Source organism: Acuticoccus sp. I52.16.1 (assembly GCF_022865125.1).
In the GTDB taxonomy this organism is placed as follows: domain Bacteria; phylum Pseudomonadota; class Alphaproteobacteria; order Rhizobiales; family Amorphaceae; genus Acuticoccus.
This window is the reverse complement of the sequence record NZ_CP094828.1, coordinates 2,219,870-2,275,427: the sequence shown is the minus strand read 5'-3', so window position 1 is coordinate 2,275,427 and position 55,558 is coordinate 2,219,870. Positions and strand designations below refer to the sequence as shown.

Below are 55,558 nucleotides of genomic sequence, written 5' to 3'. Positions count from 1 at the left end.
ACATCGGCGGCCTCCGCCGCGCGCAGCGGGCCACCGCCGCCATTCATGGCCGAGAACGCCGACATCACGTCCGACGCCGCGCCGTAGCCGAGCCCGGAGTGGATCCCCGCCGCCGCGAAGAGCTCCGGGTACGTCGCCACCAACACGGCCGCCATCGCGCCGCCGGCCGAGAGTCCGGCGACGAAGACCCGGTCGGACGGAATGCCGAACTCGTCCCGCAATTCCGTCGTCAGGCCCGCGAGCATCGCCGGCTCCCCGGTCCCGCGGCGCTGATGGCTCGGGTCGAACCAGTTCCAGCACCCCGCCATGTTCGCCCGCCTCGGCTGACCCGGATAGGCGACGAGGAGGCCGTGCATCGCCGCGAGGCGGTTCATGTTCGTGCCGGCCGCGAAGTCGTCCGGGGTCTGATGGCAGCCGTGCAGCATGACGATGAGCCCGTTCGCCTTGCCGAGCGCCGGATCGGGATTGAAGAGCCGGTAGCCGCGGTGCCCGTCCGGCCCGTCGTACCCGCGCGAGGTGAACTCCGCGTCGTCGGGCGTCGGCGGCACGGCGGGGTCGGCCGGGGCGAGGGTCCGGCCGCGCTGCGACATCAGCGTCTCCACCACCTTGCCGAGCGGATGGGTCGGCCGCTCGGGACCACGGCCCCGCCGGCTCCGTCGGCCGCCGCCCGCGGGCGAGGCTTGAGGATCGGCCTCGCGCATATCGGCCTCGCCACTGCCGAGCGCGGAGCGGATGATGGCCGTCGCCTCGCCCGGTTGGCCGTCGCGCACCGCGGCGGTGGCCTGGCGCAGGGCCGCGGCAAATTGATCGTTCATGGGTGTCCTTCGCCGGCGTGGGCCGACTGTGCGAGGTGCCTGTCAGGCGATGCGATCCGCGAGCGCGGCCTTCACGTCCCGGCTCGCCTGAAGCATGCCGAGGACGGTGATGGAGCCGATCGTGGCGGCGGCGAGGGCCGGCGTGACGTCAGGCGCGATGCGCGCCAGTCCGACGACCTTGATGTGGAGCCGTTCACCGGCCACCTGCGCGGCTTCCAACTCACGAGCGGTGACGTCACGCAGGCCGAGATCGAGGCTGTGTCGATCGATCGCCCGCGAGACCTCCGCGGCATGACCCGCGAGCTGGTTGCGAATGGCGGTGCGGATGAAGTCCGTGCGGTTCTGGTAGAAGCTTTCCTGGACGAGGAGGTCGATCCGGCCGAGGTCGACCGGACCGAGATTGATCGTGATCTTCTCGGTCTCGGGTCGACTGTCCGCCATGACCACCTCCACCATCCCTATGGATGGTATATGGATGGTGACGTTGCATTTATCAAGGCATAGCTGGCATCCCGCCGCCCCCACGCCCGCACGACCGACGAAGCTGCGCCACTCCGACGGCCGTTCAGGAGCCGGTACGCCCGGGCGCCCGGCTCAGCCGGTCGATCCGGTAGAACGGGGCGCGTGCGACGGTGGTCGCCGTCAATCCATCTGACGATGCGGCGGCGGCGAACCGTTCCGCCGCAGCCTCGCCGGTCAGCGGCGTGTCCGTGGGCCCGAGCCAGTTGACGAGCACCGCCTCCCCGTCCGGCGCGAGGGTTCGCGCGGTGAGCGCCGCGCAGGCGGCGACCTCCTCCGGGTCGAGGAAGTAGAGCACCTCCGACAGGACGATGAGGTCGAAGGTGCCCTCCGGCCAACCGCCCGGCACTTCCGCCTGGAGGAAGGTGACGGGCAGCCCCGCACATCGCGTCGTCGCCGCCGCGAGCGCGACCGCCGACACGTCGAGCGCGACGACACGTCCGCTGACGGCGCCCAGCGCACGGGTCATCACACCGATCGAGCAGCCGATCTCGAGCGTCGCCGCGTAGGCCGGGCGGCTCAGCGCGGCGAGCGTCGCGGCATACTTGCCCCGCTCGTACGGGCTCGTCAGCACGGACCAGGGGTCCGGATTGCCGACGTAGAGCGCGTCGAAGATCGAGGCGCGGCCGCTCATCGCGGCGCCAGGAAGATTTCCGGAGCGGTGGCGAAATGTTCCGTGAGCGCGGGCGGCATGACGAAGCCAGCCGGATCGTCGTCGATCATCGGGGTGAGCTGGGAGCGGTAGCAGTCCATGGCGGCACGCTTGGCGGGCGCCCACCGGCCCGGACCGAAGGGGCGGACGCCGGATCGGTCGAGCCCGGCGCCGGCGTCGCCGAACCGGCCCCAGACCGCATATTCGAACAACGTCGCCCGTCCGCGCGCCGCCACCTCGCCGGCGATCGCCGCGGCGGCGGCGTGGTCGCAGTGCGGATCGTGGCGAAAGGTGCACCAGATCGTGCCGACCCCCTCGATCGCCGAGAGCGACGTGACCGCGCGCGCGATGCCCGCGGCGACGTTCGTGTCGGCGAGATCTAGCTCCAGAACCGCCGGTACCGCCCCTCCGGCCGCGGCCGAGAGGGCGGCGAGCGCGGCGGTGAACTCCGCCCGCCGCAGCGCCCGCAAAGCCTCCGGCGGGTAGCGGCGGGAAGCCGGATGCGACCCTTCGCCCGCCGTGAGGAGAGCGACGGTGACGGGGACGCCGCGCGCCAACGCCGCGGCGAGCGCGGCGCCGCAGCCGAGCGTCTCGTCGTCCGGATGCGGCGCGATGACGAGGAGGCCGCCGGGGTCGAGGAGCGCGTCGATCGCGACCGGCGGGCAGCTCGCCGCGATGTCGATGAGGGCACCCGCGGGACGGGTCGGAACGCTCACGAGCGCCCGCCCGCCGCCGCTCGCGGGAAGTCCGGCACGCATGGCACCCGTTCGCCGTCCGCCTCGCACCCGGCCGTCTCGCACCATCCCGTGGCGACGAGCGTTCGCGCCGCGCGCGCCCGCTTCGCGTCGGGTGCGGCCTGGCGCAGGAACAGCGACAGGTCGCGGCGGATCCGATCCACGTCGCCCTCCTCGAACGCGGCGGTGCCGAGCGCCCGCTCCGTCCGGTCCATCACCGTCAGGCAGGCGGTCTCGGTCGCCTCGCGCGCCATCAGCGCATAGGCCGCGGCAGCCTCGGGCTCGACCGGTGCCGCACCCTGCCCCTCGACCTTGGCGGCCGCGCTTTCGATCCACAGCCGCGCCGTCTCACACGCGCTCGCCGCCTCGAACACGCGCCGTGCTTGATGCGGGTCGTCCGCCCGGCCGGTTTCGACGAGGCGGCGGACCATCGCCCGGTAGAGCGCCTGCGCTCCGCCCAGATGCGCCGCGCAGTAGCGCCAGACGCCACCCTCGAAGTACGGCTCGCGCAGGAGATCGCCGGGGCGACCGACCAGCATATCGGGCTCGATGCGCAGTCCGTCGAGCACGTATATGCCGGACCGCGTCGCCCGCATGCCGGACTGCCGCCACACGGAGGCGTCGGCGCGGGCCGCATCGTCGGCCGGCACGAGAATGAGCTGCGGCCCGTCACCGCTCGGGGACGCCGCAGTAACGAGGGCCGCAGCGACGTTGCCGAGGCCCGACGCGAAACGCTTGGCCCCCGCCAGGACCAACCCGCCACAATCGCTCCGGAGCGCGACGGGCGTGGCGGCGTCGGCGCCCCAGACGCCGAGCAGCCCGCCGGAACGTACGATCGCGAACGCCCGGGTCCGCGTCGCCGGCGTGCCGTAGAGCACGACGAGCTTCACGGCGTTGACGTGCCCCTCCATGAGCCGCGCCAGCGAGAGATTCGCCGCGCCGATGCGCACGAGGAGATCGACGCAGGCGGCCGTACCGCCCGGCTCGGTGCCGAGACCGATGCCGTCCTCCCCCGCGGGCAGCGGCGCCATGAGGACGCCGAGTTCCGTGAGCGCGGCAAGATCCTCGGCGAGGTCGCAGGTGGCCTCGGCCTCTCCGGCGCGGCTCGCGATCCGGGCGAGCACGCCGGGCGGCAGAAGGTCATCCATGCGCCGGTCCGCCCGCCGCGAGGGTCGCCCGAGCGATGTCGATAGGCAGGCCGGCATGCGCGGTCTCCAGGTGTGCCAGGTAGGTGCGCGCCGCGGTGAGCGCGCTTGAGGCTTCGCTCAAGCGGAGGGGTCGGTCCGCGCCGCGCAGCAACGTGCCCGTTCCCGCGGCATGGGCGAGCGCCCGCTCGAGGAAGAGCGCGAACGGGACCAGCAACCCGTCGACAGGCGGGTCGGGGTCCCGGCATCGCCGAGCGATCGCGTCGGCCATGCCGTGCGGGGCCCTCGCCTCGGTACGCAGGGACGTGACGACGGCGATCGACCGATCCACCCGGACCGGGAGCCCGGCCGCCAGGATCGCCTCGGTCAGCGCGCGGTCCTCGTTGCGCTGGTTCGTCGGAAGGCATCCGACGGCGCGGTAGGCGCGCGCACCGACGGCCATGTTCGCGCCGCCCGCTGCGATCAGCAGCGCGCACGGCTCAGGCGCGACCAGGCGTTCCCAAATCGCCTGATATGCCTGCGCCAGCTCGCTCTCCACGCGCCCGGCCCGGCGAACGGCGGGCGGCAGCGCGGACGCCTCCTCTTCGTCGACCGTGATGCCGGCGGACACCAGCGCGGCACCTCCACGGATCAACGCCGCCATCCGGACGATCCAGTCGGCGGGGACCTGCGTGTCGGCGTCGGTCGACAGGAGGACCGCATCGCGCGACGCGCTGGCTTCGGCGAGATCGAGCGCGAGGCGGCGGGCGATCGCCACCGTGTCGGCCGGTGGCGAGAGGCGAACCTCGCAGCACACCACCGGCGCCCCCGCCGTCGCGGCCCACCGGCGCACGATCTCGGCCGATGCGTCGCAGGAGTTGTTGACGACGATGACGGCGCCCGCGTCGGCCGCCCGTAGCGCGGTGCCGAGCGCCTCGAGACACGACGGCAGCAGCACTTCCTCGTTGCATGCCGGCACGCAGACGATCGCCCCGAGGCCCAGACGAAAGGCGAAGAGGTCGCAACTCACGACCTCCACCCGCCCCAGGTAGGGCGCGGCCGACAGCATCTCGCGCAGGCGTGGTAGCGCCAGTAGCCGCGACGCATCCGGGGCGGCGCGAGCGTTCGGCGAAATCGACCCGTCCGGTACAGCAAGCTCGAGAAACATGAACGTCAGAACCCATCTCGTGGACGGCAGACGTGAATTTCTGCCAGCGTTCATGAACGCGTGTCGGGCGATTTTCGATCTTTAAAGTATTTCAAAGAAGTCAATCGGTCGCATGTGCCCGAGTTCGTGGCCGAGTTTTTTCGAAGCCGACGCGAGGACAGTCTTCCGGACCGTGTCGCGGGGACGGGCCCCGCATCGATGCGAGCAGCCCAAAGGTGTTCGCCGCGTCACTCCGGGATGACGGCCCCCAAGTCCGTGGGGGCCGCGTCTCGTCGACCCGGCGTCCGCGGCATCGTCGTTCACGTCGTGGGGATGGTGCCGCCGTCGATCACGTACTCGCTTCCGGTGATCGACGCCGCCCGGTCGGAGGCGAGGAAGGCGCACAGGTTCGCCACCTCTTCCGGCTTGGACGGGCGGCCGAGCGGGATGCCGCCGAGCGCGTCCATGATGAGCCGCTTGCCGCCTTCGAGGTCGGTGCCGGCTTCCTGGGCAAGGCGCGCGGCGAGGCGCACGGCGCTTTCGGTCTCGATCCAGCCGGGCGAGACGCGCACGACGCGAACGCCCTTCGGCGAAACCTCCTTCGAGAGGCTCTTGCTGTAGGTCGCCAGCGCGGCCTTCGCGGCGGCATACGCCGTGGTCGATTCCGGCAGCGGAAGCCGGAGCTGGATCGAGGTGACGTGGATCACCACGCCGCGCCCCCCGGCCACCATCGCCGGCACGAGCGTCCTGTCGAGCCGGACCGCCGCCATCAGGTTGATGGCGAGCTCGACCTCCCACTGGCTGTCCGCCAGCGCAGCGAAGCCGCCGGCCGGGGCGGAGGAGCCGCCGAGCATGTGGACCAGGATGTCGACACCGCCCAGCCGCTCCTGCGCCGCCTTCGCGAGAGTGGCGCATCCCTCGGGGGTCGTCAGGTCGGCGGCGACGAACATCTCGTCCGGCAGCGCCGACGGGCGCGACCGGGCGGCCGTCAGCACCTGCGCGCCCAGATCGCGGAACAGGGCGACGGTCGCCGCCCCGGCCCCGCGCGTGCCGGAGGTGACAAGGGCGCGTCGCCCCGCGAGGCTGACAAACTCGGTCATGCGCCGATCCTCAGGTCGACGATGCGCCCGTCATCGACGCGAAACACGAACGTCAACTCGGCGGGACTTCCCGGGAAGTCGCCGGACACCGTCGCGCGGACCTCGGTGACGTCGCCCCGTTCGGTGACCGCGGTCGGCACCGCCGTATGTCGGGTCTCGGCCTTGGCGCTCCGCCACCAGGTCTCGATCGCCTTGGAGCCGCTGTGGGTGCGCCCTTCGTCGTGGACGGCCGCGTCCCTCGCGAACGCGCTCATGGGGGCCGCCCCGTCGGGCGTCCCGTCGGCATCGAAGTAGGTGCGGATGGGCGGTGGCAAGGTCATGGCTCGGTCCTTTCCATGGAGGTGGGACCGAGAGCTAGGGCTGGACAATCGTCCATATAAGCGGGACAAATGTGGATGTCTTATTGCTTAAGGCGGGATAATGTATCGCCCGGGACTGAACGACCTCGACGCCGTCGTCGCCATCGCGCGCAGGGGCTCGTTCCGGGCGGCCGCGCTCGATCTCGGCATGTCGACGACCGCGCTCAGCAACGTGATCGCCAAGCTCGAGGCCGCCCTAGGCGTCCGCCTCTTCAATCGGACCACACGCAGCGTCTCGCTCACCGGCGCCGGCCGGGCGTTCGTCGATGAGGTCGCCGGCCCGCTTCAGGAAATCCACGGCGCGATGGACTCCGTACGGGCCCAGCAGTCGACCCCGTCCGGCATCCTGCGCATCAACACCTTCGCGACCGCCGCGCGCGAGATCCTCTCTCCCCTCGTGCTGGCGTTCATCCGGCGGCATCCCGCGGTCCATATCGACCTCGTCACCGAGGGAAGGCTGGTCGATATCGTCGCCGAAGGGTTCGACCTCGGCGTGCGCGCGGGCGGCCTCGTCCCGAGCGACATGATCGCCGTGCCGCTCGGACGGCGGCAACGGTCCGCCGTCGTCGGCGCGCCGCGTTATTTCGAGGAGCACGACCGGCCTCGCATCCCGGGCGATCTCGCCGCCCACCGCTGCATCCGCGTCCGCCTGCCGAACGGCGCGCTCTACCGATGGCATTTCGAGAAGGACGGGCGGGCGGCACAAGTCGACGTCGCCGCGCCGATCACCCTGGACGAAGCGTCGCTGGCGCGGATCGCGGTGATGGAGGGGGTCGGGCTCGGCTATCTCATGGAGGCCGACGTTCGGGACGACATCGAGGCGGGCCGGCTGATCCGCGTCCTCGAGGATTGGACCCCGCCGCAGTCCGACCTCTGCCTCTACTATCCAGGCCGCCGGAACGCCTCCGCCGCGATGAAGGCGTTCGTCGCACTGGCGCGGGACCTCGGCCGGGGCGAGGAACGGTGACCCGGCGCGGGTCGGACGCAGGGCGACCGGCCGCCGCCCATCAAGTCGAACCTATGTATAGGTTGGTTGTTCGCAATTTCGATGTGCCTTGTTGGGAGCGCGGACGCCTGCTCGCCGGCAGTCGTTCGTGGCGACGGATGGAACGGATCTGGATGCGCGCACCCGCACAATCTGATCGGACGACAGAGACACGTCCCGAGCGCGATGCGGCGCCCGCGGGCGAGGTCCCGTGTTGAAGCGGGCGGATCCGCCGCCACGAGCCGCGGGACCGGCGGCGGCGCAGCGCGGGCGCCTCGCGCGTCTGGTTCCGGCGGGCGTCGCCCTGGCGCTGGCCGCCGCGGTGTTCGCGTTCGACACCGTCAGCGGCTACGAGAGCGCGATCGCGGTCCTCTATGCGCTCGTCCTCGTTCTCGGGGCGGTCGCCGGCGGGCGGCCTGTCGTCGTGGTGGCGGCGATCGTCTGCGGGACGCTCGCCGTCGTGTCGTTCCTGGCGACGCACGTCGGCTCCATGGACGCCGGCAATATCGGACGCCTCCTCGTCGCTCTGGTCGCCATCGCCTTGACCGCGGCGCTCCTCCTCAGCCGGCTCAGCCTGCATCAGACGCGCACCGCGCTCGCCGAGAGCGAGCAGAACCTCCGGATCATGGCCGACACCGTGCCGCAGATCCTGTGGCAGGCTCTGCCCGACGGGCGCATCGTCTATCTCAGCCGGCGGTGGACGGAGATGACCGGGGCGCCGATCGCCGACGGGCTCGCGGCGGACGGTCTCGCTTTCCTCGACTGGTTCCATCCCGAGGAGCGGCCGACCGCAGTGGACCAGTGGACGGAGTCGATTCGCGAAGGCGAGCCGTTCGAGTTCTACCGCCGGCTGCGGATCACCGATGGAAGCTATCGCTGGCTCCAACTCAGCGCGTCACCTCTGCGCGCGGAGACCGGGCAAATCGTCAAATGGGCCGGCGTCGCGACCGATATCGACGAAGAAATGCGGGCGCAGCTGGCCGTGCGGGCGACGAACCAGACGCTCGAGGCGCGGGTCGCGGAGCGCACGGCGGAGCTCGCCCGCAGCGAGCGGCGCTACCGATCGGCCTTCGAGCAGACCCACGTCGCCATGCTCGAGCTGGACATCACCGGCGTGGCCGCGGCCCTCGCCGAGGCACGTATCGCCGGCAACGGGGACGGCACCGGTTACCTCATGGCCAACCCGCAAGCCTTCGACCGCTGCGTCGGGGCGCTGCGGATCCTCGATGCGAACCGCGCCGCGGTCCAGCTCTTCGGCGCGAAGGACCGCGAGGCGCTTCTGGCGCGCGAGGGGCGGCTGATGCGCAGCCGCACCCCGGAGGACATCGACCGCTACTATGCGCTCGTGGAGTGCCGCGAGACGATCGAGGCCGAGGCGGAATTGCCGGTCCTCGACGGTCGCACCGTCAACGTGCTCTTCGGCGTCTCGCAGATCGCGGCGCCGGACGGGCGCTGCCACGTCCTCGTCGGCATGATCGACGTGACGGCACGTGACCGCGCGCAGGAGCTTCTGCTCGCCGCGCAGGAGGAGCTGGCGCGCGCCAACCGCGCCGCGACGCTCGGCGCCCTCTCCGCCTCGATCGCGCACGAACTGAACCAGCCGATCGGCGCAGTGATGATGGATGCGCAGACCGCGGCGCGCTGGCTGGAACGCGACCCGCCGGACCTCGGCTCCGCCAAGCGTGCCCTCGCGCGGGTGGCGGGCAACGCCGAGCGGGCGAGCGGGATTCTGCGCCGCACGCGCGAGCAGCTCGTCAAGGGGCGCCGCGTCGTCACGCCGGTCGACCTCGACGAGGCCGTGCACTCCGCCGTCGCCCTCGTCGAGCGGGAGCTGAAGGTGAACCGGACGCGGGCGGAGGTGCGGGTCGCGCCCGGCCTGCCGCCCGTGGAAGCGGACCGGATCGAGCTGCAACAGGTCGTCGTCAACCTGGTGGTCAACGCGGTGCAGGCGATGCGCGATACACCGCCCGCAGAGCGCGTCGTGACGGTGGACGTCACAGGCGACGACAAGGGCCTCACCGTCGAGATCGAGGACCGTGGGTCCGGCATCGACCCGGAGCACATCGGCCGCCTGTTCGACGCGTTCTTCACCACCAAGCCTGGGGGAATGGGTATGGGACTCCAGATCTGCCGTGCCACGATCGAGTCCTTCGGCGGCACGCTCGTCGTGCGCAACAACGAGACGGCGGGGGCGACCTTCAGCTTCACCCTGCCGGCGCATGGCGGTGACGCGTGATGCCCGGGGCCCGGCCGCTGGTCGTCGTCGTGGACGATGATCCGGGAATGCGAGAGGCGATCGCCGATCTCGTGCGCTCGGTCGGCATGGAGGTGCAAACCCATGCAAGCGTCGACGCCCTCTTCGAGGCCGGGCTCGACGGCGCGAATTGCCTGGTCCTCGACGTGCGCCTGCCCGGCCAGAGCGGCCTCGAGCTTCAGGACCGGCTGCACCACATGGGAAGCGCCGTGCCGATCGTCTTCATCACCGGGTTCGGCGACATCCCGATGGGCATCAGAGCGATGAAAGGCGGTGCGGTCGATTTCCTCACCAAGCCGTTCCGCAATCAGGAGTTCATCGACGCCGTCAACGAAGCCCTCCGCAAGGATGCCGAGGCGCGCCTCAGCCATGGCGCGGCCGACGAGGTCTTGCGGCTCGCCGCCTCGCTCACGCGGCGGGAGCGGGAGGTGATGGACTGCGTCTGGCGCGGGCTCATGAACAAGCAGATCGCCTACGAGCTGGGGATCGCCGAGATCACCGTGAAGATCCATCGCCGCAACGTCATGCAAAAGATGGGAGCAGCGTCCGTCGCAGAACTCGTCCGCAAGGTCGAAGTCGTCAAAACGTGGGACGGCGCCGCGCCGGGACCATAGAATATACGAACATATCAATGGTTCATGGATGGGGCTCCCGCCACATCCCGATACACTCCACGATCGAAAGCTTTGAATTGGTGTCAGTTCCCCCTCTCGTTGCCATCGTCGACGACGATCCTTCCATGCGTGACGCCCTGGAAGATCTCGTCGGATCGCTCGGCTATCGCGCCTTGAAGTTCGGGTCCGCCGACGACTATCTCGCCTCACCCGATCGGTCCGGCGTGCGATGCATGATCCTCGATGTCCAGATGCCGGGAATGAACGGCCTCGACCTGCAGACGCATCTGGTCGAGGCGAGGACGGCGCCGCCGATCATCTTCGTCACCTCCTACGGCGACGACACCGTGCGACGGCGGGCCATCCGCGGCGGCGCCCTGTGCGTCCTGGAGAAGCCCGTGCAGGAAACCGCGATCATCGGTTGCCTCGAGGCCGCGCTCGGCGAACGTTGACCGCGGCGAGGACAATCGCGGGGAGGAGGACGCCGCGCCGCCGATCGCCTCGGCGGGAGACTGAACGGAGCGCCCGGCGCGCGCTCGCCGTCGTCGAGACGGTGGCGGCCGGGACACGACGGCTTCATCGCGCCATGGGTCTATAGGCCGTCACCGAAGAACGCCGCGACCGCCTCGACGATGCGCGCATGATCGGCGCGGCGCTCCTCGCCCCCCTCGATACAGATGAACGCGTCGGCCGGTTCCTCCGCGCGCAGGAGCGCCGAGCCGGTCGGGGTGCATTCGCCCAGAAAATCGAAGTGGGCGAGCGTGGCGGGCTCCATGTAGGTCACACGCTCGCTCGGCAATCCGGCAACGAGCGCCCGAGACTCGACGTCGAGGTCGAGCCCGGTCCCTTCGATGTCGCGCGGCGCACCGACGACGAGCATCGGCCGATCCACGTCGGCGAGGCTCTCGGGCGAAAAACTCTGCGTCCCACCGAGGTCGAACACCGCGAACGCCGAGATGCGCGGGTCGGAGAGGTCGCGTTCTATGGCGGCGCGATCCTCTGCCGTTTCGGCCACATGCCAGCCTCGCATGATGCGGCAGATGAGATCCTGCGGATCGGTGTCGCACAGCGCGTCGACGCGTCCGGCATCGTAGCGCGCTCCCGCCAGGAGGAGCGCGGTGAACCCGCCCAGCGAATGCCCGGCCATATAGATGCGCCCCGGATCGATCGCGAGGTCGGGCTGGGCGAGCAGATGGTCGATGACGCGGGAGATGTCGCGCTGGCGTTCCCAAAGCGCACGCGCCGCGTCCGGATCGCGGTTGAAGCTCGAGGTGCCCGGATGGTCGATCGCGGCGACCACGAAGCCTCGTCTGGCGAGCGCCGCCGCCAGCCACGCCTGATTGCGCATGTTGCCGTACATCCCGTGCGACAGGATGAGAAGCGGAAACGGCCCTCCGCTCGGCGCAGCGCCTTCGATCACCCGAACGCCCACGAAGACCGCGTTGCCGAGGGCCTCGCGCGGCGCATCGGGGGCAGCCGTGGGATACAGCAGGACTCCTTCCAGCGGCCTCGCCCCGGCCGCGCCCGGAATCGTGAGCGGGGCGAGACCGGCCTCTGTCGCTCCGGCGGCGGCGGAGGCGGTGAGCAGGAAGATGGCAGTGAGAAGCACACGCGTCATGACCGTCTCTTGGGTAGGATCCTCGGCTGCGCTATCAGAGCGGCGCGAGGTTGGGGACCGGCCGGTCCGGTCGTTCCTGTCCTCGATCGCGTTTCAGGACAGATCCGGCCCGGAGCATGACGGCGAATTCCCTCATCGCGCTGCCTCTGCCGCTGATCTCGGCGGCGCTCTGCGCGGTGCTCGCCGGTCTGCTGGCACGTCTGGATCTCGGCGTCGCGGCGACCTCGCGCTTGCTGGCGGCGCTCTTCGGCGTCTTCGCGCTCGAGGCCTCGCTGGTGGCGCTGCGGTTCGGCTATGGCGTCGACGCCTTCATTCCGCTGCAACGCGTTTTGCCGCTGTTCGCCGGCCCGCTTCTCTACCTCGCCTGTCTCTCTCTCGCGGTCACGCCGGCCCGGCTTCGGCGCCAGACGGCCCTCCACCTCGGCGCGGCGGTCGCCATCGCGGTCGGGGTGGAGCTGGTGCCCCGGGTCATCGCCGCGCTCGACGCGGGGATCTTGGCGAGCTACCTCGGCTATGCCGTGGCTCTGCTCGCAATATGGCGCGGCGGCCCCGATCGCCTCGTGCGCGCGCGGCTCGATCTCTCCCGTCGCATTTCTCGCTGGATCCTCTGGGCCGCGCTTCTCCTCGTCGCGCTATCGGTGCTGGACACGGCGATCGCGCTCGGCTTCCTGCAAGGTCAGCCGCAGCGTTCGATCCAGCTCATCTCGTACGGCTCGCTCGCGCTCATCGCCGTGCTCGTGGCGCTCCTTGCCGGCCTGCCGCGTCTACCGCCGCGGCCGTCGCCGGCGTCACGACCGGTGACGGCGGTCGATGGCGCCCAGATCGAGGCCGCCGCGCACGCGCTTCTGACGCAGACTGAACTCTATCTGGAGCCTGACCTGTCGCTCGAACGGCTCGCAAAGCGGCTCCGGCTTCCCGCCAGAACCCTCTCCGCCGCCATCAACGAGCGTCGGCAGATGAACGTGTCGCAATATGTGAACGGCTTCCGGTTGGCACATGCCGCCCGGCTTCTCACCGAGAGCGAGGCGAGCGTGGAGACGGTGCTGGCCGCATCGGGGTTTCTCACCCGCTCGAACTTCTACCGGGAGTTCCAGCGCGTCTACGGTGTCACGCCCGGAGCCTTCCGCAAGGGCGAACCGCCGAAGTGATCCCGCCCATCCGGCGACGCATCGCCCCTTCGGCGGGGCGGGCGCCGAGCCGGATCGTCGACAGCCGGGGCGCGAGCCGGCGCCGCTATTGCGCGCGGCGGCGCTGTGTCTCCCAGAACGTCACCGCCTCGTCGACCCAGCCCCCCGCGGGCGTTCCGGTCCCCGCGCCGAAGCCGTGCCCCATGCCGGCGATGCGACGGTAGTCGACCTCGGTGCCCAGCGCCTCGAGGTCCGCGATGCGGCGCTCCATCGACGCGGGCGGGGCGATCCCGTCCCGGTCGCCGACGATCACGAAGGTGGGGGGCTCCTCGGAGCCGATGTCGGAGTGGGCGGTATAGGCCATCACCACGGCCGCGGGCTTGGGATGCTCGCCTCCGCCGAAGGCCTGCGTTCCGTGCGAGCCGATATAGGCCGCCATCCGGGCCCCGGCGGAACTCCCCCACACGGAGTATCCCTGGGGGCCGACGCCGAGGGTGCCGGCCTCTGTCAGGACGAGATCGATCGCGCGGGCCATATCCTCGGTGGCGACCCGCCGTCCCTGACCGGTGCGATAGGTGACGACGAAGGCGTTGTGGCCGCGCGCGTTGACCTCCAGCGCGAGCGGAAAGCCTTCATGCACCGAGCCGACATAGGCGAACCCGCCTCCCGGCGCGATGACGGCGAACGGCGCGCCCGGCTCGCCGGGGAAGAAGAAGAGGCCGGCCGCCGCCAGCGCCGGGTCCACCCGCTGCTCGGCCGGCGAGTAGATCGGGCGGAACACGGGAACGCCCCGCTCGGCGTTTTCGATCAGCCGGTTGAGGCCGGCCACCACCGCGTCCGGGTCGACGGCGCTGTGGTAGGGCAGCAGCGAGCCGATCCGGTCGAGGGCAAGATCGCGATCATAGTCCCGCCCGTACCAGGGCAGGGTATATTGCGCGAATCCTTCGAGCGACGGGTGGTCCAGCAGGACGCCGATCGTGTCGTCCGTCGCGAGCGGGGCCGCCACGTCCCGTCGTTGGGTTGCTTCGGCAGGCACCGGGGCGGTCTGCGCCGCGGCGGTCGCCGTCGTCATCGCAATGGCGGCGCACGCTGCGATCCAGCGTGGCCGACGGGATCGGGCATCGCTGCCGGGAAGGGGCTCATCCATACCGTGACCTTGCAAGTCGGGCGGGCCGAGGCGCGGCGCCGAACGGCTGGCCGGCGCTCAGCCCAAGTCACTGCACCAGGTATTCGGAATCGTCGCTCCGACAACCTGCGGATTGATAACTAGCGCCGATAGGCCCTTGCGACCAGGCGGCCCTCGTCCGCGCTCGCCGCGCTCCTAAAGCGTCGTCAGCCGATCCGCGACGAGCCGCAGGACCGCCGGGACGTCGACCGTCTCGACCACGTCGACGCGTGGCGCCGCGGCGTCCGCCGCCGGGTCGATCAGCGTGGCACCCTCGGTGGGGCCCGGCCGGTAGTCGACCGCGATGCGCATCGGGCGCGCGGTGAAGAGATGCGGGGCAAGCAGGTAGGCGATCGTGCAAGCGTCGTGGATCGCCGGGTCGCGCGCGGCATAGGCGGCGAGCATCGACGCGACGGCGCGGCAGCACGGCGTCCCCGCACGCTCGATCTCGGTCCAGAAGGCGGCATCGACCCGCACTTGTCGCGTCAGGTTGAGGCCGAAGAGGTCGACCCCCGCGCCGCTCGACAGGACGATGTGCGCCGCCACCGGGTCGTGCATGACGTTGAATTCGGCCATCGGCGTGATGTTACCGGGGACGCCCACTGCCCCGCCCATCACCACCAGCCGTTTCAGCCGTGCCGGCAGCTCCGGTGCCTTGGCGAAGGCGAGCGCCACGTTGGTCAGCGGCCCGATCGCAGCCAGTACGACGCTCTGCGGCGGTGCGGCCATGATGCGCTCGACCAGAGCGTCCGCCGCATGCCCCGCGGCCGGAGCCGGACGGGCGGCCGGCAGCGGCACACCGCCGAGCCCGTCGTCGCCGTGCGCGTAGGACCAGCGCACCTCGCGCGGCAACAGGCCGCGCCGGCAGCCGGCATGGACCGGCACGTCGGCCCGCCCCGCCAAAGCCATCAACCCGCAGGCGTTGGCGGTGACGATGTCGAGCGGGCGATTGCCGGCGATGGTGGTGACGGCGGCGAGGTCCAGCTCCGGCGAGGCCAGCGCCAGGACCAGCGCGATGGCGTCGTCCACACCGGGGTCGCAGTCGATGATGAGGGTGGTGGCGGTCATCGCATTTCGGCATCACGGGGCGCCCGCGCGGCGGTGCGGCGCACAAGAAAAAACGGGCGGAGACACGGTTGCCGTGCCCCGCCCGCGATGAATGAGGTGCGTTGCCGGCGCCCGGCGTCGCGGTCTACTTCTTGTAATAGACCTCGACCGGCGGCGGGCTCTTCAGCCGCATGTAGCCGATACCGCCGGCGATGTTGGCGCCCGCCTGCCCCTGCACCGAGAGCGGCTGCAGGTTGATCGACCGGTCGAACCCGCCGATCAGGATGTTCGCCCCCAGGCCCAGCGCCCAGGTCGCTTCCGCGGAGACACCATAATAGCGGCCTTCGAGCGCGCCGGGCGAGAGCTGCGTCGTCGGCGCGAACACCGCCCAGGCGATCTTGGAACCGGTGGTGATGCCGGCGTCCAGGCCGATCTTGGTGATCGCCCCCTCGTAGGCCTCGTCCGCCGAACCGAGCGCATTGAAATAGCACGCCAGCGGTTTGCGCGAGCCGACGATCAGACCGGCGCCACCGGCGACATCGCACGTCAGGATGCCGACGCGCACGCCGAAGTCCGCCTTCGCCGCTGGCGCGGATGTCGCCACACCGAGGACAGCGAGGACGGCAACAAGGTATTTCCGCATGGTGTAGTTCTCCGTTCAGACGACCGAGAAACGCGGGGCAGCCTCAGCTGAGATTGCCGCAGAACCTTTGGATACGACGGCAGGCTTCCTCCAGCGCGTCCGTCGCAGTGGCATAGGAAATGCGAAAATGCGGCGCGAGGCCGAACGCGGATCCCTGAACAACCGCAACGCCTTCACTCGTTAGGAGTTCCGTTACGAATGTTTCGTCATCGTTGATGACGGTGCCCGACGGCGCCTTGCGGCCGATCAAACCCGCGCACGACGGGTAGACGTAGAACGCCCCCTCCGGCGTCGCGCACTTGATGCCGTTCGCCTGGTTCAGCATCGACACGACGAGGTCGCGGCGGTCCTTGAAGATCACGTTGTTGTCGGCGATGTGCTGCTGCGTGCCGTTCAGCGCCTCGACCGCGGCCCACTGCGAGATCGACGACGGGTTCGACGTCGACTGCGACTGGATCTTCGCCATCGCCTTGATGAGCTGCGTGGGGCCGCCGGCGTAGCCGATGCGCCAGCCCGTCATCGCGTACGCCTTGGACACGCCGTTGACGGTGAGCGTGCGCTCCTTCAGCCCCGGCTCGACCTCGGCGACCGAGTGGAAGGTGAAGTCGTCGTAGACGAGGTGCTCGTACATGTCGTCCGTCATCACCCACACGTGCGGGTGCTTCATCAGGACGTCGGTGAGCGCCTTCAGCTCCTCGCGCGTGTAGGCCGCGCCGGAGGGATTGGACGGCGAGTTGAGGATCAGCCACTTGGTCTTGGGCGTGATCTTCGCCTCCAGCTCGGCCGGCTGCAGCTTGAAGTTCGTCGCCGCGGACGCCTCGGCAGCGACGGGGACACCGCCTCCGAGCAGCACCATGTCCGGGTAGCTCACCCAGTAGGGCGCCGGGATGACGACCTCGTCGCCCGGGTTCAGCGTTGCCATCAGCGCGTTGTAGAGCACCTGCTTGCCGCCGGTGCCGACCGAGATCTCCGCCGGCGTGTAGGCGAGGTTGTTCTCGCGCGCGAACTTGTCGACGATCGCGTCCTTCAGCTCGGGAATGCCGTCGACGGCGGTATACTTCGTCTTCCCCTCGCGGATCGCCTTGATCGCCGCTTCCTTCACGTTCTCCGGGGTATCGAAGTCGGGCTCGCCGGCACCGAGGCCGATCACGTCCTGGCCGGCGCGTTTCAGCTCGGCGGCCTTCTGGGTCACCGCGATCGTGGGGGAAGGTTTGACGCGCGCCAGCGTGTCGGACAGGAAGGCCATGATCTATTCCGTCGGTCGATTTATGCGGCCGTTATCGGCGCATATGTGTGCACCCGCAAGGGCCGATGGAACACGTTCCGTTTCACCTAGATTGCAGGTCTGCCATTTTGGGTGGCACGGGAGGGTGCCACACATGGCGCGCCGGTGCTAAGCCGGACGCGACTCGAGGAGAGAAAGGGGCGGATGAACGTCCTCCTGACCGGACAGAAGGCGTTCGGCGCCGCTGTGTTCGCCATGCTGCAGCGGCTGGGCTGCACCGTTTGCGCGGTGTCGGCGCCCGCACTGCGCGAGGACGGCGTGCGCGAAGACCGCTTGCGCGCCGCAGCCGATCGCGCCGGCGTGCCATGGATCCTCCCCGGCACCCTGCGCGCCGAGACCGTCCCCCACGGCACCGACCTGATCCTGGCCGCGCACAGCCACGATTTCGTGGGCCGGCGCACGCGCATGGCGACGACGTTCGGCGCCATCGGCTACCACCCGTCGCTGCTGCCGCGCCACCGCGGCCGCGACGCGGTGCGCTGGACGATCCACATGAAGGACCCGATCGCCGGCGGCACGGTCTACTGGCTGTCGGAGCGGATGGACGGGGGCGACGTCGCCGCGCAGGACTACGTCTTCGTCGCGCCGGGCGAGACGGTCGAGAGCCTCTGGCGCGAAAAGCTGTTTCCGCTGGGCGTGACCCTGCTGGAGCGGGCGGTGAAGGACATCGCCGCCGGCGTCATCCGCCGCGAGCCGCAGAACGAGCTTTATGCGACGTGGGAGCCGTCGTGGGAGCGTCCGCCGGCGAACCGTCCGGAACTCGACCTCATCGGCACGTTGCCCAACGGTACCCGCGTCACGCGCAAGGCGGCGCGCGGGTAGGCGCGGGCGCGAGGCATGGCGAGAATTCCGCTGCTCGGCGGGACGGCGCAAGAGCGCCGGCACCGCGAGGCGCCAGCGCATCGTGCGTCGTCACGATGGGGACCTTCGGGCGTGGGTGCTTAGAACGCCCAGCCGTCGGACAGGGTGGCGTGCCAGCCGTCGAGGATCGGGAGCGTGGACTGCGAGTAGTTCTGCTCGTTCTCGATCTTCTGATACGACGGGACCTTGACGCCGCCGTCGGCAAACCTGGGCGTGACGGGGACCGCCCGGCCGCGGAACATCGCCACACCCGGCAGATTGCGATAGGGGCCGTCGTAGGCGCCGGTGCCACCGGCACCGTCCCCATAAGGACGGACCGTGATCGACGTCTGGGCCGATGCCGTGCCCACGGCTCCCAAGAGCAGAATCGCTGCCAGAATGGTTCTCATCGTTCCGTCCTCCGGCGGCTCATCCGCCTGCTTTCCGTTCATGGCCGCCCACCGGCGCATACCTAGCGCGATGCCCCGCCGGGCCTCCGACGCCATACTGACACGCAATACCCATAACCCAGATGGCGCAACATTGCGAATAAACTCGCAAGCCTGCCCATGGGTTGCTCGTCATTTGATTAATCGCGAAACCACCTGGGCGGTATAGTCGACCGCGGGGATGATCTTGGCGTAGTTCAACCGCGTTGGCCCAATGATTCCAAGGACTCCGATGGTGCGGTGCTGCGGGTCCCGGTAGGGCGACATGATCAGCGACGAGCCCGAGAGCGAAAACAGCTTGTTCTCGGAACCGATGAAAATGCGCACCCCCTCGCCCCCTTCGGTCAGCGAGAGGAGCTGCATCAGCTCCCGTTTGGTCTCCAGATCGTCGAGCAGCTGGCGCACACGGTCGATGTCCTCGCGCACGCCGAGGTTCTGCAGGAGGTTGGCCCGGCCGTGGACGATCAACGACCCAGTGTCCTTGGCGCTGGCGTCCGACCAGGAGGCGATGCCCTGCTCGATCAGCTTCTCGGTCAGCGCGTCGAGCTGGGCGCGTTCCTCCTCGGCCCGGCGTGAGATGATGGCGCGCGCCTCGCTCACCGTCGCGCCGCGGATGTGGGCGTTGAGATAGTTCGACGCCTCCTGCAACGCAGACGGCGGCAGCCCCGCCGGCAGATCGACGATCCGATTCTCGACCGAGCCGTCGTCCGATACCAGGACGACGAGAGCCTTGCCCGGGTCGAGCGCCACGAACTCAATGTGCTTGAGGCGCAGATCGTGCGTCGCCGTCAGCACGACGCCCGCCCCGCTCGACATGCCGGACAACACCTGCGAGGCGCGGGTCAGCGCGGAGTCGACCGCGTCGGTCCCGTCCGCCACCGCCTCGATCCCGGTGCGCTCCTCGTCCGACAACTCGCCCACCGACAAGAGCGCGTCGACGAAGAAGCGCAGGCCCCGGTCGGTCGGCAGGCGGCCGGCCGAGGTGTGCGGCGCGAAGATGAGGCCGAGGTGCTCCAGGTCGCTCATCACGTTGCGCACCGATGCCGGCGACAGCTTGTTGGGCAAGGTCCGCGAGATCGAGCGCGAGCCGATCGGCTCGCCGGTGCTGAGATAGGCCTCGACGATCTGACGGAAGATGTCGCGCGAGCGCTCGTCGAGCTCGAGGGCGTCTCCAGTCACATCCATCAGGTTCATCGCGCGTGTGCTCCTTCCACGGGACTATCGCGGTGCGTCTGAATATGCCAACCCTCGCCGCCGGATGAGACGAGGGAATTGATATGCGACACGATGGCCGCCGGAGCGACGAGATGCGCGCCATTTCCATGGAACGCGCCGTCTCGCGGCATGCCGAGGGCTCGTGCCTCGTGAAGTTCGGCGACACTCACGTCCTGTGTACCGCATCGCTGGAAGAGCGTGTCCCGCCGTGGCTTCGGGGCGGCGGCGAGGGTTGGGTCACTGCCGAATATGGGATGCTCCCCCGCGCCACCAAGGAGAGGATGCGGCGTGAGGCGTCCGCTGGCAAGCAGTCGGGCCGCACGCAGGAGATCCAGCGCCTGATCGGCCGCTCGCTGCGCGCGGTGGTCGACCGGGCGGCGCTCGGCGAACGGCAGATCTCGGTCGACTGCGACGTCATCCAGGCCGACGGCGGCACCCGGACCGCCGCGATCACCGGCGCCTGGGTCGCCCTGTCGGACTGCGTGACGTACATGATGTCGGCCGGGATGATCACCGCCAACCCGCTGACGGACCACGTCGCGGCGATCTCCTGCGGCATCGTCGAAGGCACCCCGGTGCTCGATCTCGACTATCCCGAGGACTCCACCGCCCACACCGACGCCAACTTCGTCATGACCGGCTCGGGCGGTATCGTCGAGGTGCAGGGGACGGCCGAAGGCGCTCCCTTCTCGCGCGAGGAGCTGACGGCGCTGATGGACCTCGCCCAGGGCGGCATCGCCCGGCTGGTCGACCTGCAGAAGCTGACCATCTCGTGAGCGCGGCGGCATGAGCGGGGGCGCGGACCTGCGCGCCGCGATCGGCGACAAGCTGGTGCTGGCGACGCACAACAAGGGCAAGATCGCCGAGTTCGACACGCTGCTCGCGCCGCTCGGCATCACGGTGGTCTCGGCCGGCGCGCTGGGGCTGCCGGAGCCCGAGGAGACCGGCACCACCTTCGCCGCCAACGCCGCGCTGAAGGCCGAGGCGGCCACCGCGGCGACGGGCCTCCCGGCGCTCGCCGACGATTCCGGGCTGACGGTCGACGCGCTGGGCGGCGATCCGGGCATCTACTCGGCGCGCTGGGCGGGCCCGGACAAGGACTTCGCCCATGCCATGCAGCGGGTTCTGGACGGCCTCGCCGCCGCCGGAGCCACCGCGCCCGACCAGCGGCGCGGCGCGTTCGTCGCCTGCCTCGCCCTCTCTCTCCCCAGCCGTGCGACGACCCTCATCGAGGGGCGCTGCGAGGGCGTGATAGCCGGCGCACCGCGCGGCACGGGCGGCTTCGGCTACGACCCGCTCTTCGTGCCAGACGATGGCGACGGCCGCACCTTCGGCGAGATGGACAGCGCCGAAAAGCATGGCGGCCCCACGCCCCTCTCGCATCGCGCCCGCGCCGTCGCCATGTTCAAGGATCGGCTCGGAGTGGCGAACGCCACCTGACGCGGCCGGGCGCGACGTCCGGTCCCGGCGGGGGCGATCCCCTGAGGCCCTGCGGTTTGTGGTACGATCCCGCCGTACGGCAAAGGCCGTGCCGCAGCCCCGAGGGGAGGCGGTCCGGCCACTGCGAGACGACCGAGGGGAAGAAGAGCGGCGTTCCAGTCACACTGGCCCACAACCGAAGCCCGAGGGGGCCTCGGTACAGCGCAGCGTGCTTCTTTTCGAGCCACGACTCGCCGTAGGAGGGACCATGTCCACTTTGAGCGTCGCACAAGTCGAGTATCCGGTGCGCGATGATGGCGGGTTCGCGGTCTACGTGCATTGGCCGTTCTGCCAGGCGAAGTGCCCCTATTGCGACTTCAACAGCCACGTCCGGCACGCGCCCGTGGACCAACGCCGCTATGCCGCCGCCATGGCCCGCGAGCTGGCGACGCTCGCCGCGTGGACCGACGCGCGCCGTCCCCTCTCGGTGTTCTTCGGCGGGGGCACCCCGTCGCTGATGGAGCCGGCCACCGTCGACGCCATCCTCACTGCTATCGACGCCACGCTCGGCCTCCCGGCGGATGCCGAGATCACGCTGGAGGCCAACCCCACCTCCGTCGAGCAGGCGCGGTTCGAGGGGTACCGCGCGGCCGGCGTCAACCGCGTGTCGCTGGGGGTACAGTCGCTCGCCGACGCCGAGCTCGCCAAGCTGGGCCGCCTGCACGACGCGGCCACCGCGCGCACCGCGCTGGCTCTGGCGCGGCGGATCTTCCCGCACGTCTCGGCCGACCTCATCTACGCCCGCCCCGGCCAGACAACCGCCGACTGGGCCGCCGAGCTGTCGCAGATGCTCGACCTCGCGGGCGACCACCTCTCGCTCTACCAGCTCACCATCGAGCCCGGCACGCGCTTCTTCGACCTCGCCGAGACGGGCAAGCTCGTCGTTCCGGAGGACGACGCCGCCGCCGACCTCTACGAGCTGACGGCCGAGCTGACCGGCGCCGCCGGCTTCGCCCGCTACGAGGTGTCCAACCACGCCCGCCCCGGCGGCGAGGCGAAGCACAACCTCGTCTACTGGCGGGGCGGCACGTACGTCGGCATCGGCCCGGGCGCGCACGGCCGGATCGACGCGGCGGGCGTGCGCACCGCGACCTCCACCCACAAGCTGCCCGAGACGTGGCTCGCCGCCGTCGAGGCGGACGGGCACGGGCTGGAGGCTCGCGAGCCGCTGGACGCCGCCGCGCAGGGCGACGAATACCTCCTGATGGCGCTGCGGCTCTCCGAGGGGCTCGACCTCGACGCCTACGCCCGCCGCGCCGGCGCCCCGCTGGACGAGGACCGCGTCGCCACGCTCGCCGCCAGCGGCTTCCTCGCCCGCGACGGGCGCCGCATCCGCGTGCCGGACACCGCGCGGCTCCTCACCAACGCCGTGGTGCGGGAGCTCGCCGCATGATCGCCGCCGCCACTCCGACGCCGGAGGCCCTCGCCGCCGAGCTGGAAGCCCTCTTCCTCGCCCACGACGAGAGCTACACCAAGGCGCGTCCGGCGCTGCTCGCCCGCCTGAAGGAGGCGCGCGCCACCGCGCTGAAGGCCTGCTCCGACGCGCTGGAGACCACCAAGTCCGGCACCAAAGCGGCCAAGGTGCTGGCCGGCGGGCAGGACGCGATCATCCAGGCGTTCTACATCTTCGCCGCCGAGCACCTCTATCCGACCGCCAACCCCTCGGTCGCGGAAAAGCTCGCCGTCATCGCCACCGGCGGCTACGGCCGCGGCCTGCTGGCGCCGGGCTCGGACATCGACCTCCTCTTCCTCTATCCCTACCGGCCGACGCCGTGGACCGAGTCCATGGTCGAGACGATCCTCTACATGATGTGGGATCTGGGCCTGAAGGTCGGCCACGCCGCCCGCTCGATCGACGAGTGCGTCAAGCTCGCCCGGACCGACGTCACGATCCGCACCGCACTGCTGGAGTGCCGCCTCATCATCGGCGACGAGCAGCTCGCCGAGCAGCTCTACCAGCGCTTCGACCAGGCGGTCGTGCGCGGCACCGGCAAGAAGTTCATCGCCGCCAAGCTCGACGAGCGGGACGAGCGCCACCGCCGCCAGGGCCAGACGCGCTATCTCGTCGAGCCCAACGTCAAGGAAGGCAAGGGCGGCCTCAGGGACCTGCAAACCCTGTTCTGGATCGCCAAGTACTTCTACCGCGTGCGCTCGGAGGCGGAGCTGGTCGGCAAGGGCGTGTTCTCGGCCAAGGACTACCGCCTGTTCCGCAAGTGCGACGACTTCCTGTGGTCGGTGCGGTGCCACCTGCACCTCCTCACCGGCCGCGCCGAGGAGCGACTGACGTTCGACCTGCAACGCGAGATCGCCCAGCGCCTCGGCTACTCGCCGCGGCCGGGCCTGTCGGACGTCGAGCGGTTCATGAAGCACTACTTCCTGGTCGCCAAGGACGTCGGCGACCTGACGCGCATCCTCTGCGCCGGGCTCGAAGCGCAGCACGCCGTGCAGCCGATCGGCCTGTCGCGGATGATGCGCACCCTCACCGGCACGACGACACGTGTCCTGGACGAGAACTTCGCCGCCGAGCATGACCGGGTGATCCTCGCCAACCCCAACGCCTTCGCCGAGGATCCGGTGAACATGCTGCGGGTGTTCGCGGTGGCCGACGCCAACAACCTGCGCCTCCACCCCAACCTCCTCTTCCAGATGCGCCGCTCGCTGAAGCTCATCAACGCGGACGTGCGCACCGACGAGGACGCCAACCGCATCTTCGTGCACCTCCTGTGCGACGCGCACGACCCCGAGACGCTGCTCCGGCTGATGAACGAGACGGGCGTGCTGGGCGCCTTCGTCCCCGACTTCGGCAAGATCGTCGCGATGATGCAGTTCAACATGTACCATTCGTACACGGTGGACGAGCACCTCATCCGGTCGGTCGGGCTGCTGTCACGGATCGAGCGCGGCCGCGTCGAGCAGGACCACCCGCTCGCCTCGCACCTCATCTCCACCGTGCACAACCGCCGTGCGCTCTACGTCGCGGTCTTCCTGCACGACATCGCCAAGGGCCGGCCGAAGGACCACTCCATCGAAGGCGGGCGCATCGCTCGGCGGCTGTGCCCGCGGCTGGGGCTGACGCCGGCCGAGACCGACCTCGTCGCGTGGCTCATCGAAGAGCATCTCACGATGTCGATCACCGGGCAGTCGCGCGACCTGTCGGATCCGAAGACGATCGAGGATTTCGCCGTCAAGGTGCAGAGCTTCGAACGGCTCAAGCTGCTGGAAATCCTCACCGAGGCGGACATCGCGGCCGTGGGTCCCAACGTGTGGAACGGCTGGAAGTCGACCCTCCTGCACACCCTGTTCGACGAGACCGAGGCGGTCATCGCCGCGCGCCACACGCGGCGCCCGCGCCAGGCCCGCATCGCCGCCTCCAAGGACGCCTTCGCCCAGCGCGCGACCGGGGTCCTCACCCCGGCGCAGCGCGACGAGTGGCTGAAGATGCACGCCGGTCCCTACTGGATCCGCGTCGGCGCCGACGATGCGCTCTACCACGCGAGCCTGTGGGCCAAGGGCACCAAGGGCGATGTCTGCATCGGCTGCCGGGTGATCGACACGACGACCACCGAGGTGACCCTCATCGCCCCGGACGAGGACAAGCTTCTCACCGTCGTCGCGGCGGCGTGCGCGGCCGTTCAGGCTTCCGTCAGGTCGGCGGAAATATTCACGACCAACGACGCGATGGCGCTGGACGTGTTCCACATCCGGCCCCTGTCGGACGACCTGATGGACGAGGAAGCGCGGGTGCAGCGGATCGGTCAGATGGTGCGGGACGCCCTGTCCGGCCGGGCCCCTGTGCCGCGTCCGCCCGAACGGCAGTTGCGCCCGGTGCGGCAGAAGGCGTTCAACCACCCGACCGACGTGATCGTCGCCAACGACTGGTCCAAGGGCTACACCGCGATCGAGGTCTCCGGCCTCGACCGGCCGGCCCTCTTCCGCGATCTCGCCGACGCTCTCCTCGCGCTCGACCTCAACGTGCGCTCGGCCCAGCTCGCGACGTTCGGCGAGCGGGTGGTCGACGTCTTCTACGTGACCGGTCCCGAGGGCGGTCAGATCACCAATCCGGAGCTGCGCGCCCAGATCGTCGAGCAGCTTCGCCAGGCCTACGACAACTCGCCCTCCGCTTCGGCGCTGACGGCGGCTTAGGAGAGGATCCCCCCATGAGCCTCCTCAGAAATTTCGCGACCGTGGGCGGCTACACCGCCGCGTCGCGCATTCTGGGGTTCGGCCGCGACATCCTCATCGCCGCGGCCCTCGGCGCCGGTCCTATCGCCGACGCATTCTTCGTCGCCTTCAAGCTGCCCAACCTCTTCCGCCGGCTGTTCGCGGAAGGGGCGTTCAACTCGGCCTTCGTGCCGATCCTGTCGCGGGCGCGGGCCGAGGATGGGCCGGAGGGGGGCGACCGGTTCGCATCCTCGGTGCTGTCGTGGCTGCTCCTCTTCCTGCTCGCCTTCACGGCGCTGGCCGAGATCGCGACGCCGTTGCTGGTGTGGATGCTGGCGCCCGGCTTCGCCGAAGAGGACACTCTCGCCCTCACCGTGTTCTACACGCGCATCTGCATGCCCTATCTGGCGGCGATGTCGCTGGTGGCGTTCTTCTCGGGCATCCTCAACACGCACAACAAGTTCGCCATGGCGGCGTTCGCGCCGGTGCTCCTCAACGTCGTCCTCATCGCCGCCCTCTCGCTGGCGCTGTGGATGGAGATCTCGCCCTCCCAGGCCGCCCTGACCCTCACCGTCGGCGTCTTCATCGCCGGTGTGGTACAGGCGCTGGCGTTGTGGTTCACGGTGCGGCGCCTGGGCGTGCGCCTGTCGATCGGCCGGCCGCGTCCCTCGCCGCGTCTCAAACGGCTGCTGCTCCTCGGGGTGCCCGGCGTCGCCGCGGGCGGCATCACGCAGATCAACATCGTCGCCGGCACCATCGTCGCCTCGTTCTGGTCCGGCGCCGTCTCCCACCTCTATTATGCCGACCGCCTCTACCAGCTGCCGCTCGGCATCGTCGGCATCGCGATCGGCGTGGCGCTGCTGCCGGACCTGTCGCGCCGGCTCGCCAAGGGCGACGTCGGCGGCGCGCTGTGGACGCAGAACCGCGCGCTCGAGTTCGCCCTCATGCTGACCCTGCCGGCGGCCGCCGCGCTCATCGTCGTGCCGCTGGAGATCGTCGTCACCCTGTTTGAGCGCGGCGCCTACGGCCGTGACGACGCGGCGCTGACCGCGGCGGCGCTCTCGGCCTACGGGTTCGGGCTGCCGGCGTTCGTCCTCATCAAGGTCTTCTCGCCGAGCTATTTCGCCCGTGAGGACACGCTGACGCCGATGATCTTCGCCGGCATCTCGATGGTGGTGAACGTCGCCGGGTCGATCGGCTTCGCCATGCTGCTCGCGCCCAAGGGGTTGCCGCACGTCGGCATCGCCGCGGCGACGAGCCTCGCGGGGTGGATCAACGCCATCTGCCTGTTCGTGGGGCTGGTCCGGCGGGGCGACTTCCGCGCCGACGCCACGCTCGCCTGGCGCGCCCTCGGCTTCCTCGCGGCCGCCCTGGCGCTGATGATCGTCGCGACCCTCATCGCCCAGGGCCTCGACGCCTGGTTCTTCGCCTCCGACACGATGACCGCCGCGCTCGCCCTCCTGATCCTGGTGGGCGGCTCGGCGGCGATCTTCGCGGTGGTGTGCGAGGCGTCGGGCGCGATGGGGGTGCGCGAGCTGCTGCGCGCCTTCCGCCGCGGCTGAGGGCGCACCGGAGCGCGCCCTCGCGGCATCCTCACTCGGGAATGCGGGCCTCGTAGTCGGCCCGCAGCGCCTGCCAGGTCGGCCAGAAGGGTGTCGGTGCGGTACCCTCGAGCGCGGCCGCCAGCACGCCCAGGTGCGCGTGCCACCCGGCGCTGACCGAGGTGAGGTTCGCCCGGTCCGACACCCGCGAGTGAACCAGCGTCAGGAGCACCCTGTCCCCCACCGGCGCCAGCGTGAACGACACCTCTCCCTGCTTCCAGGCGAAGACGAGGCGGCGCGGCGGCTCCACCGCGATGATGCGGCTGTCCATGCTGTGCTCCTCCGACATCCCCTCGGGTCGGGGGCCGGACCCCAGCAGTTCCTCGTTGCGCCAGGTCAAGGTGAACGGCGCGTCCTCCTCCAGGGTCATGTCGCCCGATGCCAGCCATTGGCGGCGCAGGTCGCTGTTCGTCAGGTAGTCCCACACCCGCTCGATCGGGCCGGGCAGCAGGCGCTCGATCTTGAAGGTGGCCGGCGCGATCACCGCGCCGTAGGCGTCGATCGTCATTGCATCGCTCATGGGTCGTCTCCTTCGGGAGGGTTGCGGTCGGTCTTCTCGGCGTCCTCCTGGTCGAGGAGGCGCTCCAGGGCGTCGAGGCGTCCGGTCCAGAACCGCTCGTAGACGGCGAGCCATTCGTGCGCGCTGGCGAGCGGTCCGGGATCCAGATGGCAGAGATGCGTGCGCCCGCGGACCTCGCGCCGGATCAAACCGGCGCGCTCCAGCGTCTTGATGTGCTTCGAGGCCGCCGCCAGCGAGATGGAGAACGGCTCGGCCAGCTCGCCGACGGTGCGGGAGCCGACCACGAGGTCGGCCAGCATCCGCCGCCGCGTGGCGTCGCCGAGGGCATGAAAGACGGCGTCGAGGTTCGGGGCGCTACATTCAACCATGCGGTTGAAGGTACCCCCTCCCCATCCATTGTCAACCATTAGGTTGAATGATTTCGTAGCCGCGTCCGAACCGCCGTCGACCGGCGGCCCGGGCCCCGAACCTCGGTGCGGGCGAGCTACAGAGCGCCGAGGGCTTCGACGATGGCGTCGCGGTAGCGCGAGGCGGCCTCGCGCGGGTCGGGCGCGGCGTTGATCGGCCGGCCCACGACGATGGCGTCGGCGCCGGCGAGGATCGCCTGCTGCGGGGTCGCGACGCGCTTCTGGTCGCCGCTCGGGTCTTCGGCGAGGCGCACGCCGGGGGTGATGACGGCGAGCCCGGAGCGCTTGGCCTCGGTCGCTTCGAACGGGGCGCAGACGATCGCGTCGGCGCCCGAGGCGGCGGCCGCGGCGATCCGCTCGGAGACCAGCGCGTCCACCTTGGTGTGATAGCCGGCCTCGGTGAGGTCGGTGTCGGCCAGCGAGGTCAGCACCGTGACGGCGACCACCGCCAACCCCTCCGGCCGCGCCGAGGCGGCGGCGCGAACGGCCTGCGGGTAGGCATGCACGGTGAGGTACTTCACCCCCAGGGCGCCCGCGGTGCGCGTCGCCCCGGCGACCGTATTGGGGATGTCGAGCAGCTTCATGTCGAGGAAGACCGCGCGACCGGAGCGCGCCAGTTCTCCCGCGAAGTCGATCCCGCCGGCCATCGCGAACTCCAGGCCGACCTTGTAGACGCCGACGATCCCGTCCGTCGCCTCGACCAGTCGCTCGGCCGCTGCCCGGTCCGCGACGTCGAGCGCCAAGATCAGCCGGTCTTCCGCAGCTGCAAACTTCATTTGCGTCGTCTCTCTGTTTTGCTAGAGCCGTCTTGAACGGGCCGCCGGGGTCCGGAAAACGTCTCGTCTATTCATGGACGAGCATCGAGGCCGCGGCCGACTGTGTACACCGAACACGGCCTTGCTCTAGAAGACAGTCCAATGACACAGCCGCTCCCTCCGCGAAACGCCCGCATCGTGCGAACCACGAATGAAACGGCGATCACCGTCTCCGTCGACCTCGACGGCGGGGGCGCGCGCACGATCGCCACCGGGATCGGCTTCTTCGACCACATGCTCGACCAGCTCGCCCGCCACTCCGGCATCTCGATGGAGATCGAGGCGAAGGGCGACCTCCACATCGACGATCACCACACGGTCGAGGACGTCGGCATCGCCCTCGGCCAGGCGCTGCTGGAGGCGCTCGGCAGCAAGGCCGGCATCACCCGCTACGCCGATTGCCTGTTGCCGATGGACGGCACGCTGACCCGCGTCGCGCTCGATGTTTCGGGTCGCCCCTTCCTCGTTTTCCGCACCGAATTCGCGACGCCGAAGATCGGCACGTTCGACACCCAGCTCGTGCGCGAGTTTTTTACGGCGCTGGCAATGAACGGCAGGCTGACCCTGCACGTTGAGACCTTGTATGGCGACAACGATCACCATATCGCCGAGTCGTGCTTCAAGGGCGTGGCGCGGGCGCTGGGGGCCGCCGTCGCGGTGACGGCGCCCGGTGGTGCGATCCCCTCCACCAAAGGCGCGCTGTAGCGAGGGCCCCATGGCTGTCTGGACCGTTTGGGAACACGCAAGGTTCGACGACCCGGCCGTGAAGGCGCGCTTCGTGCGCGACGCCTTCTCGTGGTGGGCGGCGCTGCTCGGCCCGCTGTGGGCGCTGTTGCAGGGAATGCCGCTGGTCTTCCTCGTCATGGGCGCGGTGCAGATGGCGCTGATGGTCGCCGCCTACCTGACCCTGGGCGAGCCGATGGGCGCCTGGGCCTACGTCCTCTTCTCGCTCTGGTTCGGGTTCGAGGCGCGGGCGATGCGGCGCTGGGCGCTGAAACGGCGGGGCTGGACGCTGACGGCCGTCGTCACCGCCAAACGCTATCCCGACGCCGAACGCCGCTACTTCGCCGGCCGCGACGACATCCCGCCGGACATCCTGCCCGGCCCCGCGGCCCCCTTTACCCCGCCGCCCGCACCGGGTGGCCACACGCCCGGTCCCGAGACGGGACCATGGGGCGCCCCCGTGATCGGCGTGATGCCGGAAGGTGTACGATGAGTGTCGTCATAGTCGACTACGGCTCGGGCAACCTGCGCTCGGCGCAGAAGGCGGTCGCGCGGGCGGCCGCGGATGCCGGGCTGTCCGACGCGATCGTGGTGTCGTCCGACCCGGCACGCGTCGCCAAGGCGGAGCGGATCTTTCTCCCCGGCGTCGGCGCGTTCGCCGACTGCATGATGGGCCTGTCCTCGACCCACGGCATGGTCGAGGCGATCCTCGACGCGGTGAACGATCGCGGCGTGCCGATGCTGGGCGTGTGCGTCGGCATGCAGCTGATGGCGACGCGCGGGCTGGAGTACACCGTCACCGGCGGCCTCGACCTGATCCCCGGCGACGTCGCGCTGATCGAGCCCGCCGACCCGGCGCTGAAGGTGCCGCACATGGGCTGGAACACGATGGAGCTGAAGCGCCAGCATCCAGTGCTCGAGGGCATCCCCTTCGGCGAGACGGGCCAGCACGCCTACTTCGTCCACTCCTACGCGATCGCCCCGAGCGATCCCGACCACCTGATCGCCACGACCGACCACGGCGGCGCGTTCGCAGCCATCGTCGGGCGCGACAACATCGTCGGCACGCAGTTCCACCCCGAGAAGAGCCAGGAACTCGGCCTCGCCCTGATCGCCAACTTCCTGAAATGGCGCCCCTGATCATGATCCTCTACCCCGCCATCGACCTGAAGGACGGCCAGTGCGTGCGCCTCGAGCAGGGCGAGATGGACCGCGCCACCGTGTTCTCCGACGATCCGGGCGACATGGCCGCCAAGTTCATGCGCCTCGGCTTCCAGCGCCTGCACGTGGTGGACCTCAACGGCGCCTTCGCCGGCCAGAGCCGCAACGGCGAGGCGGTCGACGCCATCCTCGCCGCGACCGACGTGCCGGTGCAGCTCGGCGGTGGCATCCGCTCCATGGCGTCCATTGCGGTGTGGCTGGAGCGGGGCGTGTCGCGCGTGATACTCGGCACCGCCGCCGCCAAGGAGCCCGACCTGGTGCGCGAGGCGTGCCGCATGTTCCCCGGCCGCATCGTCGTCGGCATCGACGCGCGTAACGGCATGGTCGCGGTCGACGGTTGGGCCGACGCGACCGAGCTGCGCGCATCGGAGCTCGCCATGGCGTTCGAAGACGCGGGCGTCGCCGCCATCGTCCACACCGACATCGGCCGCGACGGCATGCTGACCGGCCTCAACCTCGCCGAGACGATCGAGATCGCGAGCGCCGTGACGACGCCGGTGATCGCCTCGGGCGGCTTCTCCGGCATGGACGACATCGCCCGGCTCGCCGCGCCGGAAGCGGCGAAGCTGGACGGCGCCATCATCGGCCGCGCGCTCTACGACGGGCGGCTCGACCCCGCAGCGGCCCTCGCCGCGCTGCCGCAGGCGGCCTGACCCATGCTGAAGAAACGCATCATCCCCTGCCTCGACGTTCACGGCGGCCGCGTCGTGAAGGGCGTGAAGTTCCAGGAGCTGCGCGACGCCGGCGACCCGGTGGAGGCCGCCAAGGCCTACGACGCCGCCGGCGCCGACGAGTTGACCTTCCTCGACATCACCGCCTCCTCCGACGAGCGCTCCATCCTGTTCGACGTCGTGCGCCGCACCGCCGAGCAGTGCTTCATGCCGCTCACCGTCGGCGGCGGCGTGCGCACCATTTCCGACATCCGCTCGCTGCTGCTGGCCGGCGCCGACAAGGTGTCGATCAACACCGCCGCGGTGCGCGACCCGGCCTTCGTCGGTCGCGCGGCCGAGAAGTTCGGCGCCCAGTGCATCGTCGTGGCGATCGACGCCAAGCGCGTGGACGACCGTTGGGAGATCTTCACCCACGGCGGGCGCCGCGCGACCGGCGTCGACGCGGTGGAGTTCGCGCAGAAGATGGCGTCCCTGGGCGCAGGCGAGATCCTGCTCACCTCGATGGACGCCGACGGCACCAAGGCCGGGTTCGACAACGCGCTGAACCGCGCCGTCGCCGATGCGCTGCCGATCCCGGTGATCGCCTCGGGCGGCGCCGGCACGCTCGACCACATGGTCGAAGCGGTGACCGAGGGGCACGCCGAGGCGGTGCTCGCCGCCTCGATCTTCCACTTCGGCACCTACACCATCGGCGAAGCCAAGGCGCACATGGCCGCCGCCGGCATCCCGGTGCGTCTCAATCCCGCCCACGACCACGCCCTCGGTGACGCCGGTGTCTGACTTCACCGTCGCGGACCTCGAAGCCATCGTGAAGGCGCGCCTCGCCGACGGCGACGCCAAGTCCTACACCAGGACGCTGGCCGACAAGGGCATCGACAAGTGCGCGGAGAAATTCGGCGAGGAGGCGGTCGAGGCCGTCATCGCCGCCGTCCGCCGCGCACCGGACGAGCTGATCTCGGAGGCGGCCGACGTCGTCTTCCATCTCACCGTGTTGCTGGCCGTCCAGGGCGTGTCGTGGTCCGACGTCACCGCCGAACTGGAGCGCCGCACCGGACAATCCGGGCTCGAGGAAAAGGCGAGCCGAAAGGTGGCACAATGATTCCCGCTTGCTACAGCGAAATGTAAATGGCTTGTTTTCCGGGGCCCGGGTCTGCAACAGTGCAGCCCATGGATGCTATACCCGACCTGGTCGAGACCTCGGGGCGGCGCCCGCGTGACGAGTTCGCCCCATTCCACGTGTTCAGCGAGCACGATTGGGCGAAACTCCGTGCCGGCATGCCGATGACCTTGTCGGCGGAGGAAATCGTCCAGCTTCAAGGCTTCAACGACCGTGTGGAGCCGGGCCAGGTGGAGACGATCTACCTGCCGCTGTCGCGCCTCCTCTCGCTCTACGTCGAGGCGACCGACGGGCTCTACCGCGCCACGCAGGCCTTCCTCGGCCGCGAGGGCGACCGTACGCCGTACATCATCGGCATCGCCGGCTCCGTCGCCGTCGGCAAGACGACGACGGCGCAACTGCTGCAGACCCTGATCTCGCGCTGGCCGGGTCGACCGACGGTCGATCTCGTCACCACCGACGGCTTCCTCTACCCCAATGCGCACCTCCTCGAGAACGGGCTGATGGAGCGCAAGGGCTTTCCGGAGAGCTACGACGTCGGCATGCTGATCGCGTTCCTGACGGACGTGAAAGCAGGCGTGCGCAACGTTCAGGCGCCGGTCTATTCCCACCTCACCTACGACCGCGTGCCCGGCGAGACGATCGAGGTCGACAGGCCGGACATCCTCATCGTCGAGGGGCTGAACGTGTTGCAGACGCAGCGCCTGTCGGTCGACCGGCCGCGGGTGCCCTTCGTCTCCGACTTCTTCGACTTCTCGATCTACCTCGACGCGGAGGAGGCGCTCCTCGAAGCGTGGTACCTCACCCGCTTCAACAGGCTGAAGGAGACGCGCTTCACCGACCCGCGTTCCTATTTCCATCGCTACGCCAAGGCCTCGCAGGCCGAGACCGACGCATTCGCCAAGAGCCTGTGGGAGAAGATCAACCTCAAGAACCTGCGCGAGAACGTGGGCCCGACGAAGCTTCGGGCCGACCTCATCCTGCGCAAGGGCGCCGGGCACCGCATCACCGAGGTCGCGCTGCGCAAGGTCTGAGCGCGGCGCCGCCCGTTGCCGTGGCGCGCGTACCGGGCCACACTGCAGGCGGCCACCCCACCGATCCGCGCGTCCCAGCGGCGCGCCCTGGAGCTTCCGATGCGTCTCGCCCTCGCCACATCGATGATCGGTGCCCTGGTTCTCGGCGCCGTCCCGCACGCGGTGGCGGACGACGCGAACGCCGATCGCATCACCATCGTCGCGCTAGGCGATAGCCTGACCGCCGGCTACCGGCTTGCACCCGGCAAGGGCTTCGTGCCGCAGCTCGAGGCCGCGCTGCGCGACAAGGGGCACGACGTCGCCGTGACCGACGCCGGCGTCTCCGGCGACACCACCTCCGGCGGACTGGCGCGGCTCGACTGGTCGGTGGGCCCGGACACAGACGCCGTCATCCTCGAACTCGGCGCCAACGACGCGCTGCGCGGCCTCGACCCCGAGGTCGTCCGCCAGAACCTCACCGCCATCCTCGACCGGCTGGACGAGCGCGGCGTGCCGGTGTTGCTGGCCGGCATGCTGGCGCCGCCCAACCTCGGCGAGGACTACGGCGCCGCCTTCACCTCGGTCTTCGAGGACCTCGCCCGGCGCGACGTGATCTACTACCCCTTCTTCCTCGACGGGGTGGCCGCCGATCCCTCCCTCAACCTCGACGACGGGCTGCATCCCACCGCCGAGGGCGTCGCCGTCATCGTCGAGCGCATCCTGCCGGACGTCGAGGCGTTGATCGCCCGTGTCGAGGCCGGCCACTGAGATGGCCGCGCGCGCCATCGCCGCCGCAGCCGCGCTGATCTCCCTCGCGGGGCTGGTCCTGCGCACGGTGCTCAACGTCGGCGCCAACCTGGAGAAGGGCGAGAGCGCCGGCGCCGCGCTGTGGCACCTCGCCGGGCTCTTCACGATCTGGGGCAATGTCGCCGTGGTGGTGGTCGCCGGGGCGATCGCACTGGCACCGCGCAGCGCGATCGGGGGGCCGCGGGTGCGCACCGCCGTGGCGGCGGCGATCATCATCATCGGCGTCGTCTTCGCGCTGCTGCTGCGCTATCTCCTCGCCGGTGAGCCGCTGATGCCGCGGATCGCCAGCTATCTCATGCACGATTATGCGCCGGTCGCATTCGCGCTGGCCTGGCTCCTCGCCGGGCACGGCCGCCTGGCGTGGCGCGACGCGCTCTGGGCGCTGCTGCTGCCGGGGGTCTACCTCGCCGTCGTGCTCGTGCGCGGCCTCGCCGAGGGCTTCGCGCCCTACTGGTTCCTCGACATTCAGACGCTGGGCCTCGCGCTCTATGCCCGCAACGCGGCCGGACTGGCGGTCGGTTTCGCGGCGATCGGCCTCGCGCTGGTCGCGATCGACAAGACCCTGGCACGCTTGGCAGGACGGGCGGCCTCGGAGTAGACCGGGCGCGTTCGCCTTTCCCGCCGCCCGCGTTCGGAACCTTCATGGATTATCGCAAGCTCGGCCGCACGGATCTCTCCGTGTCGGCCCTCTCCCTCGGCACGATGACGTTCGGCCGGCAGAATACGCCCGAAGAAGCCTTCGCGATCATGGATCGCGCCGTCGACGCCGGCATCAACCTGTTCGACAATGCCGAGATGTACCCGATCCCGCCAGCGGAGGAGACCCGCTTCCGCTGCGAGGAAATCATGGGCGACTGGTTCGCCGCCCGCCCCGGCGCGCGCGACAAGGTCCTGATCGCCACCAAGGTCGCCGGCCGCTCCGAGATGGGCTGGCTGCGACAGGACGGCCACAAGCCGAAGCTGATCGCGCGGGACATCAACGAGGCGGTCGACGGATCGCTCCGCCGCCTGAAGACCGACGTGATCGACCTCTATCAGGTCCACTGGCCGGACCGTAAGATGCCGCAGTTCGGCGGCAATCCCACCGTGTTCGACCTCCCCGTCCCGGCCGAGGACGAGACGCCCATCGAGGAAACGCTCGCGGTGCTCGGCAAGCTCGTCGACGCCGGCAAGGTGCGCCACATCGGCGTCTCCAACGAGTCCACCTGGGGTGTGATGCAGTACCTGCGCGCCGCCGAGCTGAAGGGGCTGCCGCGGATCGCCTCGATCCAGAACGCCTACAGCCTGGTGAACCGCACCTTCGAGGTGAACCTCGCCGAGGCGTGCCTGCGGGAAGACGTCGGCCTGCTGTGCTACTCGGCGCTCGCGCAGGGCTACCTCACCGGCAAATACCGCAACGGCCGCCTGCCGGAGGGGGCGCGCAAGACCCTCTTCGACCGCCTCCAGCGCTACGAGGGGCCGGGCGCCGAAGAGGTCAACGACCTCTACCTCGATCTCGCCGCCGAGGCCGGCCTCGACCCCGCGCAGATGGCGATCGCGTTCGCGGTCTCGCGCCCGTTCATGACGAGCGTCATCATCGGCGCCACCGGCATCGCGCAGCTCGAGACCGTGCTGGGCGGCGCCGACGTCGTCCTCGGCCCCGAAGTGATGGAGGCCATCGACGCGCTCCACCGCGCGCGCGGCAACGTCAGCCCGTGAGCGCGCTGCTGCCGGACGCCGTGGCGCCGCTGGGCGCCGTCTTCCTGATCGTGCTCAGCTTCTTCACCAGCGCGCTGACGGCGGCGGTGGGGATCGGCGGTGGCGTGGTGCTGCTGGCGGCGATGACGTTCGTCGTCCCGGCGGTGGCGCTGGTGCCGCTCCACGGCGTCGTGCAGCTCGGTTCCAACACCGGCCGCGCCATCGTCATGGCGCGCAACGTGGCGCTGCGGCTGATCGTGCCGTTCGGGCTGGGGGCGGTGCTGGGGGCCGTCCTCGGCGGCATGCTGGTGGTGGAGCTGCCGGCGCAGGTGATCCTGCTCGCCATCGGCGTCACCATCCTCCTCACCACCTGGATGAAGCTGCCACCGCTGGGCAAGGGCGAGCGCGGCATCCTCGCGGCGGGTGGCCTGCTGGCGACGTGCCTCACCATGTTCGTCGGCGCCACGGGGCCGTTCGTGATGATGATCCTGCGCCAATCGGGCCTCCCACATGCGCGCCTCGTCGCCACGCACGCGATGGCGATGGTCATTCAACACGGCTTCAAGGTCGTCGCCTTCACGGCGCTGGGGTTCGCATTCGCCGACTGGGCGCCGATGATGGCGCTGATGATCGCCGCCGGCTTCTGTGGCACGCTGGTCGGCGCGCGGCTTCTCAACAAGCTCCCGGAGGCGACGTTGAAGCGCGCCCTCAACATCGTGCTGACGCTCATCGCGCTCCAGCTCATCGTCCGCTCGCTCGTCGAGCTCGCCTGACCCCGGCCCAGCAGGAGGCGCCGCCATGGACAGCCCCGTCGACCGCGCCGCCATCGAGGCCGCCGCAGCCCGGATCGCCCCGCACGTGCGCCGCACGCCGCTGATGCGGCTGGAAGCGCCGGTCCCCTGCGAATTGAAGCTGGAGCAGTTGCAGGCGACCGGCTCCTTCAAGGTCCGCGGCGCCTTCAACACCCTGCTTTCGGTCGACGTGCCGGCCGGAGGTGTCGCGGCGGCGTCCGGCGGCAACCACGGCGCGGCGGTCGCCTACGCGGCCAGCGTGCTCGGCCACAAGGCGACGATCTTCGTGCCGACCATCGCGAGCCCGGCCAAGCTCCAGGTGATCCGCGAGGCGGGGGCCGACATCACCATCCTCGGCGAACGCTACGCCGAGGCGCTGGAGGCGAGCGAAGCCTTCCAGGCGGCGTCCGGCGCCATCGGGGTCCACGCCTACGACGCGCCGCTCACCGTCGCCGGTCAGGGCACCGTCGGCGCCGAGTGGGAGGCCGACAGCGCCGGGCTGGACACCGTGCTCGTCGCGGTCGGCGGCGGCGGGCTCATCTCCGGCATCGCCGCGTGGTTCCAGAACCGCGTCAAGGTCGTCGGCGTCGAGCCGGAGGGGTCGTGCGCCATGGCCGCGGCGCTGAAGGCGGGCCGCCCGGTCGCCGTCGAGGTGAACTCCGTGGCGGCGGACTCGCTCGGCTCGCGCAGCGTCGGCGTACTCAACTACGAGCTGGCGCGCCGTTTCGTCGAGCGGGTCGTGCTGGTCGAGGACGAGGCCATCGTCGAGGCGCAGCGGACGCTGTGGCGCCAGGCGCGGATCGTCACCGAACCGGGCGGCGCCACCGCCTACGCCGCGCTCCAGTCCGGCGCCTACCAGCCCGCGCCGGGCGAGCGCGTGGGCGTCCTCGTCTGCGGCGCCAACACCGACCCAGTTAGCTTTAGTAACGCTATCGCCAAGGAAGCGTGATAGGGTCGCGGCTCGATCGATGAGGAGCCGACGATGAGTTTCGCGCCGTATATTCACTTCCAGGGCAACTGCCGCGAGGCGATGACCTTTTACGCCGAGGTCTTCGGCGGCACGCTCGAGATCATGACCTTCGCGGACGCACCGGCCGGCTCCGGGATGCCGGCGTCGAACCGGGTGATGCACGCCACGCTCACCACCCCGCAGGGCCCGCTGATGGCATCCGACTTCCCCGAGAGCATGGAGGGCGAACCGCAGAAGGCGGTCAGCATCTCGCGCTTCGAGCCCGACGTCGAGACGGGGCGCAAGACGTTCGACCGTCTCGCCGAGGGCGGCGTGATGATCATGCCTTATGGCGAGACCTTCTTTTCGCCCGGCTTCGGCATGGTGCAGGACCGGTTCGGCACGCATTGGATGGTGATGTCCCAGCCGCCCCGATGAGGCGGCGACGCGCGGACGGGCGCTCGGTTCTTTCGCCCCGCCCCGAAAGGGTCTAGCAAGGCGAAAAATTCGAAAGGACGCCCATGCCCTCTTTGCTTCTTCTCGCCGGCGACGGCATCGGTCCCGAGATCATGGCCGCCACCAAGCGGGTGATCGAGTTCTTCAATGCGAAGGGGGCCGGGTTCGACACGGTCGAGGGTCTCGTCGGCGGCTGCGCCTACGACGCCGAGGGAACCCCGTTCCCAAAATCCACCGTCGAGAAGGCCGAAGCGGCGGACGCCATGCTGCTGGCCTGCGTCGGCGGCCCGAAGTGGGACGATATCAAGGAATACGACATGCGACCGGAGGCCGGACTGCTCGGCCTTCGCAAGCATTTCGAGCTGTTCGCCAACATCCGCCCGGCGATCTCCTATCCCGCGCTGGCCGACTCGTCGTCCCTCAAGCGCGAGGTGGTCGAGGGGCTGGACATCATCATCCTGCGTGAGCTGACCGGCGGCGTCTACTTTGGCGAGCCGAAGACGATCGAGGACATCGGCAACGGTCAGAAGCGCGCCATCGACACCCAGGTGTACGACACCTACGAGATCGAGCGGATCGCCCGAGCCGCCTTCGATCTCGCGCGCGCCCGCCGTGGCAAGGTCACGTCGATGGAGAAGCGCAACGTGATGAAATCGGGCATCCTGTGGCGCGAAGTGGTCGAGGCCACGCATCGCCAGGGCTACGAGGATGTCACGCTCGATCACATGCTGGCCGATGCCGGCGCGATGCAGCTCGTGCGCGACCCCAAGCAGTTCGACGTGGTCGTCACCGACAACCTCTTCGGCGACATGCTGTCCGACATCGCCGCCCAGCTCACCGGCTCGCTCGGCATGCTGCCCTCCGCCTCGCTGGGCGCGGTGGACGAGAAGACCGGCCGCCGCCGCGCGCTCTACGAGCCGGTGCACGGCTCCGCGCCGGACATCGCCGGCCAGGGGATCGCCAACCCCATCGCCATGATCACCTCCTTCGGCATGGCGCTGAAGTACTCGTTCGGGATGATCGCGGAGGCGGACGCGCTGGATGCGGCGATCGCGGACGCGCTGGCCGACGGCATTCGCACCGCCGATATCGCGATGGGCGGGCCCTCCGTCGACACGATGGGGATGACCGACGCGATCCTCGCCAAGCTCGAGGCGCGCCTCTAGTCGGGCGACCCGGCGCGGCGGGGGCCGGGCCGCTGCGCCCGCCCGCCGCCGCGCCCCATAAGCAGCGCCGACGCAACACCGCGCGGCCAGGGAGGGCAAGGCCCGAGCCCCGCGAGTGGCGACACGCCGTGGCGTGGCCCACGCGCAGGGGGTGCCGGGCGGAGCCTCAAGGACCAGAGGCTCGAATGCCCCTCAACGACAATATGCGCGGCGCGCTCCTGATGACCGCCGCCACGGCGGGATTTGCGTGCAACGACGCCTTGATGAAGCTGGCGTTCGAGACCGTCCCCGTCGCCCAGGGCATCTTCTGCCGCGGCCTCGTCGCCATCGTGCTGATCGGGCTGCTGGCCTGGCGCACCGGCGCGCTGCTCTGCCGGCCGAGCCGGCGCGAGTGGCGCGTCCTGGCGCTGCGCACCGGAGCCGAGCTCGGCGCGACCGTCACCTTCCTGCAGGCCATCAGCACGATGCCACTGGCCGCCGCCACCAGCGTCCTGCAGTTCGTGCCGCTCGCCGTGACGATGGTGGCGGCCCTCCTCCTGAGCGAGCCGGTCGGCTGGCGGCGCTGGTCGGCGATCGCGGTGGGCTTCCTCGGCGTCCTCGTGATGATGCGCCCCGGCACCGCGGGGTTCGAGGCCACGCTGCTCTATCCGATGGCGACCGTGGTCTTCATCACCGCGCGCGACGTGCTCACCCGTTACATGGAGCCGGCCACACCCTCGGTCTTCGTCAGCTTTCTGACGATCCTCACCGTCACCTTCTTCGCCGGCGTGGCGATGCCGATCCAGGGCGCGGTGGCGATCGACCTCACCACCGCCGCCCTGTTCGTGATCGCGGCGAGCTTCATCATGGTCGGCTACATCATGAGCGTCACCGGCATGCGGGTGGGCGACATCTCCGCCGTCTCCCCGTTCCGCTACACGGTGCTCGTCTGGGCGATGCTGCTCGGCTTCCTGCTGTTCGAGGAGGTGCCCGACACGCCGACCTTGATCGGCGCCGGGATGGTCGTCGCCGCCGGCCTCTATACGCTGTGGCGCGAGACCCGGCGCGGCCCGACCCGTACCGCCGCCGAGGCCTCCACGCGGCCCTTCTCGCCCACCGGCCGCGGGCCCTGACGTTTCACGTGAAGCAAAGTCTCAGGCCGCCTCGCGCTCGCCGAGCAGGGCGACGTCGACGGCGGCGAGCGCATCGTCGAACCGGCCGTCCGCCCACGCCGCCTCGCCCAGCACATGGCGCATCCGCCCCGCTTCGGCGGCGAGCGTCTCCGCGACGAGGGACGCGGTGACCGAGCGGCCGTCGTCCAACGTCACGCCGTGGCGCAGCCACTGACGGACATGCCGGTGCGCCCATTCGCCGGTGGCCGTGTCGCAGATCGTATCGCCGATCTCGGCCGCGCCGTAGCCCCGCCGGCCGGCCGCCGCGAGGCCCAGCGCGATGTGCAGGAGCCGCCGGAGCCCGGCCTCGGTGCGGCGGCCGGTATACGGCTCCAGCAGCGCCGCGGGCACAACGGGTGCGCCTTTGTGCGGCAGCTGGTTGGGTTGCGGCATCATCCAGCCGAACACCTCCAGCGCCGGCGCGACTAGGATCGGGTGCGCGACCTGCGTGCCGTCGTGCCCGTCCGCCGCCGCACGCTCGATATCGGCGCGGATCTTCTCCAGAGCGTCGGCCGCGACCGCCGCATCCGCCGAGGTCGGCAGCCGCACCACCGGGGCGGCGAGGGCGAGGATCCCGCGCCGGTGCGCCAGCCGGACCACATGCTGGGACAGCCGGCGCAACATCGCCCGACCACCGACCAGGGCGTCCGGGTCCGGCAGGACGAAGCCGGGGTCCGCCGCGCACTCCGCGATCGCCGAGGCGAGGTAGTTCGAGCGGCCGCATGCCAGCGCGACGATACGCTCGCGCAGCGCATGGACGATCTCGTCCGCCGCGTACGCAGCCGGGACCGTCTCGATCTGCGCCGTCACCTTGATCGATCCCTGCGGCAGGGCCAGCGCCTCCTCCGCCAGCGCCAGAAGCGCGTCGAACACCGCCGCCTCGTCCGCGCTCTCCAGCTCCGGCAGGGTCACGCAGAGGCCGCGGCCGGCCGCCGCGAGGTGCGGCGCGTTGTGGTAGAGGGCGAGGCCGAGGTCGAGCACCGCCGCGGCGATCGCTTCGCCGTCGACGAGGACGTGCGCCTCGGTGCGATCGAGCGCGCGCGGGCGGATCATCAGCGCCGGGAAACGCACCGGCGTCGGACCGAGGATCTCGTCGGTGGGGGCGGCGGGCGCGTCGTCGGCGAGCATCTGGCCCACGGTGTCGACCAGGGCGAGATGACCCGCGACGATGTTGGCCCATGTCGGCAGGATGGCGTCCTCGAAGTCGACCACCACCGACGCGGCGCGCGAGGCGACGGCGGCCGCCAACGTGCGCCGGTGCGGCGGCACCACCAACTCGACGCGGCGGTCCGCGAGCGTTTCGGGGATCGGCGCGGCGGTCCAGTCGCCGTCACGCAGGCCGGGGATCTGGCCGCGACGTCGCTTGCGGGCCGCCAGCGCCACGGCGCGAGGCTGCTGCGTGGCCCGGTGCAGCCGCGACAGGAACTCGAGCGACCCGGGGGTGAAGAGGTGTTCCACGCCCGTCACCGTCTCGCCGACGAGCACCACCCGTTCCATCCTGTCGACCACGCACGCCCTCCCTCGCGGCCGCGGGGCACGGCCGTTCGGAAGCATCTGGATCACCCGGCGGGGCAATCAATGCACATCGGCCCGCTCGGGACGCTCAACGGCCGTGCCGTGGTGCCCTATATCGCACCCATGCCGGAACCGCTCCTCGCCCTGACGCCCGACGGCCTCTACTGCCCGCCGGGCGGTTTCCACATCGACCCCGTGCGCAAGGTGGCGCGCGCGGCGATCACCCACGGCCACGCCGACCATGCCCGCCCGGGTCACGACACCGTGCTCGCCACGGCCGAGACGCTGGCCATCATGGCCGTGCGCTACGGGCCCGGATTCGCCGGCTCGCGCCAGGCGATCGGCTACGGTGAGGCGGTGCGGATCGGCGGGGTGACGGTGCGCTACCATCCCGCGGGGCATATTCTGGGCTCGGCGCAGATCTCGCTGGAGGCGGGCGGCCGGCGCGCCGTGGTGTCCGGTGACTACAAGCGCCAGGCCGATCCCACCTGCACCGGGTTCGAGTTGGTCCCCTGCGACCTCTTCGTCACCGAGGCGACGTTCGCGCTCCCGGTCTTCCGCCATCCGGACGCGGCGGACGAGGTGGCGACGCTACTGCAGTCGGTGGCGCTCTTCCCGGAGCGGCCGCACATCGTCGGCGCCTATGCCCTGGGGAAGGCGCAGCGGGTGCTCGCCCACATCCGCGCCGCCGGCTACGATCGGCCGATCTACCTGCACGGCGCGATGGAAGCCCTGACGGCGCACTACCAGGCGAGCGGGCAGGACTTCGGCATCCTGCTGCCGGTGAAGGGCGTCGATCGCAAGACGCTGGCGGGGGAGATCGTCATGTGCCCGCCCGGCTCGCTGGCCGATCGGTGGGCGCAGCGGTTCGGCGACAGCGTGACGGCGTTCGCCTCGGGCTGGATGCGGGTGCGGGCGCGGGCGCGGCAGCGCGGGGTGGAGCTGCCACTGGTGATCTCCGACCATGCCGACTGGGAGGACCTGTGCACCACGATCGTGGAGACGGGGGCCGAACAGGTGTGGGTGACGCATGGCCAGGAGGACGCGCTGTGCCACTGGGCCCGCACGAAGGGCATCGACGCTCGCCCGCTGCACCTGCTGGGCTACGGAGACGGGGACGACGGGCCGGAGGAGATCGTCGCCGACGACGCGGACTGACGCGCGCGCCGGACGTGGTGGTGGAGCGTGGCGGGGGAGCCTATTGCGTCGCGTAGACGATGCGGGCGATCCACTCGATCTCGGACTTGCCGAGCGAGACGTCGTCATGGTCCGGATTGACGGCGTGGAACTTGTAGCCGTCGGAACCGATCTCTTTCAGCACCTTGACCGCGACCTCGTTGTTCGTGCGCTTCACCACCACGCGGTCGCCGGCGTTCGCCTCGGCGTTGGGGGAGATGAAGAGGACGTCGCCATCGCGGTAGAGCGGCTGCATCGAGTCGCCCACGACCGACAGCGCATAGAGCGGCTCGTGGCGCCGATCGGGGAAGGAAATGATGCGTGGGGGGCTAGGAACGGCGATCGTATCGGTGCCGACCGGGCTCGCGCTTTCGAAGCCCGCATGCGCTTCGCCGATGAGGGGGATCGAGACTTGCGGCGCGTTGCGGATGTTTTCGACGAAGCCGAACAGGTCCGACACCGAGGTGTTCGTGGCTTTTAGGATCTTTGCGATGGACTCGGTCGACGGCCAGCGGGGACGCCCGTCGGACGCAAATCGCTTGCTTTTGTTAAAAGTCGTCGGATCGAGACCGCTGCGACGGGCAAGGCCGGACGGAGACATGCCATGCTTCGCCGCAAGCTCGTCGATCGCGTTCCACACGTCGTTATGAGCGAGCATAGGCCCTACTCCTGCTCACAGGCGAAGATCGAATGGAGGTACCTCGTTCGGCTCCTCAACGTGAAAGCGCCCGTCCACAATTCAGTTTGTTCTGGATTGATGTAGCATATGTAAGGCGTTCGCGGAACCTGGGTTTCTGCAGATCCGCCGCATTCTGTGCCTCAATCAGACTCCTGGATGGCCCGTGGAAGACAAGGATACGATTTACAAGCTGCTGCGATCTGCCGAACTTGCGACATTCGTCACAAAAGGCTTCTTTGAAGGATCAGCCGACGACCTTCGCGACGGCTTCGTTCACCTGTCCACCGATGCGCAGCTGAATGGGACGCTCGAGAAACATTTTTCTGGAGAGTTCAACATTTTTGCGCTGGATTGCAGGCCTTTAATGAACTCAGCCGAATTGGTCTGGGAGACTTCGCGCGGCGGGGCGCTTTTCCCGCACCTCTACCGCGCGATACAACTCAGCGACGTGGCGGCGATATATCCGCTGCCGCAAAGCAAATGGCCTCCATCGCACAAAGGATAGAAATCCTGCGCCAGAATGCGACTGAATGTCGCATTCTGGCGGTCGGTCACGCCGCCTCGGCGCGGGCCGACAGCAACTTGCGGTTCACCAGCAGCTCCGCGATCTGCACCGTGTTGAGCGCGGCGCCCTTGCGCAGGTTGTCGCTCACCACCCACATCGCGAGCCCGTTCTCCACCGTCGGATCCTCGCGGATGCGGCTGATGTAGGTCGCGTCCTCGCCAGCGGCCTCGTACGGCGTGATGTAGCCGCCCGGCTCATGCTTATCGATCACCAGGCAGCCCGGCGATTCCCGCAACAGGTCGCGCGCTTCTTCGGCCGACAGCGGCTCCTCCAGCTCCAGGTTCACCGCCTCGGAATGGGAGATGAAGACCGGAACGCGCACGCAGGTGGCGTGCAGCTTGATCTTGGGGTCGAGGATCTTCTTCGTCTCGACCATCATCTTCCACTCTTCCTTGGTCGAGCCGTCTTCCATGAAGACGTCGATCTGCGGGATGAGGTTGAAGGCCATCCGCTTCGGGAACGCCTTGGACTGCACCTCGTCCGACACGAAGACGGCGCGGGTCTGGGCGAACAGGTCGTCCATCGCCGCCTTGCCGGCGCCCGAAACGGACTGATACGTCGCGACCACCACGCGCTTGATCCGGGCGCGGTCGTGGATCGGCTTCAGTGCCACGACGAGCTGCGCGGTCGAGCAGTTGGGATTGGCGATGATGTTCTTCTTGGCGAACCCCTCGACCGCGTCGGCATTCACTTCGGGCACGATGAGCGGCACGTCCGGATCGGTCCGGAAGGCGGACGAATTGTCGATCACCACCGCGCCGGCCGCGGCGATCTTGGGGGCCCACTCGCGCGCCACGTCGCCGCCGGCCGACATCATGCAGATGTCGACGTTGGAAAAGTCGGTCGTCTCCAGCGCCTCGCATTTCAGGGTCTTGTCGCCGTAGGAGACCTCGGTCCCCTGACTGCGGCGCGACGCGACCGCGATCACCTTGTCGGCCGGGAAGCCGCGCTCGGCCATGATATCGAGAATTTCGCGGCCGACGTTCCCCGTCGCGCCGACGACTGCTACCGTGTAGCCCATCTGCCTAAACTCCTAGAGACTGGGGCGTGTAATGGCGGAGATGACGGCATGTGTCCATCCGCCGGGCGCACAATCGCGGCCCTCGCCCGCCGGCTCGGTCCAGCGCAACGCCAGCGCTCGGCCGCACTGCGGCAGTCGACGGCTCGCCGCGGCGGACTGCCCCCGTGTAGTCGCCGCGGGCGTTGTTACTTGCGGCGCGCCGCAACCTATTCCCGTTGCGCGCGTTTGAGTGGCAGACGGGCGCCCCATTTGTCCCTAGAGCGGATATCCAACGTATGAAGCGGTTTTCGTGCAGAAACTGCGGCAACGAAGTCTATTTCGACTCGACGCGGTGTGTGAACTGCGGCAACGCGCTGGGATTCAACGCGTCGCGCGGGGTGATGCTGTCGACCCCGCAAGGCCGCCCCTGGAGTGTCGACCGCACCACCTACCACCTCTGTGCCAACGCCGAGCCGGTCGCCTGCAACTGGCTGGTGCGGGAGGGGAGCGGCGACGCGCTGTGCCGCGCCTGCGCCCACAACCGCACCATCCCTGACCTGTCCGACCCCGAGGCGATTTCGCTGTGGCGCGAGCTGGAGCTGGCCAAGCGCTACCTCTTCTATTCCATCATCCGCTGGAACCTGCCGCAGCCGACCATGGCCGAGGATCCCGACCACGGCCTCGCGTTCGACTTCCTCGCCGACCAGCAGAACGCCGACGGCACCGTGACACCCGTTCTGACCGGCCACGCGGACGGCCTCATCACCATCAACATCGCGGAAGGCGACGATGCCGAGCGCGAGCGGCGCCGGACCGACATGGGCGAACCCTATCGCACGCTGGTCGGCCACATGCGCCACGAGGTGGGTCACTATTACTGGGACCGCCTGGTGCGCGACGCGGGCAAGCTGGACGCCTACCGTGCCGTCTTCGGCGACGAGCGGGAGGACTACAACGAAGCGCTCAAACGCCACTACGAGCAGGGGCCGCCGGCCGATTGGGCCAACAGCTTCATCTCCACCTATGCGACGGCGCACCCGTGGGAGGACTGGGCCGAGACCTTCGCCCACTACATCCATATCGTCGACGCGCTGGAGACGGCCGCGGCGTTCGGCATCCGCACCACCGACCTCGGCCAGGAGAAGCAGACCACCCACGCCGTCGACTTCGACCCCTATACGCAGGGGACGATCGGCCACCTCCTGAAGGCGTGGGTGCCGGTGACGGTCGCCATGAACGCGATCAACCGCTCGATGGGCCAGCCGGATCTCTACCCCTTCGTGCTGTCGACGCCGGTCGAGCAGAAGCTGGGCTTCGTCCATCGGCTGATCCGCGCCCACGCGCAGGAGGCGACGCCGGCGCACAAACGCCGCTGGTGGCGCCTCGGCCGCTGACCGCGCCGGGTGACGCGGCTCGGTGGCGGCGCCGCCGGGAGGTGTCGCAGCCCGGCACGGCGCTTATGTTAGCCCGGTGCTCACCATACCCGACATCGCCCGCGCCGCGCGCGCCCTGCCTGAGCCGTTCGAAGGCTGGTTCGCCGGCCAGGGCTGGACGCCGCGCCCGCACCAGCTGGCGCTGATCGAGAAGGCGGGCGAGGGCAAGTCCACGCTCCTCATCGCCCCGACCGGCGCGGGAAAGACGCTCGCCGGCTTCCTGCCGAGCCTCATCGAGATCGCGGACGAGTTCCGCCGGCGCAACGCCGCCGTGCGCGAGGGGCCGCACACGCTCTACATCTCCCCGCTCAAGGCGCTGGCGGTGGACATCGCCCGCAATCTCGAGCGGCCGATCGCCGAGATGGGCCTCCCCGTCACCACCGAGACCCGCACCGGCGACACGCCGCAGAACCGGCGGCGGCGGCAGAAGGAGAACCCGCCGGACATCCTGCTGACGACGGCAGAGCAGATCGCCCTCCTGATCAGCCAGCCCGACGCCGCCCGCTTCTTCTCCGAGCTGAAGGTCGTCATCGTCGACGAGTTGCATTCGCTCGTCACCTCCAAGCGCGGCGACCTTCTCGCGCTCGGGCTGGCGCGACTGCGCCGGCATGCGCCGGATCTGCGCACCATCGGCCTCTCCGCGACCGTCGCGGAGCCGGACGACCTGCGCGGCTGGCTCGTCCCCTTCACCTCGCCCGACCCGACACCGCGCGCGGACGACGGCCGTGGCGTTCCCGAACGGCGCCCTGTCGGCCCGGCGTCCGGCCTCGCCGATCTCGTCGTCGTCGAAGGCGGGGCGAAGCCGGACCTCTCGATCCTGGCGACCGAGCAACGCGTCCCCTGGTCCGGGCACATGACACGCTGGGCGGTGGGCGACGTCTACCAGCTCATCAAGGCGCACCGGACGACGCTCGTCTTCGTCAACACCCGCTCGCAGGCCGAGACGCTATTCTACGAGCTGTGGCGCATCAACGAGGACACGCTCCCGATCGCCCTGCACCACGGCTCGCTGGAGCGCGAGCAGCGGCGCAAGGTGGAGGCAGCGATGGCCCGCAACGCGCTGCGCGCCGTCGTCTGCACCTCCACGCTCGACCTCGGGATCGACTGGGGCGACGTCGACCTCGTCGTCCACGTCGGCGCGCCGAAGGGCGCCTCGCGGCTCGCTCAGCGCATCGGCCGCGCCAACCACCGGATGGACGAGCCGTCCAAGGCGATCCTCGTCCCGTCGAACCGGTTCGAGGTGATGGAGTGCCAGGCGGCGCTGGACGCGTCGTATCTCGGCCATCAGGACACGCCACCCATCAAGGAGGGCGCGCTCGACGTCCTGGCGCAGCACGTCGTCGGCGTGGCGGTCGCCGACGCGTTTGACGCGATCGACCTCTACGAGGAGATCCGCTCCGCCTACCCCTACCGCACCCTCGACTGGGAGACGTTCGAGCGCGTCGTCGACTTCGCGGCGACCGGCGGCTACGCGCTGCGGGCCTACGAGCGCTACGCCAAGATCCGCCGGCGCAAGGACGGGCTGTGGCGCATCACCCACCCCGACGTCGCCAAGCAGTACCGGCTCAACGTCGGCACCATCGTGGAACTGGCGATGCTGCCGGTGCGGCTCGTCTCCTGGCGGCGCGGCATCTTGAGCAAGCGCGGCCCGATCCTGGGCCAGCTCGAAGAATATTTCCTCTCTTCGCTGGCACCGGGCGACACGTTCCTCTTCTCCGGTCAGGTCCTCAAGCTGGAGGCCGTGCGCGAGAACGAGGTCCTCGTCACCAAGGCGCAGACCAACGAGCCGAAGATCCCCTACTACGGCGGCTCCAAGTTTCCGCTGACGACCTATCTCGCCTCCGTCGTGCGGCAGATGCTGGCCGACCCCGCCAACCGCACCGCCCTCCCCGAGCAGGTGCGCGACTGGCTGGACCTGCAGGCGGCCCGCTCGCGCCTGCCCAAGGCGGACGAGCTACTGGTCGAGACCTTCCCGCGCGGCAACCGCCACTACCTCGTCGCCTACCCGTTCGAAGGGCGGCTGGCGCATCAGACGTTGGGGATGCTGCTGACCCGGCGGCTGGAGCGCGCGGGACTGAAGCCGATGGGCTTCGTCGCCTCCGACTACGCGCTCGCCATCTGGGCGCTGGAGGACCTCTCCGCCCACTTCGACGCGGCGGGCGCGGCGATGGCCGACCTCTTCGCCGAGGACATGCTGGGCGACGATCTCGACGAGTGGCTCGCCGATTCCATGCTGATGAAGCGCACCTTCCGCGCCGTGGCGCAGATCGCCCACCTGGTGGAGCGGCGCCATCCGGGCCAGGAGAAGACCGGCCGGCAGATCACCCTCTCCACCGACCTCGTCTACGACGTGCTGCGCTCGCACGAGCCGGACCACATCCTCCTGCGCGCCACCTGGGCGGACGCGGCGACCGGCCTCCTCGACATTCGTCGCCTCGGCCAGATGCTGGCGCGCGTGCGGCACGACATCGTCCACGTGCGGCTGGAGCGGATCTCGCCGCTCGCGGTGCCGATCATGCTGGAGATCGGCCGCGAGCCGGTGCAGGGCGAGGCCCGCGACGCCCTGCTGGTGGACGCCGCCGACGAGCTGGTGCGCGAGGCGATGGGCTGACCTTGCGGCCGTTTCTCTCGTGAGACGGGCTCTAACGCCCGATCCAGGCGCGGAAGTCGGCGAGGCCGTCGTAGGCGACGGGGTTGTCCGGGCACAGGCCCGTGCCGCATTCGGCGAGTGTCGACACGCCGTTGCCGACCGTGAGCAGCAGGAAGAGCGCCACCGACAGCGTGCCGAGCGCGCCCGGCCGCCCGGCGATGCCGAACTCGCGCTGTAGGAACAGCATCAGCCCCGCACCCAGGATGACCAGCGCGAACACCACGAACGCCCAGGTGTAGAAATGCAGGCCCAGGAAGGGCGGGCCGTACTCGCCCGTCCCCGGTACGATGTGGAGCGCCACCTGGCGCAGCGCGATGGCGGCCCCCGCCACCGCCGCGACGATCATGATGCCGTAGCCCTGCGGCGAGGGTCCGCGCAGCACGTTGAGGACGAGCCCCACCCCCACCGCGACGAAGCCGGCCCGCTGCAGGATGCACAAGGGGCACGGCAGCGAGCCGCCGACGAACTGGTCGTAGAAGGCGAAGCCGAGGACCACCGACAGGGCGTAGAGCCCGAGGATATTGAGCTGTTGGGCGAGCCGTTGAGACATGGTGGCCCCTCAGAGCGCGATGTTGATGGAGCTGGTCGCGTGGGTCGCGAACAGTGCCAACGTGACGACGACGGTGAGGAGGCCGACCCACGCCGCCGCGGCGCGCAGGCCGCACCAGCCCATGACCATGGCGACTGTGGCGGTAAAGAACGGGAGGCTCATCATGACGGGACGCTTTGCGATACGGTCGACACGATCCGGCGCGAAGCCCGTGGCGCGCCCGTGGCGACCGAGGAAGGCTGGTTCGCACGAACCTTACCCACCGCCGCCGACCGTGGCGAGCCCGCGCGCCCCGCTCTCCCCACCCACGCACTGCGCCGCTGCGGCCGGCGCGGGAAAGGGCGGTGGAAAACGGGGGCGAGCGACGGCAGCCCCACCCACGCGACACAGCGTCCGGTGGACAGCGCCTTAACCCCTCGTCAACCAGTTTGCCGCATGGGGCACACGGTTGCGGAGGGGAACGAAATGGATACACCATTCGGCATGCACGCCATGTCCGCCTTCTCCTTTCCCGGCCCCCGGCTTCCGCGTGCGGAGCGCGCGACGCCGGTCGCCCCGGTGCGCGCCCACCTCGCCGGAATGGACGCCCTGCTCGATCCGACGGGCGCACTCTACTGGCCGGCCGAGAACCTCCTCGTCGTCTCCGACCTGCACCTCGAGACCGGGTCGTCCTACGCCCGCACCGGGCAGATGCTTCCGCCATACGACAGCGCGATCACCCTCGGCGCACTCGCGGCCGCGTTCGCGCGGCACCGCCCCGGCCGCGTCCTGTCCCTCGGCGACACCTTCCACGACCCGTTCGGCGCCGAGCGCCTCGGCGATGCCGACCGCGCGACGCTCGCCGCGCTCACCGCCGCGGCCGACTTCATCTGGGTGACCGGCAACCACGAGCGCGACGGTGCGGCCGCGCTCGGCGGCACCGTGTGCGACGCGATCACCATCGCCGGCACGACCTTCCGGCACATTCCCTCGGCCGCGCCATCGTCGGGCCGCGAGGTTGCGGGGCATCTCCACCCCGCGGCGCGCGTCGCGCTACAGGGGCGGCCGGTCAAGCGGCGCTGCTTCATCGGCTGCGGCGAACGGCTCGTCATGCCGGCGATGGGCTGTCTCACCGGCGGCCTCTCGGTGACCGACCCGGCGATCGCCGGCCTGTGGCCCGCCGCCCGGCCGCAGCTCCACCTTCTGGGGCGCAACCGGGTGCTCTCGCTCGCCGCCTGACTTGCGGGCCGATCTTTTACGGCCCGTTAAGATATGATGTTACAAAGGCCACACAACTACCGTAGTCTGACGCGATTATTATGTTCTGGCCGCAGGGCACCTATATGATACGTTACACCGGCTAGGATTCACAGATCGTCAAATGCTCGACAGACCGGACCTCAGCGACGACGATCCCTTCGAGGAGCTGGCCTCTTCCGCCTGCAATCTCCTCGCTGACAGCCTGGGCGTGCGCTATTGCGGGATCATCAACGCCGATGAGGCGACGCTGCGCGCATCGTCGAGCGAGTTTTATTACCTCCCCGACGATGTAAAACGAAGAATAGTCGACAATCTCTCCGACGCGGTGTTGACCGCGGAGTACGATTCCGACGTCACGCTCTCCAGCCAACTGATCACGCTGGACGAGCCGGGTCTCGGCGGCACCCTCGGCGCCCTGTTCTTTCCCGAGACCGAGGTCACCGTCTTCTCCGTCGCTCCCGCCGGCCGCACGATCGACCCGACGCGCTTTCGCCGCGCCGCGGTCTCGGCACTGCCGATCCTCTACCGCCTGGAGGACCTGAGGACCGAGCGGCACGATCTCATCAAGTCCGCCAACCTCCTCCATCATGTCGAGGAGCTGGCGAAGGTCGGCGGCTGGGAGCAGACGCTCGCCTCCGGCCGCATGCTGTGGTCCGACGAGATCTACCGCATGCACGGCCTCGAGAAGGACGGCAACCTCACGCTCGACCGGGTGCTGGCGCTCTACCCCTCGCCGGCGCGCGAGCGGCTGACGCTGGAGCTGGAGCGCGCCGCCGCCGAACGCTCCGGCTTCGACGTGACGATGCCGATCCGCACCGCTTCGGGCGACCAGCGCATCGTGCGCACCGTCGGCCGGGCCGAGATCGGGCCGGAGGGGCCGATCATCTACGGCATCACCCAGGACGTGACGTCGCAGATGTCGGCCGAGCGGCGCCAGTGGTGGGCCGCCAACCACGACACGGTGACCAAGCTCCCCAACCGCCTCCTGTTCGAGGATCGGCTGGAGACCGCGGTCTTGCGCGCGCGCCGGGATGGGCGGCGGTTCGCCGTCATCATCATCGAGCTCGCCAACCGCAACCACCGCACCACGATGTCCGGCTACACCCTGCCGGACAAGCTCATGCTCGACATCTCGGCCCGCCTCGCCGGCGTCACCCGCGGATCGGACACGATCGCCCGGCTGTCGCTGAACGAATTCGCCATCATCCTGTCCGACGTGAAGGACCGCGAGACGCTGAAGCCGGCCCTGTCGCGTCTGCAGGCGCAGATCGCGGCGATGCGGCGCGAGGACCCGGGGACCGACATCGTCGCCAATCTCGGCATCGCCTTCTATCCCGAGCATGCGACCGGCGGCGAGGAGCTGACGCGCGCGGCCGAAATGGCACTCGCCCAGTCGCGCCGCACGCCCAACGACCCGGTGCGCATCTTCGACAACCAGATCGCCAACGACGTTGCCAAGCGGCGGCAGACGATCCTCGCTCGCGCGCGCGACAGCCTGACCAAGAGCGAGTTCGTCCCCTACTACCAGCCGCAGATCGACATCGAGACCAACCAGGTCGTCGGTGCCGAGGCGCTGGTGCGCTGGCAGACCGCCGACGTCCTGCTCGACGCCAAGGACTTCGCCTACGTGCTCGACGACCACGAGGTGGGCAGCGCCGTCGGCCGCTCCGTGCTCGACAGCGTGATCGCCGACATCTCCAAGCTGCGCACGATGACGCAGCGCCCGTTCCGGATCTCGGTCAACGCCTCGCGCACCGAGGTGCTGCGCAACGACTTCCTCGACACCTTCCTGGAAAAGACCCGCAACGAGAACCTGCAACCCAACGACTTCATCATCGAGATCACCGAGGACGTCATCATCGGCGTCGACGACCAGACGCTGCACGACAAGATCTCCTATCTCGCCTCCTCCGGGGTCGACTTCTCGCTGGACGACTTCGGCACCGGCTACGCCTCGCTGATCCACATCACCAGCTTCCCGGTCAAAGAGATCAAGATCGACAAGCAGTTCGTTTGGGGGATCGAGAACGACCGGCGCAAGCGGGCGATCGTCAAAGGCATCATCCAGATCGCCCGGTCGATGGGCCTGCACGTGATCGCCGAGGGGGTCGAGACGGTCGAGCAGCAGGAGGCGCTGCGCGAGATCGGTTGCCGCTACGTGCAGGGCTACCTCTACGCCTTCCCGCTGCCGTTCGCCGAATTCGCCGCCATGCTGGAAGCCGGCTGACCCACCCGGCGGCGGATGCGCTCCCCGCGCACGAGACTTGCGCCCGGCGGCGGGCGGCTGGCCCCTAAAATGCCTCTCTGTTCCGACGCGCGGCGGACAAACCGCCCCCGCGTACCCCATCGGCGACTGCCGGAGCACGGGACCGATTCAATCGCGGATCGGAATGCGGTAGGCCTGGGACCGGACTTTGAGGAGTGCCTACAATGCTTGCCCTGACCGGCTATATCGACCGTCTCTCCGCACGACCGGGCGAGGAGATCGCCTTCAAGCTCTCCAGCACGGGGACGGCGCCGGTCGACGTGCGGCTCGTCCGCGTCGTGAGCGCCGACCCCAATCCGGGCGGACCCGGCATCATCGAACACGACCTGGCGGACGTCTTCACCACGTCCGTCCCCTCGCGGGTGCAGACGCATACGGTCGGCTCCTCGGGCTACGCGCCGCTCCCGCCGATGCCAGAGGGCGCGATCACCCTCACCGCGGTCATCTGGCCGACGTCGCCGCGCAAGGGCGAGCAGGGGATCCTCGCCGCCCTCGCGGGCCAGGGTCTCGCGCTGACGGTGGGCGAGGACGGCTGCGTCAACGCCGTGCTGCGCGGCGACGGCGACCTCGGAGTCTCCTCCGGCGCGCCGCTGTCGGCCCACAACTGGTACCGCGTGTGGGCGAGCTGGGATCCCGCGGCGGGCACGCTCACCGTCGGCCAGCATGCGCTGATCCCGCCGTTCGGGCCCGAGCCGCCGGTCGTCGCCTCGGTGTCGGGCGAGGTGGGCGCCGTCGTCTGGCCCGAGGTGGTCACCTTCGCCGCGCTCGCCGGCGCCCCCGCTAGCGCGCACTACAACGGCAAGATCGAGGCGCCCGCCATCCTCGCCGGGGCCTACGACGCACCGCCCGAGGACGTGGCCGCGATCGCCGCGTGGGACTTCTCGCGGCAGATCTCGTCCACCACGCTGGAGGATACCGGGCCGCACGGATGCCACGGCACGCTGGTGAACTTGCCGGCGCGGGCGATGACGGGCTCCAATTGGGTGCCGGAGGAAATGCACTGGGTCGTCGCGCCGGAGCGCTACGGGGCGATCCACTTCCACGACACCGACCTCGCCGACTGCGGCTGGGACACCGACTTCACCTTCACGGTGCCGCAGGACCTGCGCAGCGGCGTCTACGCGATGCGGATGCGGTGCGGCGCGGAGGAGGACACCATCCCCTTCTACGTCGTCCCGCCGCGGGGGACGCGCACGGCCAACCTGTGCGTGCTGGTGCCGACCTTCACCTATGTCGTCTACCAGAACTTCGCGCGGCCGGACTTCGGGCCGGCCTTCCGCGAGCGCGCCGCCGCGCTCGGTGGGCCGACCTACTTTCCCGGCGATCACCCCGAGTACGCCCACTCCACCTACAACCTGCATTCCGACGGGGCGGGGGTGTGCCACTCCAGCCACCTGCGCCCGTTCCTGACGATGCGGCCCGGCCACCTCTCCTATCTCGACTATCGCGGCTCGGGCCTGCGCCACTATTCGGCCGACAGCCACCTGTTCTATTTCCTGGAGAGCGAGGGGATCGCCTACGACGTCGTCACCGACCATGAGCTGGACGCCGAGGGCCACGACGTCATCGCCGGCTACGAGTGCGTGACGACGACGAGCCACCCCGAGTACCACACCGAGGCGACGCTCGACGCGCTGCTGGCGTACCGCAACGAGGGCGGCCGGTTCTGCTATCTCGGCGGCAACGGCTTCTACTGGCGTGTGGCGCGGCACCCGGAGGTGCCGGAGGCGATCGAGATCCGCCGCGGCGAGGGCGGCATCCGCGCCTGGGCTGCGGAGCCGGGCGAATATTACAACGCGTTCGATGGGGCGTATGGCGGTCTCTGGCGCCGCTCGGGCCGTCCGCCGCAGGCACTGGCCGGCGTCGGCTTCTCGTCTCAGGGCCCGCTGGACGGCGCACCTTACCGGATCCTCCCGGCTGCGCGGGACCCGCGCGCGGCATGGATCTTCGAGGGTGTCGACCAGGAGCTGATCGGCGATGCCGGCCTCTCCGGCGGCGGCGCGGCGGGCTTCGAGCTGGACCGGGCGGACGTGCGCCTCGGCACCCCGGAGCACACGCTGATCCTGGC

56 protein-coding genes (2 of these 56 cut by a window edge) are annotated in these 55,558 nt (G+C 69.9%); 33 read left to right on the top strand and 23 right to left on the bottom strand.

Translation table 11 applies throughout. The features are described 5' to 3' along the window. The 8 genes from MRB58_RS10290 to MRB58_RS10255 all read right to left on the bottom strand — a co-directional run. On the bottom strand, positions 1-815 hold the 5' portion of the coding sequence (locus MRB58_RS10290) for a PHB depolymerase family esterase (RefSeq protein ID WP_244781619.1). 325 nt of this gene lie to the left of the window's left edge; the window shows 815 of its 1,140 coding nt (coding positions 1-815); its start codon is at positions 813-815; the stop codon falls past the left edge of the window. A 42-nt stretch (positions 816-857) separates the two neighbouring features. Beyond that, entirely contained in the window at positions 858-1,256 is a 399-nt protein-coding gene (locus MRB58_RS10285) for a CopG family transcriptional regulator (protein ID WP_371747260.1), read from the bottom strand. Positions 1,257-1,380: 124 nt separating this feature from the next. Beyond that, on the bottom strand, positions 1,381-1,968 hold the full coding sequence (locus MRB58_RS10280; RefSeq protein WP_244781617.1) for a class I SAM-dependent methyltransferase: 588 nt from the start codon (positions 1,966-1,968) through the stop codon (positions 1,381-1,383). Further along, positions 1,965-2,702, bottom strand: coding sequence for a PIG-L deacetylase family protein (locus tag MRB58_RS10275; RefSeq protein ID WP_244781616.1), 738 nt, complete (start codon positions 2,700-2,702; stop codon positions 1,965-1,967). The genes MRB58_RS10280 and MRB58_RS10275 overlap by 4 nt, the downstream gene beginning before the upstream one ends. Then, positions 2,699-3,868 (bottom strand): acyl-CoA dehydrogenase family protein, encoded by a 1,170-nt coding sequence (locus tag MRB58_RS10270; protein WP_244781615.1) that lies wholly within the window; start codon positions 3,866-3,868, stop codon positions 2,699-2,701. Before MRB58_RS10270 ends, MRB58_RS10275 begins: the two co-directional genes overlap by 4 nt. After that, positions 3,861-5,012: a glycosyltransferase family 2 protein gene (locus MRB58_RS10265; RefSeq protein ID WP_244781614.1), complete on the bottom strand. Its 1,152-nt coding sequence runs from the start codon at positions 5,010-5,012 to the stop codon at positions 3,861-3,863. Before MRB58_RS10265 ends, MRB58_RS10270 begins: the two co-directional genes overlap by 8 nt. Before the next feature lie 299 nt (positions 5,013-5,311). Then, complete coding sequence (locus tag MRB58_RS10260) at positions 5,312-6,091, bottom strand: SDR family oxidoreductase (RefSeq protein ID WP_244781613.1); 780 nt, start codon at positions 6,089-6,091, stop codon at positions 5,312-5,314. Further along, positions 6,088-6,411 (bottom strand): nuclear transport factor 2 family protein, encoded by a 324-nt coding sequence (locus MRB58_RS10255; protein WP_244781612.1) that lies wholly within the window; start codon positions 6,409-6,411, stop codon positions 6,088-6,090. The genes MRB58_RS10260 and MRB58_RS10255 overlap by 4 nt, the downstream gene beginning before the upstream one ends. 100 nt (positions 6,412-6,511) lie before the next feature. Here MRB58_RS10255 and MRB58_RS10250 point away from each other — a divergent pair, with 100 nt between their 5' ends. The 4 genes from MRB58_RS10250 (at position 6,512) to MRB58_RS10235 (ending at position 10,755) form a co-directional block, all read left to right on the top strand. Beyond that, complete coding sequence (locus MRB58_RS10250) at positions 6,512-7,417, top strand: LysR family transcriptional regulator (protein ID WP_244781611.1); 906 nt, start codon at positions 6,512-6,514, stop codon at positions 7,415-7,417. A 229-nt stretch (positions 7,418-7,646) separates the two neighbouring features. Then, positions 7,647-9,671: an ATP-binding protein gene (locus MRB58_RS10245; RefSeq protein WP_244781610.1), complete on the top strand. Its 2,025-nt coding sequence runs from the start codon at positions 7,647-7,649 to the stop codon at positions 9,669-9,671. After that, positions 9,671-10,303, top strand: coding sequence for a response regulator transcription factor (locus MRB58_RS10240; RefSeq protein ID WP_244781609.1), 633 nt, complete (start codon positions 9,671-9,673; stop codon positions 10,301-10,303). The genes MRB58_RS10245 and MRB58_RS10240 overlap by 1 nt, the downstream gene beginning before the upstream one ends. Before the next feature lie 17 nt (positions 10,304-10,320). Beyond that, the gene (locus tag MRB58_RS10235) at positions 10,321-10,755 is read left to right on the top strand and encodes a response regulator transcription factor (protein WP_371747289.1); all 435 of its coding nucleotides are present in this window, start codon (positions 10,321-10,323) and stop codon (positions 10,753-10,755) included. 140 nt (positions 10,756-10,895) lie between these two features. Here the strand turns inward: MRB58_RS10235 and MRB58_RS10230 are convergent, their stop codons facing one another. Next, positions 10,896-11,921, bottom strand: a complete 1,026-nt coding sequence (locus MRB58_RS10230; protein ID WP_244781607.1) for an alpha/beta fold hydrolase — start codon at positions 11,919-11,921, stop codon at positions 10,896-10,898. 50 nt (positions 11,922-11,971) lie between these two features. On the opposite strand from MRB58_RS10230, the gene MRB58_RS10225 reads away from it, so the two are divergent. Beyond that, positions 11,972-13,069 carry an AraC family transcriptional regulator gene (locus tag MRB58_RS10225; protein WP_244781606.1) on the top strand — a complete coding sequence of 366 codons (1,098 nt, stop codon included), beginning with the start codon at positions 11,972-11,974 and terminating at the stop codon, positions 13,067-13,069. Between the two features lie 85 nt (positions 13,070-13,154). On the opposite strand, the gene MRB58_RS10220 is transcribed toward MRB58_RS10225, so the two are convergent. The 4 genes from MRB58_RS10220 to MRB58_RS10205 all read right to left on the bottom strand — a co-directional run bounded on the left by MRB58_RS10220 (position 13,155) and on the right by MRB58_RS10205 (position 17,149). Beyond that, positions 13,155-14,054 (bottom strand): alpha/beta hydrolase, encoded by a 900-nt coding sequence (locus MRB58_RS10220; RefSeq protein ID WP_244781605.1) that lies wholly within the window; start codon positions 14,052-14,054, stop codon positions 13,155-13,157. A 315-nt stretch (positions 14,055-14,369) separates the two neighbouring features. Continuing rightward, complete coding sequence (locus MRB58_RS10215; protein WP_244781604.1) at positions 14,370-15,281, bottom strand: nucleoside hydrolase; 912 nt, start codon at positions 15,279-15,281, stop codon at positions 14,370-14,372. Between the two features lie 124 nt (positions 15,282-15,405). Beyond that, positions 15,406-15,903, bottom strand: coding sequence for a DUF992 domain-containing protein (locus tag MRB58_RS10210; protein WP_244781603.1), 498 nt, complete (start codon positions 15,901-15,903; stop codon positions 15,406-15,408). Between the two features lie 43 nt (positions 15,904-15,946). Continuing rightward, entirely contained in the window at positions 15,947-17,149 is a 1,203-nt protein-coding gene (locus tag MRB58_RS10205; protein ID WP_244781602.1) for a pyridoxal phosphate-dependent aminotransferase, read from the bottom strand. A 183-nt stretch (positions 17,150-17,332) separates the two neighbouring features. Between MRB58_RS10205 and MRB58_RS10200 the strand changes: the two genes are divergently transcribed. Then, positions 17,333-18,010 carry a formyltransferase family protein gene (locus MRB58_RS10200; RefSeq protein WP_244781601.1) on the top strand — a complete coding sequence of 226 codons (678 nt, stop codon included), beginning with the start codon at positions 17,333-17,335 and terminating at the stop codon, positions 18,008-18,010. Between the two features lie 119 nt (positions 18,011-18,129). Here the strand turns inward: MRB58_RS10200 and MRB58_RS10195 are convergent, their stop codons facing one another. Both MRB58_RS10195 and hrcA read right to left on the bottom strand, forming a co-directional pair. After that, entirely contained in the window at positions 18,130-18,438 is a 309-nt protein-coding gene (locus MRB58_RS10195) for a hypothetical protein (RefSeq protein WP_244781600.1), read from the bottom strand. Positions 18,439-18,609: 171 nt separating this feature from the next. After that, positions 18,610-19,671: a heat-inducible transcriptional repressor HrcA gene (gene hrcA, locus MRB58_RS10190; protein WP_244781599.1), complete on the bottom strand. Its 1,062-nt coding sequence runs from the start codon at positions 19,669-19,671 to the stop codon at positions 18,610-18,612. An 83-nt stretch (positions 19,672-19,754) separates the two neighbouring features. On the opposite strand from hrcA, the gene rph reads away from it, so the two are divergent. From rph to murJ, 5 genes are all read left to right on the top strand, one after another. Beyond that, positions 19,755-20,468 (top strand): ribonuclease PH, encoded by a 714-nt coding sequence (gene rph, locus MRB58_RS10185; protein WP_244781598.1) that lies wholly within the window; start codon positions 19,755-19,757, stop codon positions 20,466-20,468. Positions 20,469-20,478: 10 nt separating this feature from the next. Further along, positions 20,479-21,132, top strand: coding sequence for an RdgB/HAM1 family non-canonical purine NTP pyrophosphatase (gene rdgB, locus MRB58_RS10180; RefSeq protein ID WP_244781597.1), 654 nt, complete (start codon positions 20,479-20,481; stop codon positions 21,130-21,132). Between the two features lie 247 nt (positions 21,133-21,379). Further along, a complete protein-coding gene (hemW, locus tag MRB58_RS10175; protein WP_244781596.1) occupies positions 21,380-22,564 on the top strand; it encodes a radical SAM family heme chaperone HemW in 1,185 nt (394 codons plus the stop codon). Continuing rightward, complete coding sequence (locus MRB58_RS10170) at positions 22,561-25,314, top strand: [protein-PII] uridylyltransferase (protein ID WP_244781595.1); 2,754 nt, start codon at positions 22,561-22,563, stop codon at positions 25,312-25,314. Before hemW ends, MRB58_RS10170 begins: the two co-directional genes overlap by 4 nt. 14 nt (positions 25,315-25,328) lie before the next feature. Beyond that, positions 25,329-26,894: a murein biosynthesis integral membrane protein MurJ gene (gene murJ / locus MRB58_RS10165; RefSeq protein WP_244781594.1), complete on the top strand. Its 1,566-nt coding sequence runs from the start codon at positions 25,329-25,331 to the stop codon at positions 26,892-26,894. A 31-nt stretch (positions 26,895-26,925) separates the two neighbouring features. Here murJ and MRB58_RS10160 read toward each other — a convergent pair whose 3' ends face one another. The 3 genes from MRB58_RS10160 to pyrF form a co-directional block, all read right to left on the bottom strand. Next, the gene (locus MRB58_RS10160; RefSeq protein WP_244781593.1) at positions 26,926-27,453 is read right to left on the bottom strand and encodes an SRPBCC family protein; all 528 of its coding nucleotides are present in this window, start codon (positions 27,451-27,453) and stop codon (positions 26,926-26,928) included. Next, positions 27,450-27,821 (bottom strand): helix-turn-helix transcriptional regulator, encoded by a 372-nt coding sequence (locus MRB58_RS10155; RefSeq protein ID WP_244781592.1) that lies wholly within the window; start codon positions 27,819-27,821, stop codon positions 27,450-27,452. Before MRB58_RS10155 ends, MRB58_RS10160 begins: the two co-directional genes overlap by 4 nt. Positions 27,822-27,937: 116 nt before the next feature. Continuing rightward, complete coding sequence (pyrF, locus tag MRB58_RS10150) at positions 27,938-28,636, bottom strand: orotidine-5'-phosphate decarboxylase (protein ID WP_244781591.1); 699 nt, start codon at positions 28,634-28,636, stop codon at positions 27,938-27,940. A gap of 141 nt (positions 28,637-28,777) precedes the next feature. Between pyrF and hisB the strand changes: the two genes are divergently transcribed. The 15 genes from hisB (at position 28,778) to MRB58_RS10075 (ending at position 40,378) form a co-directional block, all read left to right on the top strand. After that, a complete protein-coding gene (gene hisB, locus MRB58_RS10145) occupies positions 28,778-29,380 on the top strand; it encodes an imidazoleglycerol-phosphate dehydratase HisB (protein ID WP_244781590.1) in 603 nt (200 codons plus the stop codon). 10 nt (positions 29,381-29,390) lie between these two features. Then, complete coding sequence (locus tag MRB58_RS10140; protein ID WP_244781589.1) at positions 29,391-29,891, top strand: DUF2628 domain-containing protein; 501 nt, start codon at positions 29,391-29,393, stop codon at positions 29,889-29,891. After that, positions 29,888-30,538 carry an imidazole glycerol phosphate synthase subunit HisH gene (hisH, locus tag MRB58_RS10135; protein ID WP_244781588.1) on the top strand — a complete coding sequence of 217 codons (651 nt, stop codon included), beginning with the start codon at positions 29,888-29,890 and terminating at the stop codon, positions 30,536-30,538. Before MRB58_RS10140 ends, hisH begins: the two co-directional genes overlap by 4 nt. A gap of 2 nt (positions 30,539-30,540) precedes the next feature. Continuing rightward, entirely contained in the window at positions 30,541-31,272 is a 732-nt protein-coding gene (gene hisA, locus MRB58_RS10130; protein ID WP_244781955.1) for a 1-(5-phosphoribosyl)-5-[(5-phosphoribosylamino)methylideneamino]imidazole-4-carboxamide isomerase, read from the top strand. Positions 31,273-31,275: 3 nt separating this feature from the next. Continuing rightward, positions 31,276-32,070 (top strand): imidazole glycerol phosphate synthase subunit HisF, encoded by a 795-nt coding sequence (hisF, locus tag MRB58_RS10125; RefSeq protein ID WP_244781587.1) that lies wholly within the window; start codon positions 31,276-31,278, stop codon positions 32,068-32,070. After that, positions 32,063-32,389 carry a phosphoribosyl-ATP diphosphatase gene (locus MRB58_RS10120; protein WP_244781586.1) on the top strand — a complete coding sequence of 109 codons (327 nt, stop codon included), beginning with the start codon at positions 32,063-32,065 and terminating at the stop codon, positions 32,387-32,389. The genes hisF and MRB58_RS10120 overlap by 8 nt, the downstream gene beginning before the upstream one ends. Positions 32,390-32,457: 68 nt before the next feature. Next, positions 32,458-33,441 carry a type I pantothenate kinase gene (gene coaA, locus MRB58_RS10115; RefSeq protein WP_244781585.1) on the top strand — a complete coding sequence of 328 codons (984 nt, stop codon included), beginning with the start codon at positions 32,458-32,460 and terminating at the stop codon, positions 33,439-33,441. A 99-nt stretch (positions 33,442-33,540) separates the two neighbouring features. After that, on the top strand, positions 33,541-34,188 hold the full coding sequence (locus MRB58_RS10110) for an arylesterase (protein WP_244781584.1): 648 nt from the start codon (positions 33,541-33,543) through the stop codon (positions 34,186-34,188). Between the two features lies 1 nt (position 34,189). Then, the gene (locus MRB58_RS10105; RefSeq protein ID WP_244781583.1) at positions 34,190-34,825 is read left to right on the top strand and encodes a Pr6Pr family membrane protein; all 636 of its coding nucleotides are present in this window, start codon (positions 34,190-34,192) and stop codon (positions 34,823-34,825) included. 44 nt (positions 34,826-34,869) lie between these two features. Next, complete coding sequence (locus MRB58_RS10100) at positions 34,870-35,925, top strand: aldo/keto reductase (RefSeq protein WP_244781582.1); 1,056 nt, start codon at positions 34,870-34,872, stop codon at positions 35,923-35,925. Next, positions 35,922-36,677 carry a sulfite exporter TauE/SafE family protein gene (locus MRB58_RS10095; RefSeq protein ID WP_244781581.1) on the top strand — a complete coding sequence of 252 codons (756 nt, stop codon included), beginning with the start codon at positions 35,922-35,924 and terminating at the stop codon, positions 36,675-36,677. The genes MRB58_RS10100 and MRB58_RS10095 overlap by 4 nt, the downstream gene beginning before the upstream one ends. 25 nt (positions 36,678-36,702) lie before the next feature. Next, on the top strand, positions 36,703-37,644 hold the full coding sequence (locus MRB58_RS10090; RefSeq protein ID WP_244781580.1) for a threonine/serine dehydratase: 942 nt from the start codon (positions 36,703-36,705) through the stop codon (positions 37,642-37,644). Positions 37,645-37,677: 33 nt separating this feature from the next. Then, positions 37,678-38,082, top strand: a complete 405-nt coding sequence (locus tag MRB58_RS10085; RefSeq protein WP_244781579.1) for a VOC family protein — start codon at positions 37,678-37,680, stop codon at positions 38,080-38,082. An 83-nt stretch (positions 38,083-38,165) separates the two neighbouring features. Further along, positions 38,166-39,266: a 3-isopropylmalate dehydrogenase gene (leuB, locus tag MRB58_RS10080; RefSeq protein ID WP_244781578.1), complete on the top strand. Its 1,101-nt coding sequence runs from the start codon at positions 38,166-38,168 to the stop codon at positions 39,264-39,266. Positions 39,267-39,451: 185 nt separating this feature from the next. Further along, the gene (locus tag MRB58_RS10075; protein WP_244781577.1) at positions 39,452-40,378 is read left to right on the top strand and encodes a DMT family transporter; all 927 of its coding nucleotides are present in this window, start codon (positions 39,452-39,454) and stop codon (positions 40,376-40,378) included. Positions 40,379-40,399: 21 nt separating this feature from the next. On the opposite strand, the gene MRB58_RS10070 is transcribed toward MRB58_RS10075, so the two are convergent. Further along, a complete protein-coding gene (locus MRB58_RS10070) occupies positions 40,400-41,926 on the bottom strand; it encodes a hypothetical protein (RefSeq protein ID WP_244781576.1) in 1,527 nt (508 codons plus the stop codon). 129 nt (positions 41,927-42,055) lie between these two features. On the opposite strand from MRB58_RS10070, the gene MRB58_RS10065 reads away from it, so the two are divergent. Beyond that, positions 42,056-43,090, top strand: a complete 1,035-nt coding sequence (locus MRB58_RS10065; RefSeq protein ID WP_244781954.1) for a ligase-associated DNA damage response exonuclease — start codon at positions 42,056-42,058, stop codon at positions 43,088-43,090. 40 nt (positions 43,091-43,130) lie between these two features. Here MRB58_RS10065 and MRB58_RS10060 read toward each other — a convergent pair whose 3' ends face one another. Continuing rightward, positions 43,131-43,766 carry a helix-turn-helix transcriptional regulator gene (locus tag MRB58_RS10060; RefSeq protein ID WP_244781575.1) on the bottom strand — a complete coding sequence of 212 codons (636 nt, stop codon included), beginning with the start codon at positions 43,764-43,766 and terminating at the stop codon, positions 43,131-43,133. 184 nt (positions 43,767-43,950) lie between these two features. On the opposite strand from MRB58_RS10060, the gene MRB58_RS10055 reads away from it, so the two are divergent. Next, positions 43,951-44,292, top strand: coding sequence for a DUF952 domain-containing protein (locus MRB58_RS10055; RefSeq protein WP_244781574.1), 342 nt, complete (start codon positions 43,951-43,953; stop codon positions 44,290-44,292). Positions 44,293-44,338: 46 nt separating this feature from the next. Here MRB58_RS10055 and MRB58_RS10050 read toward each other — a convergent pair whose 3' ends face one another. After that, entirely contained in the window at positions 44,339-45,373 is a 1,035-nt protein-coding gene (locus tag MRB58_RS10050; protein ID WP_244781573.1) for an aspartate-semialdehyde dehydrogenase, read from the bottom strand. Positions 45,374-45,708: 335 nt separating this feature from the next. Between MRB58_RS10050 and MRB58_RS10045 the strand changes: the two genes are divergently transcribed. Together MRB58_RS10045 and MRB58_RS10040 are read left to right on the top strand one after the other, a co-directional pair. Further along, on the top strand, positions 45,709-46,746 hold the full coding sequence (locus MRB58_RS10045) for a putative zinc-binding metallopeptidase (protein ID WP_371747259.1): 1,038 nt from the start codon (positions 45,709-45,711) through the stop codon (positions 46,744-46,746). A 76-nt stretch (positions 46,747-46,822) separates the two neighbouring features. Further along, on the top strand, positions 46,823-49,396 hold the full coding sequence (locus MRB58_RS10040; RefSeq protein WP_244781571.1) for a ligase-associated DNA damage response DEXH box helicase: 2,574 nt from the start codon (positions 46,823-46,825) through the stop codon (positions 49,394-49,396). 31 nt (positions 49,397-49,427) lie between these two features. On the opposite strand, the gene MRB58_RS10035 is transcribed toward MRB58_RS10040, so the two are convergent. Beyond that, positions 49,428-49,985: a disulfide bond formation protein B gene (locus MRB58_RS10035; protein ID WP_244781570.1), complete on the bottom strand. Its 558-nt coding sequence runs from the start codon at positions 49,983-49,985 to the stop codon at positions 49,428-49,430. A gap of 9 nt (positions 49,986-49,994) precedes the next feature. Beyond that, positions 49,995-50,150 (bottom strand): DUF5993 family protein, encoded by a 156-nt coding sequence (locus MRB58_RS10030; protein WP_244781569.1) that lies wholly within the window; start codon positions 50,148-50,150, stop codon positions 49,995-49,997. A 300-nt stretch (positions 50,151-50,450) separates the two neighbouring features. On the opposite strand from MRB58_RS10030, the gene pdeM reads away from it, so the two are divergent. The 3 genes from pdeM to MRB58_RS10015 all read left to right on the top strand — a co-directional run. Continuing rightward, entirely contained in the window at positions 50,451-51,203 is a 753-nt protein-coding gene (gene pdeM, locus MRB58_RS10025) for a ligase-associated DNA damage response endonuclease PdeM (RefSeq protein ID WP_244781568.1), read from the top strand. Between the two features lie 142 nt (positions 51,204-51,345). Beyond that, positions 51,346-53,451 (top strand): bifunctional diguanylate cyclase/phosphodiesterase, encoded by a 2,106-nt coding sequence (locus tag MRB58_RS10020; protein ID WP_244781567.1) that lies wholly within the window; start codon positions 51,346-51,348, stop codon positions 53,449-53,451. A 203-nt stretch (positions 53,452-53,654) separates the two neighbouring features. Then, positions 53,655-55,558 carry the 5' portion of a N,N-dimethylformamidase beta subunit family domain-containing protein gene (locus MRB58_RS10015; RefSeq protein WP_244781566.1) on the top strand. It continues 268 nt past the right edge of the window, so the window shows 1,904 of its 2,172 coding nt (coding positions 1-1,904); it begins with the start codon at positions 53,655-53,657; its stop codon lies beyond the right edge, outside the window.

Excerpts from the sequence above, each read along its gene's own strand:
- MRB58_RS10230 (WP_244781607.1), bottom strand. The coding sequence starts at position 11,921 with ATGACGCGTGTGCTTCTCACTGCCATCTTCCTGCTCACCGCCTCCGCC.
- MRB58_RS10210 (WP_244781603.1), bottom strand. The coding sequence starts at position 15,903 with ATGCGGAAATACCTTGTTGCCGTCCTCGCTGTCCTCGGTGTGGCGACA.
- MRB58_RS10255 (WP_244781612.1), bottom strand. The coding sequence starts at position 6,411 with ATGACCTTGCCACCGCCCATCCGCACCTACTTCGATGCCGACGGGACG.
- hisA (WP_244781955.1), top strand. The coding sequence starts at position 30,541 with ATGATCCTCTACCCCGCCATCGACCTGAAGGACGGCCAGTGCGTGCGC.
- MRB58_RS10250 (WP_244781611.1), top strand. The coding sequence starts at position 6,512 with ATGTATCGCCCGGGACTGAACGACCTCGACGCCGTCGTCGCCATCGCG.
- hisB (WP_244781590.1), top strand. The coding sequence starts at position 28,778 with ATGACACAGCCGCTCCCTCCGCGAAACGCCCGCATCGTGCGAACCACG.
- MRB58_RS10240 (WP_244781609.1), top strand. The coding sequence starts at position 9,671 with ATGCCCGGGGCCCGGCCGCTGGTCGTCGTCGTGGACGATGATCCGGGA.
- MRB58_RS10155 (WP_244781592.1), bottom strand. The coding sequence starts at position 27,821 with ATGGTTGAATGTAGCGCCCCGAACCTCGACGCCGTCTTTCATGCCCTC.
- hisF (WP_244781587.1), top strand. The coding sequence starts at position 31,276 with ATGCTGAAGAAACGCATCATCCCCTGCCTCGACGTTCACGGCGGCCGC.
- MRB58_RS10260 (WP_244781613.1), bottom strand. The coding sequence starts at position 6,091 with ATGACCGAGTTTGTCAGCCTCGCGGGGCGACGCGCCCTTGTCACCTCC.
- murJ (WP_244781594.1), top strand. The coding sequence starts at position 25,329 with ATGAGCCTCCTCAGAAATTTCGCGACCGTGGGCGGCTACACCGCCGCG.
- MRB58_RS10075 (WP_244781577.1), top strand. The coding sequence starts at position 39,452 with ATGCCCCTCAACGACAATATGCGCGGCGCGCTCCTGATGACCGCCGCC.
- MRB58_RS10140 (WP_244781589.1), top strand. The coding sequence starts at position 29,391 with ATGGCTGTCTGGACCGTTTGGGAACACGCAAGGTTCGACGACCCGGCC.
- MRB58_RS10285 (WP_371747260.1), bottom strand. The coding sequence starts at position 1,256 with ATGGCGGACAGTCGACCCGAGACCGAGAAGATCACGATCAATCTCGGT.
- hemW (WP_244781596.1), top strand. The coding sequence starts at position 21,380 with ATGTCCACTTTGAGCGTCGCACAAGTCGAGTATCCGGTGCGCGATGAT.
- MRB58_RS10160 (WP_244781593.1), bottom strand. The coding sequence starts at position 27,453 with ATGAGCGATGCAATGACGATCGACGCCTACGGCGCGGTGATCGCGCCG.
- MRB58_RS10205 (WP_244781602.1), bottom strand. The coding sequence starts at position 17,149 with ATGGCCTTCCTGTCCGACACGCTGGCGCGCGTCAAACCTTCCCCCACG.
- MRB58_RS10215 (WP_244781604.1), bottom strand. The coding sequence starts at position 15,281 with ATGACCGCCACCACCCTCATCATCGACTGCGACCCCGGTGTGGACGAC.
- MRB58_RS10265 (WP_244781614.1), bottom strand. The coding sequence starts at position 5,012 with ATGTTTCTCGAGCTTGCTGTACCGGACGGGTCGATTTCGCCGAACGCT.
- MRB58_RS10195 (WP_244781600.1), bottom strand. The coding sequence starts at position 18,438 with ATGAGAACCATTCTGGCAGCGATTCTGCTCTTGGGAGCCGTGGGCACG.
- MRB58_RS10020 (WP_244781567.1), top strand. The coding sequence starts at position 51,346 with ATGCTCGACAGACCGGACCTCAGCGACGACGATCCCTTCGAGGAGCTG.
- MRB58_RS10100 (WP_244781582.1), top strand. The coding sequence starts at position 34,870 with ATGGATTATCGCAAGCTCGGCCGCACGGATCTCTCCGTGTCGGCCCTC.
- pyrF (WP_244781591.1), bottom strand. The coding sequence starts at position 28,636 with ATGAAGTTTGCAGCTGCGGAAGACCGGCTGATCTTGGCGCTCGACGTC.
- MRB58_RS10030 (WP_244781569.1), bottom strand. The coding sequence starts at position 50,150 with ATGATGAGCCTCCCGTTCTTTACCGCCACAGTCGCCATGGTCATGGGC.
- leuB (WP_244781578.1), top strand. The coding sequence starts at position 38,166 with ATGCCCTCTTTGCTTCTTCTCGCCGGCGACGGCATCGGTCCCGAGATC.
- MRB58_RS10050 (WP_244781573.1), bottom strand. The coding sequence starts at position 45,373 with ATGGGCTACACGGTAGCAGTCGTCGGCGCGACGGGGAACGTCGGCCGC.
- hisH (WP_244781588.1), top strand. The coding sequence starts at position 29,888 with ATGAGTGTCGTCATAGTCGACTACGGCTCGGGCAACCTGCGCTCGGCG.
- MRB58_RS10035 (WP_244781570.1), bottom strand. The coding sequence starts at position 49,985 with ATGTCTCAACGGCTCGCCCAACAGCTCAATATCCTCGGGCTCTACGCC.
- MRB58_RS10105 (WP_244781583.1), top strand. The coding sequence starts at position 34,190 with ATGGCCGCGCGCGCCATCGCCGCCGCAGCCGCGCTGATCTCCCTCGCG.
- MRB58_RS10090 (WP_244781580.1), top strand. The coding sequence starts at position 36,703 with ATGGACAGCCCCGTCGACCGCGCCGCCATCGAGGCCGCCGCAGCCCGG.
- MRB58_RS10085 (WP_244781579.1), top strand. The coding sequence starts at position 37,678 with ATGAGTTTCGCGCCGTATATTCACTTCCAGGGCAACTGCCGCGAGGCG.
- MRB58_RS10110 (WP_244781584.1), top strand. The coding sequence starts at position 33,541 with ATGCGTCTCGCCCTCGCCACATCGATGATCGGTGCCCTGGTTCTCGGC.
- coaA (WP_244781585.1), top strand. The coding sequence starts at position 32,458 with ATGGATGCTATACCCGACCTGGTCGAGACCTCGGGGCGGCGCCCGCGT.
- rdgB (WP_244781597.1), top strand. The coding sequence starts at position 20,479 with ATGAGCGGGGGCGCGGACCTGCGCGCCGCGATCGGCGACAAGCTGGTG.
- MRB58_RS10235 (WP_371747289.1), top strand. The coding sequence starts at position 10,321 with ATGGTTCATGGATGGGGCTCCCGCCACATCCCGATACACTCCACGATC.
- MRB58_RS10280 (WP_244781617.1), bottom strand. The coding sequence starts at position 1,968 with ATGAGCGGCCGCGCCTCGATCTTCGACGCGCTCTACGTCGGCAATCCG.
- hrcA (WP_244781599.1), bottom strand. The coding sequence starts at position 19,671 with ATGAACCTGATGGATGTGACTGGAGACGCCCTCGAGCTCGACGAGCGC.
- MRB58_RS10170 (WP_244781595.1), top strand. The coding sequence starts at position 22,561 with ATGATCGCCGCCGCCACTCCGACGCCGGAGGCCCTCGCCGCCGAGCTG.
- MRB58_RS10065 (WP_244781954.1), top strand. The coding sequence starts at position 42,056 with ATGCCGGAACCGCTCCTCGCCCTGACGCCCGACGGCCTCTACTGCCCG.
- MRB58_RS10200 (WP_244781601.1), top strand. The coding sequence starts at position 17,333 with ATGAACGTCCTCCTGACCGGACAGAAGGCGTTCGGCGCCGCTGTGTTC.
- MRB58_RS10060 (WP_244781575.1), bottom strand. The coding sequence starts at position 43,766 with ATGCTCGCTCATAACGACGTGTGGAACGCGATCGACGAGCTTGCGGCG.
- MRB58_RS10270 (WP_244781615.1), bottom strand. The coding sequence starts at position 3,868 with ATGGATGACCTTCTGCCGCCCGGCGTGCTCGCCCGGATCGCGAGCCGC.
- pdeM (WP_244781568.1), top strand. The coding sequence starts at position 50,451 with ATGGATACACCATTCGGCATGCACGCCATGTCCGCCTTCTCCTTTCCC.
- rph (WP_244781598.1), top strand. The coding sequence starts at position 19,755 with ATGCGACACGATGGCCGCCGGAGCGACGAGATGCGCGCCATTTCCATG.